General features: G+C 54.9%; 50 protein-coding genes and 1 riboswitch (2 of these 51 cut by a window edge). Of the genes, 28 read left to right on the top strand and 22 right to left on the bottom strand.

All coding sequences use genetic code 11. From position 1 onward, the window contains the following. The 8 genes from rluA to araB form a co-directional block, all read right to left on the bottom strand. Positions 1-389, bottom strand: the 5' portion of a protein-coding gene (gene rluA / locus GTGU_RS08265) for a bifunctional tRNA pseudouridine(32) synthase/23S rRNA pseudouridine(746) synthase RluA (RefSeq protein ID WP_038155695.1). Its footprint begins 271 nt before the window's first position; only the first 389 of its 660 coding nucleotides appear in the window; it begins with the start codon at positions 387-389; its stop codon lies beyond the left edge, outside the window. An 11-nt stretch (positions 390-400) separates the two neighbouring features. Then, positions 401-3,307 carry an RNA polymerase-associated protein RapA gene (gene rapA, locus GTGU_RS08260; protein ID WP_038155694.1) on the bottom strand — a complete coding sequence of 969 codons (2,907 nt, stop codon included), beginning with the start codon at positions 3,305-3,307 and terminating at the stop codon, positions 401-403. A gap of 128 nt (positions 3,308-3,435) precedes the next feature. Next, positions 3,436-5,793: a DNA polymerase II gene (polB, locus tag GTGU_RS08255; protein WP_038155693.1), complete on the bottom strand. Its 2,358-nt coding sequence runs from the start codon at positions 5,791-5,793 to the stop codon at positions 3,436-3,438. An 81-nt stretch (positions 5,794-5,874) separates the two neighbouring features. Continuing rightward, a complete protein-coding gene (locus GTGU_RS08250) occupies positions 5,875-6,297 on the bottom strand; it encodes a hypothetical protein (protein WP_038155692.1) in 423 nt (140 codons plus the stop codon). 1 nt (position 6,298) lies between these two features. Then, positions 6,299-7,150, bottom strand: coding sequence for a hypothetical protein (locus GTGU_RS08245; protein ID WP_038155688.1), 852 nt, complete (start codon positions 7,148-7,150; stop codon positions 6,299-6,301). Positions 7,151-7,289: 139 nt separating this feature from the next. Beyond that, positions 7,290-7,985: an L-ribulose-5-phosphate 4-epimerase gene (gene araD / locus GTGU_RS08240; protein ID WP_038155686.1), complete on the bottom strand. Its 696-nt coding sequence runs from the start codon at positions 7,983-7,985 to the stop codon at positions 7,290-7,292. A gap of 45 nt (positions 7,986-8,030) precedes the next feature. Beyond that, positions 8,031-9,533 (bottom strand): L-arabinose isomerase, encoded by a 1,503-nt coding sequence (gene araA, locus GTGU_RS08235; protein ID WP_038155685.1) that lies wholly within the window; start codon positions 9,531-9,533, stop codon positions 8,031-8,033. A gap of 10 nt (positions 9,534-9,543) precedes the next feature. Further along, a complete protein-coding gene (gene araB, locus GTGU_RS08230; protein ID WP_038155684.1) occupies positions 9,544-11,235 on the bottom strand; it encodes a ribulokinase in 1,692 nt (563 codons plus the stop codon). A 339-nt stretch (positions 11,236-11,574) separates the two neighbouring features. On the opposite strand from araB, the gene araC reads away from it, so the two are divergent. Together araC and GTGU_RS08220 are read left to right on the top strand one after the other, a co-directional pair. Then, entirely contained in the window at positions 11,575-12,420 is an 846-nt protein-coding gene (araC, locus tag GTGU_RS08225) for an arabinose operon transcriptional regulator AraC (RefSeq protein ID WP_038155683.1), read from the top strand. A gap of 136 nt (positions 12,421-12,556) precedes the next feature. Further along, complete coding sequence (locus GTGU_RS08220; protein WP_038155673.1) at positions 12,557-13,324, top strand: DedA family protein; 768 nt, start codon at positions 12,557-12,559, stop codon at positions 13,322-13,324. Here the strand turns inward: GTGU_RS08220 and thiQ are convergent. The 4 genes from thiQ to sgrR all read right to left on the bottom strand — a co-directional run bounded on the left by thiQ (position 13,321) and on the right by sgrR (position 18,387). Then, entirely contained in the window at positions 13,321-14,019 is a 699-nt protein-coding gene (gene thiQ / locus GTGU_RS08215; protein ID WP_038155672.1) for a thiamine ABC transporter ATP-binding protein ThiQ, read from the bottom strand. The genes GTGU_RS08220 and thiQ overlap by 4 nt on opposite strands. After that, positions 14,003-15,613 (bottom strand): thiamine/thiamine pyrophosphate ABC transporter permease ThiP, encoded by a 1,611-nt coding sequence (gene thiP, locus GTGU_RS08210; RefSeq protein WP_038155671.1) that lies wholly within the window; start codon positions 15,611-15,613, stop codon positions 14,003-14,005. The genes thiQ and thiP overlap by 17 nt, the downstream gene beginning before the upstream one ends. Continuing rightward, positions 15,589-16,572 (bottom strand): thiamine ABC transporter substrate binding subunit, encoded by a 984-nt coding sequence (thiB, locus tag GTGU_RS08205; protein ID WP_038155666.1) that lies wholly within the window; start codon positions 16,570-16,572, stop codon positions 15,589-15,591. The genes thiP and thiB overlap by 25 nt, the downstream gene beginning before the upstream one ends. Before the next feature lie 31 nt (positions 16,573-16,603). Next, a riboswitch (TPP riboswitch) is annotated at positions 16,604-16,696 on the bottom strand. Positions 16,697-16,731: 35 nt separating this feature from the next. After that, entirely contained in the window at positions 16,732-18,387 is a 1,656-nt protein-coding gene (sgrR, locus tag GTGU_RS08200; protein WP_038155664.1) for an HTH-type transcriptional regulator SgrR, read from the bottom strand. Between the two features lie 87 nt (positions 18,388-18,474). On the opposite strand from sgrR, the gene sgrT reads away from it, so the two are divergent. Next, positions 18,475-18,630: a glucose uptake inhibitor SgrT gene (sgrT, locus tag GTGU_RS24445; RefSeq protein ID WP_072011932.1), complete on the top strand. Its 156-nt coding sequence runs from the start codon at positions 18,475-18,477 to the stop codon at positions 18,628-18,630. A 104-nt stretch (positions 18,631-18,734) separates the two neighbouring features. Beyond that, positions 18,735-19,913 (top strand): sugar efflux transporter, encoded by a 1,179-nt coding sequence (locus GTGU_RS08195; RefSeq protein WP_038155663.1) that lies wholly within the window; start codon positions 18,735-18,737, stop codon positions 19,911-19,913. Between the two features lie 43 nt (positions 19,914-19,956). Here GTGU_RS08195 and leuD read toward each other — a convergent pair whose 3' ends face one another. The 5 genes from leuD to leuL form a co-directional block, all read right to left on the bottom strand. Further along, the gene (gene leuD, locus GTGU_RS08190; RefSeq protein ID WP_038155655.1) at positions 19,957-20,562 is read right to left on the bottom strand and encodes a 3-isopropylmalate dehydratase small subunit; all 606 of its coding nucleotides are present in this window, start codon (positions 20,560-20,562) and stop codon (positions 19,957-19,959) included. 11 nt (positions 20,563-20,573) lie between these two features. Continuing rightward, on the bottom strand, positions 20,574-21,974 hold the full coding sequence (gene leuC, locus GTGU_RS08185; protein ID WP_038155654.1) for a 3-isopropylmalate dehydratase large subunit: 1,401 nt from the start codon (positions 21,972-21,974) through the stop codon (positions 20,574-20,576). A 2-nt stretch (positions 21,975-21,976) separates the two neighbouring features. Next, the gene (gene leuB / locus GTGU_RS08180) at positions 21,977-23,068 is read right to left on the bottom strand and encodes a 3-isopropylmalate dehydrogenase (protein WP_038155653.1); all 1,092 of its coding nucleotides are present in this window, start codon (positions 23,066-23,068) and stop codon (positions 21,977-21,979) included. After that, positions 23,068-24,639: a 2-isopropylmalate synthase gene (gene leuA / locus GTGU_RS08175; protein ID WP_038155652.1), complete on the bottom strand. Its 1,572-nt coding sequence runs from the start codon at positions 24,637-24,639 to the stop codon at positions 23,068-23,070. The genes leuB and leuA overlap by 1 nt, the downstream gene beginning before the upstream one ends. Before the next feature lie 91 nt (positions 24,640-24,730). Then, positions 24,731-24,817: a leu operon leader peptide gene (leuL, locus tag GTGU_RS27000; protein WP_156964099.1), complete on the bottom strand. Its 87-nt coding sequence runs from the start codon at positions 24,815-24,817 to the stop codon at positions 24,731-24,733. 632 nt (positions 24,818-25,449) lie between these two features. Between leuL and leuO the strand changes: the two genes are divergently transcribed. The 23 genes from leuO to mutT all read left to right on the top strand — a co-directional run bounded on the left by leuO (position 25,450) and on the right by mutT (position 52,619). Continuing rightward, on the top strand, positions 25,450-26,397 hold the full coding sequence (gene leuO, locus GTGU_RS08170; RefSeq protein WP_038155651.1) for a transcriptional regulator LeuO: 948 nt from the start codon (positions 25,450-25,452) through the stop codon (positions 26,395-26,397). Positions 26,398-26,771: 374 nt separating this feature from the next. Beyond that, on the top strand, positions 26,772-28,496 hold the full coding sequence (gene ilvI, locus GTGU_RS08165; RefSeq protein WP_038155650.1) for an acetolactate synthase 3 large subunit: 1,725 nt from the start codon (positions 26,772-26,774) through the stop codon (positions 28,494-28,496). Between the two features lie 2 nt (positions 28,497-28,498). After that, positions 28,499-28,990, top strand: a complete 492-nt coding sequence (ilvN, locus tag GTGU_RS08160) for an acetolactate synthase small subunit (protein ID WP_038155649.1) — start codon at positions 28,499-28,501, stop codon at positions 28,988-28,990. A 180-nt stretch (positions 28,991-29,170) separates the two neighbouring features. Then, positions 29,171-30,175: a catabolite repressor/activator gene (cra, locus tag GTGU_RS08155; RefSeq protein WP_038155648.1), complete on the top strand. Its 1,005-nt coding sequence runs from the start codon at positions 29,171-29,173 to the stop codon at positions 30,173-30,175. Between the two features lie 567 nt (positions 30,176-30,742). After that, positions 30,743-31,201: a division/cell wall cluster transcriptional repressor MraZ gene (mraZ, locus tag GTGU_RS08150; protein WP_038155647.1), complete on the top strand. Its 459-nt coding sequence runs from the start codon at positions 30,743-30,745 to the stop codon at positions 31,199-31,201. Beyond that, positions 31,202-32,143, top strand: coding sequence for a 16S rRNA (cytosine(1402)-N(4))-methyltransferase RsmH (gene rsmH / locus GTGU_RS08145; protein ID WP_038155645.1), 942 nt, complete (start codon positions 31,202-31,204; stop codon positions 32,141-32,143). After that, positions 32,140-32,505: a cell division protein FtsL gene (gene ftsL, locus GTGU_RS08140; RefSeq protein ID WP_038155644.1), complete on the top strand. Its 366-nt coding sequence runs from the start codon at positions 32,140-32,142 to the stop codon at positions 32,503-32,505. The genes rsmH and ftsL overlap by 4 nt, the downstream gene beginning before the upstream one ends. A gap of 15 nt (positions 32,506-32,520) precedes the next feature. Further along, entirely contained in the window at positions 32,521-34,287 is a 1,767-nt protein-coding gene (ftsI, locus tag GTGU_RS08135; protein ID WP_038155643.1) for a peptidoglycan glycosyltransferase FtsI, read from the top strand. Continuing rightward, positions 34,274-35,761 (top strand): UDP-N-acetylmuramoyl-L-alanyl-D-glutamate--2,6-diaminopimelate ligase, encoded by a 1,488-nt coding sequence (gene murE, locus GTGU_RS08130; RefSeq protein WP_038155642.1) that lies wholly within the window; start codon positions 34,274-34,276, stop codon positions 35,759-35,761. The genes ftsI and murE overlap by 14 nt, the downstream gene beginning before the upstream one ends. Then, positions 35,758-37,116, top strand: coding sequence for a UDP-N-acetylmuramoyl-tripeptide--D-alanyl-D-alanine ligase (gene murF / locus GTGU_RS08125; protein ID WP_038155641.1), 1,359 nt, complete (start codon positions 35,758-35,760; stop codon positions 37,114-37,116). The genes murE and murF overlap by 4 nt, the downstream gene beginning before the upstream one ends. Beyond that, on the top strand, positions 37,110-38,192 hold the full coding sequence (gene mraY, locus GTGU_RS08120) for a phospho-N-acetylmuramoyl-pentapeptide-transferase (protein WP_038155638.1): 1,083 nt from the start codon (positions 37,110-37,112) through the stop codon (positions 38,190-38,192). The genes murF and mraY overlap by 7 nt, the downstream gene beginning before the upstream one ends. A gap of 2 nt (positions 38,193-38,194) precedes the next feature. Further along, entirely contained in the window at positions 38,195-39,511 is a 1,317-nt protein-coding gene (gene murD / locus GTGU_RS08115; RefSeq protein ID WP_038155635.1) for a UDP-N-acetylmuramoyl-L-alanine--D-glutamate ligase, read from the top strand. Beyond that, the gene (gene ftsW, locus GTGU_RS08110) at positions 39,511-40,755 is read left to right on the top strand and encodes a cell division protein FtsW (RefSeq protein WP_038155634.1); all 1,245 of its coding nucleotides are present in this window, start codon (positions 39,511-39,513) and stop codon (positions 40,753-40,755) included. Before murD ends, ftsW begins: the two co-directional genes overlap by 1 nt. After that, the gene (gene murG, locus GTGU_RS08105; protein WP_038155633.1) at positions 40,752-41,819 is read left to right on the top strand and encodes an undecaprenyldiphospho-muramoylpentapeptide beta-N-acetylglucosaminyltransferase; all 1,068 of its coding nucleotides are present in this window, start codon (positions 40,752-40,754) and stop codon (positions 41,817-41,819) included. Before ftsW ends, murG begins: the two co-directional genes overlap by 4 nt. Positions 41,820-41,876: 57 nt before the next feature. Beyond that, complete coding sequence (murC, locus tag GTGU_RS08100) at positions 41,877-43,352, top strand: UDP-N-acetylmuramate--L-alanine ligase (protein WP_038155631.1); 1,476 nt, start codon at positions 41,877-41,879, stop codon at positions 43,350-43,352. Continuing rightward, the gene (locus GTGU_RS08095) at positions 43,345-44,265 is read left to right on the top strand and encodes a D-alanine--D-alanine ligase (RefSeq protein ID WP_038155630.1); all 921 of its coding nucleotides are present in this window, start codon (positions 43,345-43,347) and stop codon (positions 44,263-44,265) included. The genes murC and GTGU_RS08095 overlap by 8 nt, the downstream gene beginning before the upstream one ends. Before the next feature lies 1 nt (position 44,266). After that, positions 44,267-45,100, top strand: coding sequence for a cell division protein FtsQ (gene ftsQ / locus GTGU_RS08090; RefSeq protein ID WP_038155628.1), 834 nt, complete (start codon positions 44,267-44,269; stop codon positions 45,098-45,100). Next, complete coding sequence (gene ftsA / locus GTGU_RS08085; RefSeq protein WP_038155627.1) at positions 45,097-46,353, top strand: cell division protein FtsA; 1,257 nt, start codon at positions 45,097-45,099, stop codon at positions 46,351-46,353. The genes ftsQ and ftsA overlap by 4 nt, the downstream gene beginning before the upstream one ends. Positions 46,354-46,462: 109 nt before the next feature. Further along, the gene (gene ftsZ / locus GTGU_RS08080; RefSeq protein WP_038155625.1) at positions 46,463-47,614 is read left to right on the top strand and encodes a cell division protein FtsZ; all 1,152 of its coding nucleotides are present in this window, start codon (positions 46,463-46,465) and stop codon (positions 47,612-47,614) included. Positions 47,615-47,714: 100 nt separating this feature from the next. Further along, positions 47,715-48,632 (top strand): UDP-3-O-acyl-N-acetylglucosamine deacetylase, encoded by a 918-nt coding sequence (gene lpxC, locus GTGU_RS08075; protein WP_038155623.1) that lies wholly within the window; start codon positions 47,715-47,717, stop codon positions 48,630-48,632. 262 nt (positions 48,633-48,894) lie between these two features. Next, positions 48,895-49,401 (top strand): secA translation cis-regulator SecM, encoded by a 507-nt coding sequence (gene secM, locus GTGU_RS08070; RefSeq protein ID WP_038155622.1) that lies wholly within the window; start codon positions 48,895-48,897, stop codon positions 49,399-49,401. Positions 49,402-49,462: 61 nt separating this feature from the next. Then, positions 49,463-52,168, top strand: a complete 2,706-nt coding sequence (gene secA / locus GTGU_RS08065; RefSeq protein WP_038155621.1) for a preprotein translocase subunit SecA — start codon at positions 49,463-49,465, stop codon at positions 52,166-52,168. Positions 52,169-52,226: 58 nt separating this feature from the next. After that, positions 52,227-52,619, top strand: a complete 393-nt coding sequence (gene mutT, locus GTGU_RS08060) for an 8-oxo-dGTP diphosphatase MutT (protein WP_038155620.1) — start codon at positions 52,227-52,229, stop codon at positions 52,617-52,619. On the opposite strand, the gene yacG is transcribed toward mutT, so the two are convergent. Genes yacG through coaE form a run of 3 tightly spaced genes read right to left on the bottom strand, consistent with a single transcriptional unit; the run spans position 52,616 to position 54,183 of the window. Further along, positions 52,616-52,810, bottom strand: a complete 195-nt coding sequence (gene yacG, locus GTGU_RS08055; protein ID WP_038155619.1) for a DNA gyrase inhibitor YacG — start codon at positions 52,808-52,810, stop codon at positions 52,616-52,618. The genes mutT and yacG overlap by 4 nt on opposite strands. A 9-nt stretch (positions 52,811-52,819) precedes the next feature. Continuing rightward, on the bottom strand, positions 52,820-53,563 hold the full coding sequence (zapD, locus tag GTGU_RS08050; RefSeq protein WP_038155618.1) for a cell division protein ZapD: 744 nt from the start codon (positions 53,561-53,563) through the stop codon (positions 52,820-52,822). Beyond that, positions 53,563-54,183 (bottom strand): dephospho-CoA kinase, encoded by a 621-nt coding sequence (coaE, locus tag GTGU_RS08045; protein ID WP_038155617.1) that lies wholly within the window; start codon positions 54,181-54,183, stop codon positions 53,563-53,565. Before coaE ends, zapD begins: the two co-directional genes overlap by 1 nt. A 228-nt stretch (positions 54,184-54,411) precedes the next feature. Here coaE and GTGU_RS08040 point away from each other — a divergent pair, with 228 nt between their 5' ends. Next, entirely contained in the window at positions 54,412-55,455 is a 1,044-nt protein-coding gene (locus GTGU_RS08040) for a GMP reductase (protein WP_038155616.1), read from the top strand. A gap of 35 nt (positions 55,456-55,490) precedes the next feature. On the opposite strand, the gene hofC is transcribed toward GTGU_RS08040, so the two are convergent. Both hofC and gspE read right to left on the bottom strand, forming a co-directional pair. Further along, on the bottom strand, positions 55,491-56,693 hold the full coding sequence (gene hofC, locus GTGU_RS08035; protein ID WP_038155615.1) for a protein transport protein HofC: 1,203 nt from the start codon (positions 56,691-56,693) through the stop codon (positions 55,491-55,493). Further along, positions 56,683-57,671: the 3' portion of a type II secretion system protein GspE gene (gene gspE, locus GTGU_RS08030; RefSeq protein ID WP_038155614.1), read on the bottom strand. It continues 397 nt past the right edge of the window; the window shows 989 of its 1,386 coding nt (coding positions 398-1,386); its start codon lies off the right edge, out of view; its stop codon occupies positions 56,683-56,685. Before gspE ends, hofC begins: the two co-directional genes overlap by 11 nt.

Genomic DNA, 57,671 nt, shown 5'->3' with positions numbered 1-57,671 from the left:
TCATAACACACCTTCTGCTTTGGCCGGTTCGGCCAGTCGCATATCAGCGGTAAATCCACGATCCCTTCGGCGTTTTCAGGATGTCCCCACACGCGTGCCACATACTGTTTTTTCGGCTCGCGTTCGCGGAACTGGCGTTTCAGCTCGCGTTCCGCATGTTTGGTCAGGGCGACGACAATCACGCCGCTGGTCGCCATATCCAGACGATGCACCGACTCCGCCTGCGGATAATCACGCTGAATGCGGGTCATGATGCTGTCTTTATGTTCGTCCAGACGGCCGGGCACGGACAGCAAGCCGCTGGGCTTGTTGACTACCATGATATGGTCATCCTGATAAAGAATGACCAGCCAGGGCTCGGTTGGCGGATTGTAGTTTTCCATTCCCATACGGGCTCCTGTTACTGGTGTGTCACCACAACCAGACGCAGCGCATCCAGACGCCAGCCAGCCTGTGACAGGCTTTCCAGCACCTGCTGACGGTTACTTTCGATAGCCGTCAGTTCGTCGTCACGGATGTTCGGGTTGACGGCCTTCAGCGCTTCCAGCCGCGACAGTTCCGCGCTCAGCTTATCATCTGCTTCGCGACGAGCTGTCTCAATCAGCGCGCGGGCCGCTTTTTCCACCTGCGCCTCTCCCTGTTGCAGGATCGCATGCACTTCCTGCTGCACGGCATTCACCAGTTTGCTGCCGGTATGGCGGTTCACCGCGCTCAACTGGCGGTTGAAGCTTTCAAATTCCACCTGCCCGGCCAGATTATTGCCGTTTTTATCCAGCAGCATACGCACCGGTGTCGGCGGCAGGAAGCGATGAAGCTGTAACTGTTTCGGCGCCTGGGCTTCGACAACGTAAATCAGCTCCAGCAACAATGTACCCACCGGCAGGGCTTTGTTTTTCAACAATGAAATAGTGCTGCTGCCGGTATCACCGGAGAGGATCAGGTCAAGACCGTTGCGGATAAGCGGGTGCTCCCAGGTGATGAACTGCGCATCTTCGCGGGACAACGCAACGTCACGCTCAAACGTAATGGTGCAGCCATCTTCCGGCAAGCCCGGAAAATCCGGAACCAGCATATGATCGGACGGCGTCAGGACAATCATATTCTCGCCGCGATCGTCCTGGTTGATACCAATGATGTCGAACAGGTTCATGGCGAAGTTAATCAGTCCGGTATCGTCATCCTGCTCTTCAATGCTTTCCGCTAACTGTTGCGCTTTTTCGCCGCCGTTGGAGTGTATTTCCAGCAGGCGGTCGCGACCCTGTTCCAGTTGCGCTTTCAGTGCGTCATGCTGTTCGCGGCAGGCTTTGATCAGATCGTCAAAGCCGTCACTCTCTTCTGGCGCCGCCAGATAGCTAATCAGCTGGCTGTAAACGCTGTCGTAAATTGCGCGACCGGTCGGGCAGGTGTGTTCGAACGCATCCAGACCTTCGTGATACCAGCGTACCAGTACCGACTGAGCGGTTTTTTCTAAATACGGGACGTGGATCTGAATGTCGTGCGCCTGACCGATACGGTCAAGACGTCCGATGCGCTGCTCCAACAGGTCCGGGTTAAACGGTAGATCAAACATCACCAGGTGGCTGGCGAACTGGAAGTTGCGGCCTTCAGAGCCGATTTCGGAGCACAACAACACCTGCGCGCCAGTATCTTCTTCGGCAAACCAGGCGGCAGCGCGATCGCGCTCAATAATCGACATGCCTTCATGAAAGACTGCGGCGCGAATGCCTTCACGTTCGCGTAGCACCTGTTCCAGCTGGAGCGCTGTGGTGGCTTTGGCGCAAATCACCAGCACTTTCTGAGAACGATGGCTAGTCAGATAGCCCATCAGCCATTCGACGCGCGGGTCGAAGTTCCACCAGGTGCCGCTGTCGCCCTCAAATTCCTGATAGATCTGCTCCGGGTAGAGCATGTCGCGGGCGCGCTCTTCAGCACTTTTGCGCGAGCCCATAATGCCGGAGACTTTAATTGCCGTCTGATACTGCGTCGGCAGCGGCAGTTTAATGGTATGCAGTTCGCGTTTTGGGAAGCCTTTTACACCGTTGCGGGTGTTACGGAACAACACGCGGCTGGTGCCATGACGATCCATCAGCATAGTGATCAGCTCCTGACGTGCGTCTTCGGCGCCGTCTCGATCACTGTTCGCCATCTGCAGCAACGGTTCAATATCCTGCTCGCCAATCAGATCGCCAAAGGCATTCAACTGTTCGTCATTGAGACGCGTGCCTGCGAGCAGCAGCGCGACCGCATCAGCGACCGGGCGGTAATTTTTCTGTTCAGCTACAAACTGGGCGAAGTCGTGAAAACGGTTCGGATCCAGCAGACGCAGGCGTGCGAAGTGGCTTTCCATCCCGAGCTGTTCCGGGGTGGCCGTCAGCAGCAGTACGCCCGGCACACGAGCAGCCAGTTGCTCAATGGCCTGATATTCGCGACTCGGCGCCGCTTCGCCCCACACCAGATGGTGGGCTTCATCAACGACCATCAGATCCCATTCGGCATCGCACAGGTGTTCCAGACGCTCTTTATTGCGGCGTACAAAATCGAGGGAACAGATCACCAGTTGTTCGGTGTCAAACGGGTTGTAAGCGTCGTGTTGAGCTTCCGCGTAGCGTTCGTCGTCAAACAGCGCGAAACGCAGATTGAAACGACGCAGCATTTCGACAAGCCACTGATGCTGCAGGGTTTCTGGCACAATGATCAGCACGCGCTCGGCAGCACCTGACAACAGTTGCTGATGCAGCACCATCCCGGCTTCGATGGTCTTGCCCAGACCGACTTCATCCGCCAGCAACACGCGCGGGGCATGGCGACGGCCGACATCGTGGGCGATGTGCAACTGATGCGGAATCAACGATGTACGCTGACCACGCAGGCCGCTCCACGGCATACGGTACTGTTCACTCTGGTATTTACGGGCACGAAAGCGCAGGGCGAAGCGATCCATACGGTCAATCTGTCCGGCGAACAGACGATCCTGCGGTTTACTGAACACCAGTTTGCTGTCGAGCAGGACTTCACGCAGTGTCACGTTGGGTTCCTGGGTGTCCTGGCGGGTACCGATATAGGCCAGCAGGCCTTTTTCTTCAATCACTTCTTCAACGAGGAGTTGCCAGCCATCATGGCTGGTGACGGTGTCGCCCGGGTTAAACATGACGCGGGTGATAGGGGAGTCGTTGCGAGCGTACAGACGGTTTTCACCTGTCGCCGGGAAAAGAAGGGTAACCATGCGCGTATCCAGCGCTACTACGGTTCCTAATCCCAGTTCGCTCTCTGTATCGCTAATCCAGCGTTGACCAAGTGTAAAAGGCATATGTGTTCGGCTCTATCTTTAATTGCAGGCAATAGTTCATCACCGTCAGTACTGCGGACGGTAATCAAAATTGGGGCCAGGAATGGAAAGGGCGCTATGGTACTGGAAGCCGATGACTTAGTCACCTGTCAAAACAGCCCCATTTGCCCTGTCAGTATTGTAGCAAAGTCATCGTCGACGAAAGGGAGTATTCCATCCGCAACGGGTTGTAATTGTTTTGACAAATAGTGCTCATAATCGAGAGGCGACTGTTGATAGGCCACCGGTTCAGGGCCGCTGGTGGTCCAGACGTATTTGATGGAACCGCGACGCTGATACTGCAACGGCCGCCCCAACCGGGCATTGTGTTCATCCGCCTGTCGCGCTGCGCGTACGTGCGGCGGTACGTTGCGCTGATACTCTGCCAGCGGACGCCGGAGCTGCTTACGGTAGATCAGTTGTTCGTCCAGCTCGCCAGCCATCAGTTTATCGATCGTCTCACGAATATAGTCGCGATAAGGCTCATTGCGGAAAATACGTAAATAGAGCGTTTGCTGGAACTGCTGCGCCAACGGCGTCCAGTCGGTGCGCACCGTTTCCAGCCCTTTAAATAACATGCGCTGGCTGTCGCCTTCCTGAATCATGCCCGCGTAGCGCTTTTTACTGCCGGTTTCGGTACCGCGAATGGTCGGCATCAAAAAGCGACAAAAATGGGTTTCGAATTCGAGCTCCAGCGCGCTGGTCAGCCCCTCTTTCTGCAGTTCCTTTTCCCACCACGCATTGACGTGTTTCACCAGCCGCTGACCGATTTGCGCCGCGTCCTCTTCTGAATGCGCGCGCCGGAGCCAGACGAAGGTGGAATCGGTATCGCCGTAAATCACGTCATAGCCCTGTGATTCGATCAGGGCTTTTGTCTGACGCATGATCGCATGGCCGCGCATGGTGATCGACGATGCCAGCCGCGGATCGAAAAAACGGCATGCGCTGGTGCCCAGTACGCCGTAAAAGGCGTTCATGATGATTTTCAGCGCCTGCGACAGTGGCTTGTTTTTATGCTGTTTCGCCTCGTCCCGACCGTGCCAGATCTGGCTGACGATCCCCGGGAGGCAATGCTTTTCCCGCGAAAAGCGGGCACCGAGAAACCCTTCCGTACTGTGCTCAGGATCCGGCTGTGCCATCCCTTCGACTAACCCGACGGGATCGATGAGAAAGGTGCGAATAATGGACGGGTACAGGCTTTTGTAATCAAGTACCAGCACCGAATCATAAAGTCCGGGCCGCGAATCCATCACATACCCGCCGGGGCTGGCCTGTGGAGGAACTTCGCCCAGATTAGGAGCCACGTATCCCAGGCGGTGCATACGTGGGAAATAGAGATGGCTGAAGGCGGCGACAGAACCCCCGTGGCGATCGACCGGCAAACCATTGACGGTGGCGCGCTCCAGTAAAAACGGCATGATTTCCGTTTTATGGAAAATGCGCGTGACCAGTTCACAGTCTTTCAGGTTATAGGTGGCCAGTGCGGGTTTATCTTCGGCGAAACGGCGGTCAATTTCATCCATCCTGTCCCATGGGTTATCGATGGATTTTCCTTCACCGAGCAGTTCCTGAGAAACGGCTTCCAGCGAAAAGGAGGAAAAACTCCAGAATGCCGATTTCAGTGCTTCGATGCCGTCGATGATCAACCGTCCGTCGGCCTGAGCAAAGAAGATGCCGTTTTTAAAACCATGCTCCCGCCACTCGATCTCGCTGCCGTTACGGCCCAGCAACAGCGGTACGCGGTAACGTTCGGCATGCTTTTGCAGAACGCGTAAATCGAACTGCACCACGCTCCAGCCGATAAGAACGTCCGGGTCGTGTTCGGCAAACCAGGCATTGAGTTTTTCCAGCAGTTGCGGACGGCTGTTGACATATTCCAGCCGGAAATCCAGCCCGGAAGGATCGCCGTTTTGCGGGCCGAGCATATACACGGTGCGCTGGCCGCAGCCCTCAAGTCCGATGCAGTAAAGCTCGCCATGGCGGTTGGTTTCGATATCCAGCGAGACCCACTTCAACGGCGGGCGATAGTGCGGGTTGGGTTTCATCCGTACGTTGACCAGCGCATCACCGTGTGGTTCGCCCTCGACCCAGACCGGCGCGGTAATAAACCGCTCCATCAGGAAGCGCTCTGGCGGGCGAATGTCGGCTTCATAGACAGTGACGCCGTTTTCACGCAGCAGCTTGTCGAGGCGCATCAATTGACGGTGGGAGCGACAATAAAGCCCCATCACCGGTTGACGGTGGAAATCTCTGAGTTCCAGCGGCGCGAGACGCCAGCCGTTTTCACCGCGCAAGAGCTGGGTTACTTTGTCACCCAGCCGGGCAGGGATGAACGCCACTGATTCCTGCGGCGGTAGCGTCACTTTCAGCGGGCCGTGATCCGTCGCCAGCCAGAAATCAACTTCTGTGCCCTGTGGGGTATCCCGCCAGTGACGGGTGAGTAAAAAACCTTCTCGCGCCTGCGCCACGCTGCATTCTCACAAAACAAAACCAGGCGTTAGTATAACCTGGTTTTTGCTCATATACTGATTTTTTATACAGTGCAATGATCAGCGAGAGATTTCAAACAACTCCAGTTCAAGCGTGTCCGATTTCTGATAAACGCAATAGCGCTGATAGTTGTTCGCATAATTATTGGGATCATGGTATAGCCAGAGACAATCATTTTTAATAGGGCGATTCATCGCCTTAAGAAAACTGAGAAGTTTCGCTTTTTGTTCGGCGCGATTCGTAATGTCTTTCCACGTAATGATAAACCGGGTCTGCTGATTATCCGGATCACAGGAATAGCTATATTCAACATGGGTTGATACTGGCGGTACCTTTTTTAAGGAATCCGGCGTATACAGCCAATACGAAAACGTGTCGCTATGTCTGTAGTGGTGATCGCCGGATGTCAGGGCAAACCAACCGAAGAGCAGCGCAGGCGGCAATAAAAGGATAGCTGATAAGAATAAAATCCATTTTTTCATTTTACCATGTAACCTGTGGGGAGTGCGGATTCAGTAAAAAATAAAATGGACTGTCTAAAGGGGAATCGGCATAGTTTACTGTTTCGGATGTGGTGATGCTACCATATAATTCGTGATTTAAACGTATCGGGTTATTAAAAAAATTACTAACAGGGTTATTGTTGAAAGTATTATAAATGAGCCCAGAGAAGTGACCTTCGAGCGGTTTAATATAATTTAGCCAGGATGGCAATGTCTTTTTTATGGGCTCCCCATATTTGAAAGGAGGTTTCGCGGGAAACAGATACGGCGAAAACTTTTTATTCTTGTACTTCCCAATAGGATCATATGCATCCCATATCTGAACAGCGGTAGTGTATGATACAGGCTTAGCCAACCAGAGAGGATCAGGACCACTTCCGAAAACACGGTAAAAGCCGACCAAATCGGAAACTAAATCTTCAACGCTAAAGCCGCTATCAGTATACCAGTTGAAGAGAATAGAGTCCTGCCATGCTTCAAACCTTTTTGCCGTTCCGTACATGAGCGTTAATGCGACTCTGGCTTTCATTGAAGGAGAAAGACAAGAACGGACCATAATATTTGTCTGGACACCAGTATGAAATCTTAAATCCTTCCCAAGAATTATTGTTCGCTTAACCATTTCCTGATAATAATGAATCGGATAATACCAATCGTTATATTTCTGGTAATGTTTAGAGAAGGATTCTTGCTCGAGTTTCCTTTTTAGTATTCTGGCATCATTCCCCTGCGCATGACCTAAATCGATCCAACCGAGTTCTTCTGTGTAAACCAATCCATGAGTGTTGGTGGTGGCAAGCATCCCATCAACGATATCGGCGCGATTACTCATAATTAATCTCCTGTGTTATATAACGTTTATAACAAAGGAGATATGGCGAAACAAATGCCATATATTTATCCTTTAAAATAATAGATTGAGGATAAATATAATTAAGAAGGTGCCTGCAAAGCAGGCACGTTTTTGAAGATTACTGCCCGTAATACGCCTTCGCGCCATGCTTACGCAGATAATGTTTATCCAGCAGCGTTTGCTGCATATCTGGCAACTGTGGCGCCAGCTGGCGGCAGAAAATGCCCATGTAAGCGACCTCTTCCAGCACGATGGCGTTATGCACGGCATCTTCCGCGTTTTTTCCCCATGCGAACGGGCCGTGGGAGTGCACCAGTACGCCGGGCATCTGCGCGGCGTCGAAACCGTGTTGTTTAAAGGTTTCGACGATCACGTTTCCGGTTTCCCACTCGTACTCGCCGTTAATTTCCGCATCTGTCATTTTGCGGGTACAGGGGATAGCACCGTAAAAATAGTCGGCATGGGTGGTGCCAGTTGCCGGAATGGGCAGTCCGGCCTGCGCCCAGATAGTGGCGTGACGGGAGTGTGTATGCACGATACCGCCGATGTCCGGAAATGCGCGGTACAGCAAACGGTGGGTCGGGGTATCTGACGACGGTTTTTTTCGTCCTTCAACCACTTCACCGCTTTCCAGGCTGACGACGACCATATCCTCCGCGGTCATCGCGCTGTACTCGACGCCGGAAGGCTTAATAATAAACACGCCATGTTCGCGACTGACCGCGCTGACGTTACCCCAGGTCAGGGTCACCAGGTTGTGCTCCGGCAACGCCAGATTGGCTTCCAGCACCTGCTGTTTCAGTTCTTCAAGCATTGTGCGCTCCTTGAGCCGGTGGCGCAGCGCCACCGGCGAGGGGGGTTAGCGTTTGCTGCCGTAATACACTTCATTCCAGCGCAGCGCGTCCTTAAAGGCGGGCAGGCGAGTGTCGTTATCAATCACTGTCAGTTCGATGTCATGCAGTTCACTGAACTGACGCATGTCGTCCAGCGTTAAGGCGTGACTGAACACGGTGTGGTGGGCGCCGCCCGCGATGATCCAGGCTTCTGACGCAGTGTTGAGATCCGGATGAGCCTGCCACAGCGCGTTAGCGACCGGCAGTTTCGGCAGATCATGCGGTGTTTTGACGGTTTCGATGGTATTAACCAGCAGGCGGAAACGATCGCCCAGATCGATAAGGCTGGCGACGATGGCCGGGCCGGTTCTGGTGTTGAAGATCAGACGTGCCGGATCGGCTTTTCCGCCAATGCCAAGGTATTGCACGTCAAGGATCGGTTTTTCAGGCGTGGCGATGGTCGGGCACACTTCCAGCATATGCGAGCCGAGCACCAGATCGTTACCGTTGTCGAAGTGATAGGTGTAATCCTCCATAAAGGAAGTGCCGCCCTCAAGGCCAGTTGCCATCACTTTCATGATGCGCAGCAGCGCGGCGGTTTTCCAGTCGCCTTCACCGGCGAAGCCGTAGCCCTGTTGCATCAGGCGCTGCACCGCGAGACCCGGTAGTTGTTTCAGGCCGTGCAGGTCTTCAAAGGTGGTGGTGAAGGCGTGGAACCCGCCCTGTTCCAGGAAGCGTTTCATACCGAGTTCGATACGCGCGGCATCCAGCACGTTCTGACGCTTATCGCCATTAATCTGTGCCGCAGGTGTCAGGCGATAAAGGCTTTCGTATTCATCAACCAGCGCGTTGACATCGCCATCGCTGACGGCATTCACCACTTGTACCAGATCGCCCACCGCCCATGTATTCACCGAGAAACCGAACTTGATCTGCGCGGCGACTTTATCACCGTCCGTGACCGCCACTTCGCGCATGTTATCGCCGAAACGTACCACTTTCAGATGGCGGGTATCCTGTTTCGAGACCGCCTGGCGCATCCACGCGCCGATGCGCTGGTGCGCCTGTTTGTCCTGCCAGTGACCGGTGACTACGCTGTGCTGCTGGCGCATCCGCGCGCCGATGAAGCCGAATTCGCGACCGCCATGCGCTGTCTGGTTCAGGTTCATAAAGTCCATGTCGATGCTGTCCCACGGCAGCGCGGCATTGAACTGGGTATGGAACTGCAGCAGCGGCTTGTTGAGGATGGTCAGCCCGTTGATCCACATCTTGGCCGGCGAGAAGGTGTGCAGCCAGACCACCAGACCTGCGCATTTATTGTCGTAGTTGGCCTCGCGGCAGATTTGCGTGATTTCGTCCGGCGTGGTGCCGAGTGGTTTAAGCACTAATTTGCAGGGCAGTTTTGCTTCCGCATTAAGGGCGTTGACCACATGCTCAGCATGTTGCGTGACCTGGCGTAGCGTTTCGGCACCGTAAAGGTGCTGACTGCCAATCACAAACCACACTTCATAGTTATTAAAAATCGTCATGTTGAAATCCTTACTGGGTCAGGGCTGCCTGAGAAACGGGTTGAGTCGGAAGGTAATGCTGTTCTGCGCTGACCGCCCATTGCTGGTAGCGCTGGTAAAGCTGTTCGAAGCGTTGAGCCTGCTGCGGGCGCGGCTGAAGCGTACTTTCGACCTGGCTCGCCATTTTCTGTTGCGCCGCGGGGATATCCGCATGCATACCTGCCGCCACAGCGGCAAAGATGGCGGCACCCAGAGCGCAGCATTGATCGGACGCGACAATCTGCAGCGGTCGGTTCAGCACGTCGCAGCACACCTGCATGATGACCGGGTTTTTACGGGCGATACCGCCCAGCGCCATCACGTTGTTCACCGGGATCCCTTGTGACGTGAAGCACTCCATGATTGCTCTTGCGCCAAATGCGGTCGCCGCAATCAACCCGCCGAACAACGCAGGGGCGTCGGTCGCAAGATTCAGGTCGGTAATGACCCCTTTCAGACGCTGGTTAGCATTGGGGGTACGGCGACCGTTAAACCAGTCAAGCACGACCGGCAGATGTTCAAGAGAGGGGTTTTTCGCCCACGCGTTGGTCAGTGCAGGCAGCAGCTGTTTCTGACTGGCTTTGATCTCGTTTTTCAGTTCAGGATGCTGCGCCGCCAGTTGTTCCAGCGGCCAGCTGAGAATGCGGCCAAACCAGGCGTAGATGTCGCCGAACGCGGATTGCCCGGCCTCCATACCGATAAAATCAGGCACCACGCTGCCATCGACCTGACCGCAAATACCTTTCACGGTACGCTCACCGACGCTGTGTTTGTCGGCAATTAAAATGTCGCAGGTAGAGGTGCCAATCACTTTCACCAGCGCGTTAGGCTGCGCGCCCGCGCCAACCGCACCCATATGACAATCGAAAGCGCCGCCGGAAATCACCACGCTTTGCGCCAGACCAAGACGATCAGCCCACTCGGGGCTCAGCGTGCCGACCGGTACATCTGCGGTATACGTATCGGTAAACAGCGGCCAGGCAAGATGTTGATTGATACACGGGTCGAGTTCATCAAAGAAGCTCGCGGGCGGCAGTCCACCCCAGCTTTCATGCCATAACGATTTATGTCCGGCGCTGCAACGACCGCGACGAAGAGCTTGCGGCGCGGTGGTGCCGGAAAGCAGGGCGGGCACCCAGTCGCACAGTTCCACCCACGAGGCGGCTGCACGGGCGACGTCACGATCCTGCCGCGTGACATGAAGGATTTTGGCCCAGAACCATTCACTGGAATAAATGCCGCCAATATAGCGGGAGTAGTCGACTTTCCCTGGCGCATGGCACAGACGGGTGATTTCCTCGGCTTCTTCGACCGCTGTATGATCTTTCCATAACACAAACATCGCGTTTGGGTTGTCGGCGAACTCCGGCTGTAGCGCCAGTACGCGGCCTTCGGCATCCACCGGCGCAGGCGTGGAGCCGGTGGAGTCGACGCCAATGCCGACCACCTCCCGGCGTTGTGCTTCGCTCAGTTCGGCGAGCACATTTTTCAGTGCGCTTTCCATCGCCTCGATGTAATCGCGCGGATGATGGCGAAATTGGTTATTTGCCGCATCGCAATAGCGCCCCTCCTGCCAGCGCGGATACCACTCAACGCAGGTGGCGAGTTCTTTTCCTGTGGCGCATTCCACCGCCAGCGCACGCACTGAATCACTACCAAAATCGAGGCCGATTGCTATTGCCATCGTGTTACTCCATAGAGAAAAACGGGTATGGAGAAACAGTAGATAGCGTGACTGAAAAGAGTCAGGTTGGATTCGCTAATCTTATGGACTAAATCGCTATGGGGTTACAAAGTGTGATGTCGTGCAAATATTCAATGTGGACTTTTCTGCCGTCTTTATAGACACTTTCGTTACCCGCCAAAATGCGCATGATTGCCGCTTCTGATGAGAAAAATGTTGAATGGAGCGGGTCTGGAAGTATCCAGCCATCGGCAACACGGCGTAAGCGTCAGTACCGTTGACAGAAAATTCAATATGGACAATTGGTTTCCCTCAATGTCCTCTGGGAGTGCTGGAATTATGGCTGAAACGCAAAACGATCCCCTGCTGCCGGGCTATTCGTTTAACGCGCATCTGGTGGCGGGTTTAACCCCTATTGATGCGGATGGTTACCTCGATTTTTTCATCGACCGGCCGCTGGGAATGAAAGGCTATATTCTCAATTTGACGATCCGCGGCGAAGGGGTGATTAACAATCACGGCAAACAATTTGTCTGCCGCCCCGGCGATATCGTCCTGTTTCCCCCTGGCGAAATTCACCACTATGGTCGTCACGCGGATGCCAAAGAGTGGTATCACCAGTGGGTTTATTTTCGCCCTCGCGCCTACTGGCATGAATGGCTGAGCTGGCCGACCATCTTCGGTCAGACCGGGTTTTATCGCCCGGACGACGCCCATCAGGCGCGCTTTGCTGAATTGTTCGGTCAGATTATCGATGCCGGGCAGGGGGCCGGGCGTTACTCCGAACTGCTGGCGATCAACCTGCTGGAACAGCTGCTGTTGCGGCGGATGGCGGCGATTAACGAATCTCTGCTCCCGCCGATGGATAACCGGGTGCGCGATGCCTGCCAGTACATCAGCGATCATCTGGCCGATCCCCATTTTGAAATCGCGCGCGTCGCCCAGCACGTCTGTCTGTCGCCGTCACGCCTGTCTCATTTGTTTCGTCAGCAACTGGGCGTCAGCGTGCTTAGCTGGCGTGAAGACCAGCGCATCAGCCAGGCGAAACTGTTGCTCAGCACCACCCGCATGCCGGTGGCAAGCGTTGGCCGTAATGTCGGCTTTGAAGATCAGCTCTATTTTTCGCGCGTTTTTAAGAAATGTACGGGCGCCAGCCCGAGCGAGTTCCGGGCCGGCTGTGAATAAGCCGTCGGGCAGGGAGAGAAGCGGACGCGCAGGGGCGCCATGGTGTATTATTTTGTTACAGGAAAGTAACGGCATAGCTTGACTCATCACCGAGTCCCTTTGAGAATCCCTGACTCCCTAAACTACCGGACGCGTTATGCAGGCACTGCTGGAGCACTTTATTACTCAATCAGCGATCTGGTCGCTCATCGCTGTCGCGCTGGTGGCCTTTCTTGAGTCGCTGGCGCTGGTCGGACTGATCCTGCCGGGCACGGTCATGATGGCGGGTCTCGGGGCGTTGATCGGTAGCGGCGAAGTTAATTTCTGGCAGGCGTGGATGGCGGGGATCGTCGGTTGTCTGCTCGGCGACTGGATTTCGTTCTGGCTGGGGTGGCGGTTTAAAAAGCCGCTGCACCGCTGGTCCTTCATGAAAAAGAACAAAGCGTTGCTTGATAAAACCGAGCATGCATTGCATCAGCACAGCATGTTCACGATTCTGGTCGGCCGTTTCGTCGGGCCGACGCGCCCGCTGGTACCGATGGTGGCTGGCATGCTGGATCTGCCCGTTGCCAAATTTGCGTTGCCCAACATTATTGGTTGCCTGTTCTGGCCGCCGCTCTATTTCATGCCGGGGATCCTGGCGGGGGCGGCGATCGACATTCCGTCTGATATGCAAAGTGGCGGCTTTAAGTGGCTGCTGTTGCTGACGGCGGTATTGCTGTGGCTGGCGGCATGGCTGTGCTGGCGGCTGTGGCGCAGCGGCAAATCGGGCACTGACCGCCTGAGCCATTATCTGCCTCGTACCCGACTGCTGTGGCTGGCGCCGTTGCTGTCAGGCGTTGGCGTAGTGGCGCTGGTAGCGGCGATCCGCCATCCCTTGATGCCAGTTTACTTCGATATTCTGACCCACGTCGTCAGCCGCTAACGGGCGATCCCAAGGAGTGACGAGGCACTGGCTTTTCCGCTCAGCAAATCGTCCGTTGCGCCATCCCAGGCAATGCGTCCGTCAGCAACTACCAGCGAACGCGGCGCGATCCGCGCAGCATCTTCCACACTGTGCGATACCATCAGCAACGTAATCTGCTGGCGCTGGCAGACGTTGCCGACCAGCGTCAGCATCTCCTGACGCAGCGCCGGATCGAGGGCGGAGAACGGCTCATCCAGTAACAATACCGGCTGCTCGCGCACCAGGCAGCGCGCCAGTGCCGCACGCTGACGCTGACCGCCGGAGAGCTCGCCCGGCAGGCGTTCCAGCAACGATTCAATCCCCATCTGACCGGCAATCACCTCCAGCTTACGCTGCTGTTCGGCCGTCAGTCGCAGCCCCGGGTTTAACCCAAGACCAATGTTTTGCCGCACGGTCAGATGGCTGAAGAGGTTATTTTCCTGAAACAGCATCGACACCGGGCGGCGTGAAGGAGGCGTGTCAGTATGCGGCTGATTTTCGATAATAATCGACCCTCGCACAGGCGTGAGAAAACCGGCGATTAAATTCAATAGTGTACTTTTCCCCGCGCCGCTTGGCCCCAGCACTGCGACCTGCTCACCCTGCTGGACAGAGAGCGTGAAGCGCATCGGCAGATGCTGATAAAGCCAGGTGACATCATTCAGTTTTAACATCGCGCCCCGGTAGTTTTTCAATGACGGTAAACAACAGAAAACAGAGGATCAGCAACAACAGGGCGGTGACTGCCCCGTCCTGGCTACGGTAGGCGCCAATCTGCTGATAAAGATAATAAGGGAGCGTGCGAAACGTCTCGTTGCCGAACAGGGCCACAACGCCGAAATCGCCGATCGACAACACACAGGCAAATGCCAGCGCCTGCGCAACAGGGCGTTTCAGCGCCCGCAGTTCGACTATCCGCAAACGGGTAAATCCGCTGAGCCCCAGCGACTGACACAGCGTGTTATATCGGGCGGTCAGGTCGCGCATCGGTGTTTCCAGCACTTTCAGGGCGTAAGGTATCGCCATCAGCGCATTGGTGAAAATCACAATGCTGTCGGCAGATTCCGGTAATCCCACCGTAGTGTTGAGCAGCAGAAAGAAACCGGTCGCCAGCACGATACCGGGCATAGCGAGGATCAGCATGCCGCTAAGCTCCATCGCCTGACCGGCCAGGGCATGGTTGCGAAGGCGCAGTTCGCGGCTGCTCCACAGCAACATCAGCGTGAGAATAACGCACAGCACACCCGCTGACAGGGCGATACGCAGCGACGTCCACAGCGCCTGCCACATCACCGGCAGTGCCAGTACCTCCAGCACGTTGCGGTTAAGCCCGTCGATAATCACCGCGAAGATCGGCGGCAGCAGAAGCAGTAGCGCGAGGACGATCAACAACGTGTCGGTGATTCGACTCCACCACCTATCGTCCGGATCGCGCCAGCCGCCCAGTTGTGAGTGGCCGACGGCGATCGCTTTACTCAGCCGCTGGCTCAGCAACACCAGTCCCAGACAGCAGATCATCTGCAACACCGCCAGCATCGCCGCTCGGCCGGGATCGTAATCAAAATTCAGCGCCTGGTAGATTGCCAGTTCGATGGTGGTTGCCTGCGGGCCGCCGCCCAGTGACAGCACGGTAGCGAAACTGGCAAAGCAGAGCATGAAGATAAGGGCCGCCACGGGCGGGATCTGCCGCCGCAGCCAGGGCCATTCCACCAGGCGAAAAAAATCCCTGCCACGCATGCCGAGTTGTGCGGCAATCTGCCGCTGCTCGCCGGGGATCTGCTCCAGCGCCTGTAACAGCAGACGGGTCGCCATCGGCATATTGAAAAAAATGTGCGCCAGCAGAATGCCCTGTAATCCGTAGGGTGAAAAGGTCCACTCCCACCCGGCGGCGTGGAACAGCCCGGCCAGCCAGCCCTGACGGCCATACACGCTGAGGATGCCGAATACTGCCACCAGTACGGGTAAGATTAGCGTCATCGCGCATAACCGCAGCAGCGCGGCACGCCCGGGGAAACGCCGGCGGTACAAGGCACGGGCGAGGAAAATGGCGGGGGTGACGGAGAGTACGGCAGACAAGAATGCCTGCCAGAGCGAAAAACGCACCACGTGCCATAAATAGCTGTCCTGTAGCAATTGTAACCAGGACGCGGCAGGCGCATTCAGCCATAGCGCAAAAAAGGCCGCCAGCGCCACGGCGATCATCATGATCGCCGCCGTGAGCCCCGGGAGTAGCCAGCCAGCAATCACTGGCTGACGGCGCGTTGCCATGTGCTGATCCACTGTTGACGCTCCGCCGCCACCTGTTGCGGCGTGAATTGTAGCGTGGTTTGCGGTTTAACCAGTTGGTCGAAACCGGCGGGCAGCGTGACGTCCGTGACCGGGTACATCCAGTTACCGGTCGGGATCGCCTTCTGGAAGCCCGGTGAGACCATAAATTTCAGGAACTGTTCAGCCAGCTTCGGCTGCTTGCCGGAGGCGGTGCGCGCCGCCACTTCCACCTGCAAATAATGACCTTCCGTAAACGCTGCTGCGGCGAAGTTATCTTTTTTCTCTTCGATGATGTGATACGCCGGAGAGGTGGTGTAGCTCAGCACCAGATCACTTTCGCCTTTCAGGAACAGGCCGTAGGCCTCACTCCAGCCTTTGGTCACCGTGACCGTTTTCGCTGCCAGTTTCTGCCAGGCGTCCGGCGCTTTATCGCCATAGACTTTTTGCATCCACAGCAGCAGCCCCAGCCCCGGGGTGCTGGTGCGTGGATCCTGGTAGATCACGCGCCATTTCTGATCGCTTTCAACCAGCTCTTTCAGGCTTTTCGGCGGGTTTTTCAGTTTGTTTTTGTCGTAAACAAACGCGAAGTAGCCGTAGTCGAACGGTACGAAGGTTTCATCATTCCAGCCGCCAGGCACGTTTACGCTTTGTGCCGGGACGCCGCTTTTTTCGAACAGTCCGGTTTGCGTCGCCGCATTTAGCAGGTTGTTATCAAGGCCCAGCACCACATCTGCTTTGCTGTTTTTTCCTTCCATCCGCAGGCGGTTAAGCAGGGAGACACCATCTTCCAGCGTGACGTATTTCAGTTCACAGTTACAGTCGGCTTCGAAGGCTTTCTTGACCGCCGGACCGGGGCCCCAGTCAGCGGAGAAAGAGTCATAGGTATAAACGGTGAGTACAGGTTTGGCGAAGACGGGCGCGGCAAGCAGCGCCAGCAATGGCAGACATTTTTTTAACACTTTGCACCTCAAAGAAAGAGTGGCAAAGGATTTTGAGCAAAGCCTCAAATCCCTTCGCCGGCGTTATCCGGATCAGGTTCGACGGGTATTTTCTCAGCCTGTTTCAGCACCCCGTTGAGAACGCTTTAGTGTAATGATTTTGTAAGTATTCTGAAAGCGTCAGGGTTCCGGCGGCGCAAACCAGGCTGATTTAAAGTCGAACCAGCCCAGCGTATTCATGCGCACCCCGCGCATACTGCGCTGGCCCTGAATCATTAACCAGTGATGAATCAACGGGATAATGGCTCGTTGCTGCACCAGTTGCTGGCTCCAGTGCGCCTGATTCATCTCCCCCGCGCGCCAGCGAGCGGCCTCTTTGTCCCATTCTGCGGGAATACAGTTCTGAAACAGCGGCACTTCAAAAAGGTGGGCGAACAGGGAGAAATCCAGCGGCAGCGTGAAGTTTGCGCTGTTGAGCCACATGTCGCTCACGACTTCGCCACGGTGCCACTCTTCGTAATCCAGCTCCTGAATCTCAAGTTTAACCTGATGCTGCGCCAGCAAGTGCGCCATGATATTGGCGATGTAATGATGCTCAATATGTTCGCGGTAATAGCTGAGCGTTAGCACTTCAAGACCCGCCGGTTTTTCGCCCTGACCGGGGCGGGCATGATGCCAGCGGGGCAGCATGCCGTACGCCGGAAACCAGTAACCCTGATACTGTTCGTCAGCGTGAAAAACCAGGCTGGCGGGAGAGAGGATCTGGCTTATCCACTGCCGTACATCCTGACGCGCGCCTTTTCGCGACCGCGCATCAAACAGCATGTAGTAACACCCTTCTTCCAGACGGCTCTCCACCGCTTTTTCGCCCTCGGTCGGCCCTTCCAGCGTCAACCCACAGGTCAGCTCTTCGCTGATTTCCGGCAATACCCAGACGTTAACTTCGTCGATCAACGCCCGGTAGCCAAAGTAATCATCAAAGGCATGGATTTTAAGCTGGTTCTGGTTGTTGCGGGCGACGGCGTAGGGGCCAGTGCCGACCGGATTCGAAGAGAAATGGGGCAGCGACTCCCACTCTTTTGGCAGGATCATCGCCGGGATATGCCCCAGCAGCCAGGGAAGCCAGCGGTCGGGCTGCGTCAGATGGATGTCCAGCGTCCAGGCGGTGGGAGAGACGATCTGCGTGATGTGGGAATAGAGAGGCAGTTTATTGATTCGCTGAAGCGAGGTGATGACGTCGTCGATGTCCAGTTCGCGTCCGTGATGAAAATGGATGCCGGGACGCAGGAAAAAACGCCAGTGCAACGGCGAAAGCTGTTGCCAGTGGTGCGCGATATCCGCTTCCAGTTCCCCATTTTCCTCATTTATGCGCGTCAGGGCGCTGAAAATCTGCCTCGCGATATGCGTTTCCGAGCGGCGCAGCGGTGTGCCGGGCAGTAAATTGCGCATGGGGCGGTAGTACAGGACACGCAGAATATGCCTGCCCTGACGAAAACTGCGCCCAAGGTGCGACACCAGCATCTGGCGGACGGTGGCTTTATCTCCCACCAGTTGCACCAGTTGATCAATACGATCCTGCTCCAGCAGATCTTCTGCGCGCTGCTGTTGCAGCGCCAGCCCGGTATAGAGGAATGTCAGCCGCGAGCGCTTGCCGCGTCCGGCTTCCGCCTCCCACGTCAGCCAGCCGCGCTCTTCCATGGTATTCAACAGCGTACGCATGTGACGGCGCGAACAGCTGAGTAATTCAGCCAGCTCATTGAGTGTGGTTTCCTGCGATTTACCGTCGCAGCACTGCCATAAACGGATGAACTGTTGTTGCAAGCGAGCAGAAGACATAAAAGGGGAACTCCTGACAAAAACTCAGCAATTTATTAATCCCTATATTAAGCCAATAATGGTTTTCGATGAAGCGAGGAGGTGATTATGCAGGAGTCATCCACACGCCAGTTTTATCGCCAGTATTTTTTGGCGACGCAGGGAGCGTCATGGCTGGCCCGCCAGGTAGCAGGAGCGCGGTTGAAAATGCTCGAGGAACTGATGCAGTGGGAAGTTACAAAACCGACTTCTGATTCTCATTGACTTGCCCTTATCATGTGTGACTGAGTATTGGTGCTACATTGCCACGCCAGCAGATGTTTTCTGCTGGCTTTTTTCGTACCCCTTTTTCCGGTTAAGGATGATCCATGCTGTGGTTATTGACGATGGGGCGACGCCTCAACGGTGTCTATGCCGCTTTCATGCTGGTGGCATTTATGATGGGCATTGCAGGGGCATTGCAGGCACCGACGCTGAGTCTCTTTCTGAGCCGCGAAGTGGGCGCGCAGCCTTTCTGGGTCGGTCTGTTTTATACCGTTAACGCCATCGCCGGGATTCTGGTCAGCCTGTGGCTGGCAAAACGTTCTGACAGTCAGGGCGACCGCCGCAAATTAATCCTGTTCTGCTGCCTGATGGCCGTCGGCAACGCGCTGCTGTTCGCGTTTAACCGTCATTATCTGACGCTGATTACCTGCGGCGTGCTGCTGGCATCGCTGGCGAATACCGCGATGCCGCAGCTGTTCGCGCTGGCGCGGGAGTATGCGGATAGCTCAGCACGCGAGGTGGTAATGTTCAGTTCCGTCATGCGTGCCCAGTTGTCGCTGGCATGGGTGATTGGTCCGCCGCTGGCGTTCATGCTGGCGCTGAATTACGGCTTCACCATCATGTTTTCCATCGCTGCCGCTATTTTCGCGCTGAGCCTGGTGCTGGTAGCCATGGTACTACCGTCGGTGGCGAGAGTGGAACAACCGGCCGACGTCGCCGTGACGCAAATCAGCGGCTGGAACGATAAAAACGTCCGCATGCTATTTATTGCGTCCACATTGATGTGGACCTGCAACACCATGTACATCATTGATATGCCACTGTGGATCAGCAGCGAACTGGGGCTACCTGACAGCCTTGCGGGCGTATTGATGGGCACTGCGGCGGGGCTGGAGATTCCGGCGATGATCCTTGCCGGATATTACGTCAAACACTTCGGCAAACGGCGGATGATGATCACCGCAGTGATGGCCGGGGTGTTGTTTTATATTGGCCTTATCCTGTTCCACAGCCATACGGCACTGTTACTGTTACAAGGGTTTAACGCCATTTTTATCGGTATTATCGCCGGTATCGGCATGCTGTGGTTTCAGGACCTGATGCCAGGACGCGCGGGTTCTGCGACCACGCTGTTTACTAACAGTATCTCTACGGGCGTGATCCTCGCCGGGGTGATTCAGGGGGCGCTGGCACAAAGCTACGGCCATGGCCGCGTGTACTGGGCGATTGCCGCGATTTCGCTGGTGACGCTGTTTCTCACCGCTCGCGTGAAGGATGTGTGACTTCTGGCATTTACTGGCCCGCTGCGGCGGGCCAGTCATCTCATCACCCCATAAACGCAGGTTGTTTGTTCTCGTAAGCGGCGATGGCATCTTCATGCTGCAGCGTCAGACCAATGCTGTCGAGGCCGTTCAGCATGCAGTGACGGCGGAAGTCGTCAATCTTAAAGCTGTAGGATTTATCGCCCGCTTTGACGACCTGTGCTTCCAGGTCCACTTCAAACGTAATACCCGGATTTGCTTTCACCAGTGCGAACAGCTCATCGACCTGCGCATCACTCAGGGTGACGGGCAGCAACTGGTTGTTGAAGCTGTTGCCATAGAAAATATCCGCGAAGCTCGGGGCGATGACCACTTTAAAACCGTAATCCGTTAATGCCCACGGCGCATGCTCGCGTGACGAACCGCAGCCGAAGTTTTCCCGCGCCAGCAAAATGGACGCGCCTTTGTATTGCGGGAAATTGAGCACGAACTCAGGATTCGGCTGCTGGCCTTTATCGTCCAGAAAACGCCAGTCGTTGAACAGATGGGCGCCAAAGCCAGTGCGTGTGACCTTTTGCAAAAATTGCTTCGGGATGATCGCGTCGGTATCGACGTTGGCGGCATCTAAAGGAACCACCAGGCCCGTGTGTTGGGTAAATTTCTCTGCCATGTGGATGCTCCTTATTTGATGCTGCGAATGTCGGCGAAATGGCCGGAGACAGCAGCGGCTGCCGCCATTGCCGGACTTACCAGGTGGGTGCGACCACCACGGCCCTGACGACCTTCAAAGTTACGGTTGCTGGTGGAGGCGCAACGTTCGCCAGGATTCAGACGATCGTTGTTCATCGCAAGGCACATCGAACAGCCCGGTAACCGCCACTCAAAACCCGCCTCTATGAAGATCTTATCCAGCCCTTCGGCTTCCGCCTGGGTTTTGACAGGGCCGGACCCCGGCACTACCAGCGCCTGTACGCCCGGTGCCACTTTCCGCCCTTTAGCGACTTCTGCGGCGGCACGCAAATCTTCGATGCGCGAGTTGGTGCAGGAACCGATAAAGACCTTGTCGATCGCCACTTCCGTCAGTGGAATACCGGGCTTGAGGCCCATATAGGCCAGCGCTTTTTCGGCTGATGCACGTTCAACCGGGTCGGCAAAAGAGGCCGGATCGGGAACGGCGTCGGTAACGGAAATCACCTGACCCGGGTTGGTGCCCCAGGTTACCTGCGGCGCAATGTCTTCTGCCTGCAGCGTCACGACGGTATCAAACTGCGCGCCGTCATCGGTATTCAGCGTTTTCCAGTAGGCTACCGCGTCGTCAAAATCTTTGCCTTTCGGCGCATGCAGACGGCCTTTCACATAGTTGAAGGTGGTGTCATCTGGCGCCACCAGGCCCGCTTTCGCACCCATCTCGATAGCCATATTACACAGAGTCATACGGCCTTCCATGCTTAACGCCTGGATAGCTTCGCCGCAAAATTCCACGACGTGACCGGTACCGCCTGCACTGCCGGTTTTCCCGATGATTGCCAGCACGATATCTTTTGCCGTGATCCCCGGCGCCGCTTTCCCTTTCACTTCGATCTTCATGGTTTTCGCCCGACCCTGCTTCAGGGTTTGCGTCGCCAGAACATGTTCCACTTCAGAGGTGCCGATACCGAACGCCAGCGCACCAAACGCACCGTGGGTGGCGGTGTGGGAGTCGCCGCACACGATGGTCATGCCTGGCAGAGTAATGCCCTGTTCTGGCCCCATCACATGAACAATCCCCTGATACGGGTGATTCAGGTCATACAGTTCAACGCCGAACTCGTTGCAATTTTTAATCAGCTCCTGCATCTGAATGCGCGCCATCTCGCCGGAGGCATTGATGTCTTTGGTTTGCGTGGAGACGTTGTGGTCCATCGTCGCAAAGGTTTTTCCTGGCTGACGCACAGGGCGGTTGTGCGCGCGCAAGCCGTCAAATGCCTGCGGTGACGTCACTTCATGCACCAGATGACGGTCGATGTAGAGCAGCGGGGTCTCGTCTGGCGCCTCATAAACCACGTGAGCATCAAATACTTTTTCGTATAACGTTTTCGCCATGATTACACCCCTTCTGCGACATAGCGGGCAATAATGTCACCCATTTCATTGGTACTGACCGCCGCACCACCGCGCGCTAAGTCGCCGGTACGGACACCTTCTTCTAACGCGCGATTAATGGCATTTTCAATAGCCACTGCTGCATCGTCTGCGCCCAGGCTGTAACGCAGCAGCAAAGCCAGCGACAGGATCTGCGCAATCGGGTTGGCAATGTTCTTCCCGGCGATATCCGGCGCGGAGCCACCCGCCGGTTCGTACAGACCAAATCCTTGCTCATTCAGACTGGCTGACGGCAGCATGCCCATCGAGCCGGTGATCATCGCGCACTCATCTGACAGGATGTCGCCAAACAGGTTGGAACACAGCAGCACGTCAAACTGCGACGGATCTTTAATCAATTGCATGGTGGCGTTATCGATATACATGTGCGTCAGCTTAACGTCGGGGTATTCACGGGCGATTTCGTTAACAATCTCACGCCACAAAATAGAGGATTGCAGCACGTTGGCTTTATCGATGGACGTGACGTTGTGGCGACGCTTACGGGCCGACTCAAAGGCGATACGGGCAATACGCTCAATTTCAAAACGATGATACACCTCGGTATCGAAGGCTTTTTCATACTGACCGCTGCCTTCACGACCTTTCGGCTGACCGAAATAAATTCCGCCCGTCAGTTCACGGACGCACAGAATATCGAAGCCCTGCGCGGCGATGTCGGCGCGCAGCGGGCAGAACTCTTCCAGCCCCTGATACAGCCTGGCCGGACGCAAGTTACTGAACAGTTTAAAGTGTTTACGCAACGGCAACAGCGCGCCACGCTCAGGCTGTTCGGCTGGCGGCAGATGCTCCCATTTTGGGCCGCCCACGGAGCCAAACAGCACCGCATCGGCATTTTCACAGCCTTCAACCGTCGCCTGTGGCAGCGGCGTACCCTGTTTGTCGATAGCAATGCCACCGACGTCATAGTGGCTGGTGGTGATCCGCATTGCAAAACGCTGACGAACGGCATCCAGTACCTTCAGGGCTTGCGCCATCACTTCCGGGCCAATGCCGTCACCCGGTAAAACGGCAATATGGTAATTCTTCGACATCACACGGTTTCCTTGTTGTTCTCATTATTCTGAGCTTTGCGTTGCAACTCTTTTTCGACTTCGGCAGCACGCCAGATGCTATTCAGGACGTGAACCATTGCTTTGGCGGAAGATTCCACGATGTCTGTCGCCAGACCCACCCCGTGGAAGCGTCTGCCATTGTAATTCGCCACGATATCGACCTGGCCCAGCGCGTCTTTCCCCTGGCCTTTGGCGCTCAGGCCATACTTGACCAGTTCGATGTTGTAGTTAGTGATACGGTTAATCGCCTGGTAGATAGCATCCACCGGACCATTGCCATTCGCCGCTTCGGCTTTGATCTCATCGCCGCAGGCCAGCTTGACGGAGGCAGTGGCGATATCGCTGGAACCGGACTGGACGCTGAAGTAGTCCAGACGGAAGTGCTCTGGCTCTTCCTGCTGTTTATTGATAAACGCCAGTGCTTCCAGGTCGTAATCAAAAACCTGGCCTTTTTTATCTGCCAGTTTCAGGAACGCATCGTACAGATGGTCCATGTTGTAATCGGTCTCTTTGTAGCCCATCTCTTCCATGCGATGTTTCACCGCCGCACGGCCGGAACGGGAAGTCAGGTTCAACTGCACCTGGTTCAGACCAATCGATTCCGGCGTCATGATTTCGTAGTTTTCACGATTCTTCAGCACACCGTCCTGATGGATGCCGGAAGAGTGGGCGAACGCGCCGGTACCGACAATCGCTTTGTTGGCAGGAACTGGCATATTGCAGATCTGGCTGACAGTCTGGCTGGTGCGCCAGATTTCATGGTGATTGATGTTGGTGTGCACGTTCATGATGTCTTTGCGCACTTTGATGGCCATGATCACTTCTTCCAGCGAGCAGTTCCCGGCGCGCTCGCCGATACCGTTCATCGCCCCTTCAACCTGACGTGCACCCGCATGCACCGCAGCAATAGCGTTACCGACAGCCAGGCCTAAATCGTCATGGGTATGCACCGAGATAATCGCTTTATCGATATTCGGCACGCGATCATACAGGCCAGTAATAATGTTGGCGAACTCAAACGGCATGGTGTAGCCGACAGTGTCCGGAATATTAATGGTTCTTGCCCCGGCATTGATTGCGGCTTCAACCACGCGCGCCAGATCCTCAATCGGCGTACGACCGGCGTCTTCACACGAGAATTCCACATCGTCGGTGTAATTGCGCGCGCGCGTTACCATATAGATGGCGCGCTCAATGACCTCGTCCAGCGTACTGCGCAGCTTGGTGGCGATATGCATGGGGGAGGTGGCAATAAAAGTGTGGATCCGGAACGCTTCGGCGACTTTTAATGATTCCGCCGCAACATCAATATCTTTCTCCACACAACGCGCCAGTGCGCAAACACGGCTATTTTTCACCTGGCGGGCGATGGTCTGCACCGATTCAAAATCACCCGGTGAAGAGACCGGAAACCCGACTTCCATCACGTCTACGCCCATACGTTCGAGGGCCAAAGCAATCTGCAGCTTCTCTTTTACGCTCAGACTTGCCTGTAATGCCTGTTCACCGTCACGTAAGGTGGTATCAAAAATAACGACTTGCTGGCTCATGGTTTAGGTCCTTGATTGTCTTTGGCGCCTTGCTACGAGCATAAAAAAACCCGCGCAATGGCGCGGGTTTGATTCGTGACCGGAAGATGACTTATCGCAAAACGTCGCCCACCAGACTACCGCGCACAGAAGAGGCGTTTAGTAGTAGTAGGCTGGTGAAACGTGACGTGCGATTCATTAATGTCATACTCCAGATGAATTCGGTATGCTTTTAGTGGTACTGGATACGCCGTTTGATGTCAACCCCCCGGCCATGAAAACCAACCTGATGAATGGCGGCATTTAGAGTGTTGCTTTAGCTTATTGTGCTAACGTGGCCATCGCAGCCAGAATAACACAACACGTCTTCGAGACATTTTTCATGTTTTGAATCAATTTTAGAATTTTGCTTGCAATTAGCGGGCAGAAAAACAGCTATGAGCGATAATTATATCTGTATGATTATTTGAGATTTATTCATCATGAAAATAAGTCTCAAAAAAGACTTTTATTAACTTGATAAATAATTGTTAATTAAACATCGCTTCACTAAATATACATTTTAGTTTTACTACATTTCTAATGTGTTTCGAGTTCATTGATTATTGACTTAGTTTATGAGTAAACTTAACTCATTAAGTGATTACTATGATTTTCAGACTCGGATGGCAGTATTTCGCACATTACGGTCTGCTGTCATTGGTGTTCCTTTATGTTTTCCTAATTTTTATTATTTCTCTTTTGTATATTTTATATGCATGGTAAATCATATTGTCAGAATTTATTATTGCATTAATGCAAAGGGAGTTTAGTGTGACTGTGGAGTTAGAAATGCCCGTGGAAAAAATTGAGCGCCAGTCAAGACAGCTGGAGGTGACAAAACCACAGCTTCGCATGGTGGATTTAAATTTATTAACCGTTTTTGACGCGGTTATGCAGGAGCAAAATATTACGCGTGCGGCACAGATGCTGGGAATGTCGCAGCCTGCTGTGAGCAACGCTGTCGCGCGACTCAAAGTGATGTTTAACGATGAACTGTTTGTGCGTTATGGCCGTGGTATTCAGCCAACGGCAAGAGCGTATCAGCTGTTTGGGGCCGTTCGCCAGGCATTGCAACTGGTGCAAAATGAGTTGCCGGGGTCTGAATTCGAACCTGTCAGTAGCGAGCGCATTTTTAATCTCTGTGTCTGCAGTCCGCTGGATAACTTTTTGACCTCGCTTATTTTTAATCGGGTCAGGGATATCGCACCAAATATCCACCTGGTCTTTAAATCTTCCCTTAATAAGGATACCGAGCATCAATTGCGCTACCAGGAAATAGAATTTGTTCTGGGATATGAAGAGTTTCGCCGACCGGAATTTTCCTGCACGCCGCTTTTTAAAGACGAAATGGTATTAGTCGCCAGTCGTAAACACCCGCGTCTCAGCGGTCCGCTTAAAGAAAGTGATGTGTATAAAGAAGAACATGCCGTGGTTTCTCTCGAACGTTACGCATCATTTAGCCAGCCATGGTATGACACAGCCGATAAACAATCCTGCATTGCTTATCAGGGAATGGCATTAACCAGCGTGTTGAATGTCGTGTCGCAAACACAGATGGTGGCAATCGCGCCGCGCTGGCTTGCAGAAGAGTTTTCCGACTCGCTGGATCTCCAGTTATTACCGCTGCCGTTAAAACTCAATAGCCGAACCTGTTATCTCTCCTGGCATGAGGCGGCTGGTCGGGATAAAGGACATCAGTGGATGGAAGAGCTGCTGACCTCTATTTGTCTGCGATAATAACCGTAATAACAAGCAGAGCGCATTGTCGCTCTGTTTGTTTTGCAAGAGAGAAAATAAACAGCATTTTATTCTGTTTATTCCTGTGCGTTTCTCTTTGTGCCTGGCAAAAAATGGATCATTTCCTGTTCTTTTCCCGTAATCCCGAGTAATTACCATTCTCTTTTCGCATAGCTGAAGCTTTTCACCATTTTCATCGCGCTTCCTTTGTATTTCGTCTTTTTCGCCAGGCACTCTTACGGCCGGGCCGAATTGCCTGCCTGAAAGTGAGCGGTTATGTTAATTGGATATGATTACCGGCGGACGTTTTCGTCTCGCCAGATGCGCGTGTGGAAATGAATTCTGCATCGCCAAACAGAGCCTGGAGGCAAGTCATGGAGATGTTGTCTGGAGCCGAGATGGTTGTCCGATCGCTTGTCGATCAGGGCGTAAAGCAAGTGTTCGGCTACCCCGGTGGGGCTGTCCTTGATATCTACGATGCGTTACATACCCTCGGCGGTATCGAACATGTGCTGGTACGGCACGAGCAGGCAGCGGTGCATATGGCCGACGGACTGGCGCGTGCGACCGGGGAAGTGGGCGTGGTGCTGGTCACTTCAGGCCCAGGTGCGACCAATGCGATTACCGGCATTGCGACAGCCTATATGGATTCAGTCCCGCTGGTGGTGCTGTCTGGTCAGGTCGCGACGTCGCTCATCGGTTACGATGCCTTTCAGGAGTGCGACATGGTGGGGATTTCCCGCCCGGTGGTGAAACACAGCTTCCTGGTCAAACAAACCGAAGATATCCCCGGCGTGCTGAAAAAAGCCTTCTGGCTGGCGGCCAGTGGTCGTCCGGGACCGGTGGTGGTTGATCTGCCAAAAGATATTCTTAATCCGCAGAATAAGTTGCCGTACGCCTGGCCGGAAACGGTGAGCATGCGCTCTTACAACCCGACGACAACTGGCCATAAAGGACAGATTAAGCGCGCGCTGCAAACGCTGGTGGCGGCAAAAAGGCCGGTGGTCTATGTCGGTGGCGGGGCGATTAATGCTGAATGTGGCGAGTCGCTCAAGGCGCTGACAGAAAAACTCAATCTTCCGGTGGCTTCTTCTTTAATGGGGCTTGGCGCGTTTCCCGGGACGCATCGACATTCGCTGGGCATGCTTGGCATGCACGGGACGTACGAAGCGAACATGACGATGCATCATTCTGATGTGATTTTTGCAGTTGGCGTACGATTTGATGACCGCACCACCAACAATCTGGCTAAATATTGTCCGGATGCCACCGTGCTGCACATTGATATCGACCCTACATCGATCTCTAAAACCGTGCCAGCGGATATCCCGATTGTTGGTGATGCCCGGTTGGTGCTGGAACAAATGCTTGAACTTCTGGAACAGGAAGAGACCGTACAGCCGCTGGATGATATCCGCGACTGGTGGCAGCGAATCGAGCAATGGCGCGCCCGGCAGAGTCTGAAATATGACACGCAAAGCCCGACGATTAAGCCACAGGCAGTCATTGAAACGCTCTGGCGGCTGACTGACGGAGATGCGTATGTCACCTCAGATGTGGGTCAGCATCAGATGTTCGCTGCGCTCTATTACCGGTTTGATAAACCGCGTCGCTGGATCAACTCCGGCGGTCTCGGCACCATGGGTTTTGGCCTGCCCGCCGCGCTTGGCGTGAAAATGGCGCTGCCTGACGAAACAGTGATCTGCGTGACCGGCGACGGCAGTATTCAGATGAACATTCAGGAATTGTCGACGGCGCTACAGTACGAATTGCCAGTGCTGGTCGTGAACCTGAACAATCGATATCTCGGCATGGTGAAACAGTGGCAGGACATGATCTACTCGGGTCGCCACTCGCAATCCTATATGAAGTCTCTGCCAGACTTTGTGGCGCTGGCCCAGGCCTATGGGCACGTCGGTATTCAGATCAACCAGCCCGACGAACTGGAAGCGAAGCTGGCGCAAGCGCTGGAGACGGTGCGCAACCAACGGCTGGTGTTTGTCGATGTCACTGTTGATGGAAGTGAACACGTTTATCCGATGCAAATTCGCGGTGGCGGAATGGATGAAATGTGGCTGAGCAAAACGGAGAGAACCTGAATATGCGCCGGATATTATCAGTATTACTGGAAAACGAATCGGGCGCCTTGTCGCGCGTCATTGGTCTCTTTTCGCAGCGAGGCTATAACATTGAAAGCCTGACCGTCGCCCCGACGGATGACCCGACTCTCTCGCGTATGACGATTCAGACTGTCGGTGACGAGCAGGTCATTGAACAGATCGAGAAACAGCTGCACAAACTGGTGGATGTATTGCGGGTAAGCGAGCTGGGGCAGGGTGCGCATGTCGAGCGTGAGATCATGCTGGTCAAAGTGCAGGCCAGCGGATATGGTCGCGAAGAGGTGAAACGCAACACGGAGATTTTCCGTGGGCAAATTATCGACGTCACGCCGTCTATCTATACCGTTCAACTGGCCGGTACCAGCGATAAGCTTGATGCGTTTCTTGCCACATTGCGTGATGTGGCGCGAATTGTTGAAGTGGCCCGCTCCGGGGTGGTCGGTCTTTCCCGCGGTGAGAAGATCATGCGATAAGCCCCACTGATGAATTAAAAAATAGCCTGACGTCGCCAGTCAGGCTTTTTTTTTGCGAATCCAGTGGGAAGAGTCAATAAAAGCGGTTGCCGCAGTTATCATTCTGCGCTTAGATGTTAATAAATTTTACCCATACCTTCGCGAAGGTTATGGATTGTACAAGTTAAGCAAGGGGCAATTGTGAAACTGGATGAAATCGCCCGGCTTGCCGGTGTCTCCCGCACGACGGCGAGCTATGTGATTAACGGTAAAGCCAAGCAGTATCGCGTGAGTGATAAGACCGTCGAAAAAGTGATGGCCGTGGTGCGAGAGCACAACTACCATCCGAACGCGGTGGCTGCCGGGCTACGTGCAGGACGCACGCGTTCTATTGGCCTGGTGATCCCCGATCTGGAAAACACCAGCTATACCCGTATCGCCAATTACCTGGAGCGTCAGGCGCGTCAGCGTGGTTATCAGTTGCTGATTGCCTGTTCGGAAGATCAACCGGATAACGAAATGCGCTGTATTGAGCATCTGTTACAGCGGCAGGTCGATGCCATTATTGTTTCAACCTCCTTGCCGCCAGAGCATCCTTTCTATCAGCGCTGGGCGAATGACAATTTCCCGATTGTGGCGCTCGATCGCGCACTCGATCGCGAACACTTCACCAGCGTCGTCGGTGCTGATCAGGATGATGCCGAGATGCTGGCTGCTGAGCTGCGTAAATTCCCGGCGGAAACCGTCCTCTATCTTGGCGCGCTGCCGGAACTCTCCGTCAGTTTCCTGCGTGAGCAGGGATTCCGTACCGCCTGGAAAGACGATCCGCGTGAAGTGAATTATCTGTACGCGAACAGTTATGAGCGCGAAGCTGCCGCTCAGTTGTTTGATAAATGGCTGGAAACGAACCCGATGCCGCAGGCGCTGTTCACCACGTCTTTTGCGCTCTTGCAGGGGGTGATGGATGTGACACTGCGCCGCGAAGGGAAACTGCCGCCGGAGCTGGCCATCGCCACCTTTGGCGATCACGAACTGCTGGATTTCCTGCAATGCCCGGTGCTGGCGGTTGCTCAGCGTCACCGCGATGTCGCCGAGCGCGTGTTAGAAATCGTGCTGGCGAGTCTTGATGAACCGCGTAAACCGAAGCCGGGACTGAGTCGTATCCGTCGTAATCTGTATCGCCGCGGAAGCCTGAGCCGTCGTTAAGCGAATAACCGATGCGGTAATGAAAAAAAGTAAGGGATTATTTGATATTCAGATAATTCCTTAGTTTTTCCAGGGATCTAATTCAAATCGGGTTAATTCTCACCAGAAAAGAGATCCTGGCCAGTTCCAAAAGAATATTATTGTATTATTTTGTTACACCCTCCGCGGATTTGCCCAATTAACAAACACTTCTCTGGCAAACCTATCGCCACACCCGCCATCCCGCCGAAAAAGGGCGGCTCCCTGAGCGCAGAAGGGCTGTTAACGCGTCCGGGAATGTCCTAAAATGCCGCGCACGTCGCAAACTGACACTTTATATTTTCGCTCGATGATATTGAGTTTCTTTTAACGAGCATGAACAGATTTGTTTTTTTTCTTACAACTATTCATAGCGTTAATTTGCCTCGTTTGGTGGACATAAATTAAACAGGGCGAATATCTGCCGCCATTATTGGGTTTTTTAACTCTGTTAGCGTCAGTGCTGGCTTGACAAGCTTTTCCTCCGCTCCGTAAACTCTTTTAGGTGGGAATTTGTGGGTGAAAGTGGAGAAAAGGGGTGAGGCTGGCATGTTCCGTGGGGCAACGTTAGTCAATCTCGACAGCAAGGGTCGTTTATCGATACCCACGCGGTATCGCGATCGGCTGGTCGAAAACGCTTCCGGTTTAATGGTTTGCACCATTGACATCCATCACCCATGCCTGCTGCTTTACCCACTTCCCGAATGGGAAATTATCGAGCAAAAACTGTCGCGCCTGTCGAGCATGAATCAGGCCGAGCGCCGCGTACAGCGTTTGCTGCTTGGACATGCAAGCGAATGTCAGATGGATAACGCCGGTCGTTTACTGATTGCACCGGTTTTACGGCAACACGCCGGGCTGACCAAAGAAGTGATGCTGGTCGGGCAGTTCAACAAATTTGAGCTGTGGGACGAAACGACCTGGTATCAACGGGTCAAGGAAGATATAGACGCTGAGCAGTCCGCATCCGGAGAGCTGTCGGATCGGCTGCAGGATTTGTCCTTATAAATGATGGAAAACTTTAAACATACGACGGTACTTCTGGACGAGGCCGTGAATGGCCTGAATATTCGTCCTGATGGTATCTACATCGATGGCACCTTTGGTCGCGGCGGTCATTCGCGACTGATTCTTTCGCAACTGGGCGCGGAAGGACGTCTGCTGGCTATCGATCGGGATCCGCATGCGATCGCCGAAGCACAACGTATCGACGATCCCCGCTTTTCCATTATCCATGGTCCTTTTTCTGCGCTGGGCGACTACGTTGCCGGGCGCGATCTTACTGGCAAGATCGACGGCATTCTCCTCGATCTTGGTGTCTCTTCACCGCAACTTGATGATGCTGAGCGTGGTTTCTCCTTTATGCGTGACGGTCCGCTGGACATGCGCATGGACCCGACACGCGGGCAATCCGCCGCAGAATGGCTGCTGAATGCCGACGAAGCCGACATCGCCTGGGTGATCAAAACCTTTGGCGAAGAACGTTTCGGCAAACGCATTGCCCGCGCCATTGTGGAGCGAAATCGCGAACAGCCGATGACCCGCACCAAAGAGCTGGCTGACGTGGTGGCGGCGGCAACACCGGTGAAAGACAAATTCAAACATCCCGCGACCCGTACCTTCCAGGCGGTGCGCATCTGGGTGAACAGTGAACTGGAGGAGATAGAGCAGGCGCTAAAGAGCTCGATCGACGTGCTGGCCCCGGGTGGGCGGCTTTCCGTCATCAGTTTCCACTCGCTGGAAGACCGTATTGTGAAACGCTTTATGCGTGAGCAAAGCCGCGGTCCTCAGGTTCCGGCAGGGCTTCCGATGACAGAAGAGCAACTCAGGAAGCTGGGTGGCCGTCATTTTCGGGCATTAGGCAAGATGTTGCCGGGCGAAGATGAAGTGGCAGAGAATCCACGCGCTCGTAGTTCAGTGCTGCGTATCGCAGAAAGGACGAACGCATGATCAGCAGAGTGTCAGAGGCCTTAAGCAAAGTAAAAGGATCGATTGGAAGCAACGAGCGCCATGCCTTGCCTGGCGTGATCGGTGACGATCTTTTGCGGTTTGGGAAGCTGCCACTCTGCTTGTTCATTTGCATCATTGTGACCGCGGTGACGGTCGTGACGACGGCGCACCATACGCGCCTGTTGACCGCGCAACGCGAACAAATGGTTCTGGAACGCGACGCTCTGGATATCGAGTGGCGCAATCTGATCCTCGAAGAAAACGCGCTCGGCGATCACAGCCGGGTTGAGCGGATCGCGACAGAAAAGTTGCAAATGCAGCATGTCGATCCGTCACAAGAAAATATCGTGGTACAGAAATAAGGATTACAGCGACGCATGAAAGCAGCGGCAAAGACGCTAAAACCAAAACGTCAGGAAGAACAGGCCAACTTTATCAGTTGGCGTTTTGCGTTGCTTTGCGGTTGTATCCTGCTGGCGTTGGCGTTCCTGCTGGGCCGTGTAGCCTGGTTGCAGATCGTGAATCCGGACATGCTGGTACGTCAGGGCGACATGCGTTCCCTGCGCGTTCAGGAAGTCGCGACCTCCCGCGGCATGATCACCGACCGTTCCGGTCGTCCGTTGGCGGTCAGCGTGCCGGTGAAAGCGATCTGGGCAGATCCTAAAGAATTACATGATGCAGGCGGGATCAGCCTTGATAACCGCTGGAAGGCGCTCGCTGATGCACTGAAAATACCGCTGGATCAACTGGCATCGCGGGTGAATGCGAATCCGAAAGGACGTTTTATTTATCTGGCGCGTCAGGTTAACCCGGACATGGCGGATTACATCAAAAAACTGAAGTTACCGGGGATTCATCTGCGTGAAGAATCTCGCCGCTATTATCCGTCAGGCGAAGTGACCGCTCACCTCATCGGCTTCACTAACGTCGACAGCCAGGGGATTGAGGGGGTCGAGAAGAGCTTTGACAAGTGGCTGACCGGTCAACCGGGCGAGCGTATCGTGCGCAAAGACCGTTACGGTCGCGTTATTGAAGATATCTCTTCAACCGACAGCCAGGCCGCGCACAACCTGGCGTTGAGCATTGATGAACGTCTGCAGGCGCTGGTTTACCGCGAACTGAATAACGCTGTGGCGTTCAACAAAGCGGAGTCAGGTAGCGCGGTACTGGTGGACGTGAACACTGGCGAAGTGCTGGCGATGGCGAACAGCCCGTCGTACAACCCGAACAACTTCACTGGTACAGCGAAAGACGCGATGCGTAACCGGGCGATCACCGACGTATTTGAACCAGGTTCAACAGTAAAACCGATGGTCGTGATGACGGCGTTGCAACGCGGAATCGTCAACGAAAACAGCGTCCTGAACACCATTCCATACCGAATTAACGGCCACGAAATCAAAGACGTGGCGCGCTACAGCGAATTAACCCTGACCGGGGTATTACAGAAGTCGAGTAACGTCGGTGTCTCCAAACTGGCGTTAGCGATGCCGTCCTCAGCGTTAGTAGATACTTACTCACGTTTTGGGCTAGGAAAGGCGACCAATTTGGGGTTGGTCGGAGAACGCAGTGGCTTATATCCTCAAAAACAACGGTGGTCTGACATAGAGAGGGCCACCTTCTCTTTCGGCTATGGGCTAATGGTAACCCCGTTACAGTTAGCGCGAGTCTACGCAACCATCGGCAGCTATGGCATCTATCGGCCGCTGTCGATTACTAAGGTTGATCCTCCGGTTCCGGGTGAGCGAGTCTTCCCGGAACCGATCGTTCGTACCGTCGTCCACATGATGGAAAGCGTTGCACTGCCTGGCGGCGGTGGCGTGAAAGCGGCGATCAAAGGCTATCGCATCGCGATTAAAACCGGTACGGCGAAAAAAGTAGGGCCTGATGGCCGCTACATCAACAAATATATTGCTTACACCGCGGGCGTTGCGCCAGCGAGCCAGCCGCGCTTTGCGCTGGTCGTGGTTATCAACGATCCACAGGCAGGTAAATACTACGGTGGCGCCGTTTCTGCGCCGGTGTTTGGTGCCATCATGGGCGGCGTCTTACGCACCATGAACATTGAACCGGATGCGCTGGCAACAGGCGAGAAAAGTGAATTTGTGATTAATCAAGGCGAGGGAACAGGTGGCAGATCGTAATTTGCGCGACCTTCTTGCTCCGTGGGTGCCGAACGCACCGGAGCGAGCACTGCGAGAGATGACGCTCGACAGCCGTGTGGCTGCTTCGGGCGATCTCTTCGTTGCGGTGTTGGGTCATCAGGCGGACGGGCGTCGATATATCCCGCAGGCGATTGCGCAAGGTGTTGCTGCCATTATTGCTGAGGCAAAAGATGAAGCCGCCGATGGCGAAATCCGTGTAATGCACGGTGTTCCGGTGATCTACCTCAGCCAGTTAAACGAGCGTTTATCCGCGCTTGCCGGACGTTTTTATCATGAGCCTTCCGACCATCTGCGTCTGGTAGGCGTAACCGGCACCAACGGGAAAACCACCACCACGCAACTGCTGGCGCAATGGGCGCAACTGCTCGGCGAAACCAGTGCTGTGATGGGTACTGTGGGTAATGGTCTGCTCGGAAAAGTGGTGCCGACGGAAAACACCACCGGCTCCGCTGTTGACGTGCAGCACGTGCTGTCAGGTCTGGCAGGGCAGGGGGCCACCTTCGCTGCGATGGAAGTCTCTTCCCACGGTCTGGTGCAGCATCGCGTGGCGGCGCTGAAATTTGCCGCCTCAGTGTTTACCAACCTGAGCCGTGACCATCTCGATTATCACGGCGACATGGAACATTACGAAGCGGCGAAATGGCTGCTTTATTCCACACACCACTGCGGTCAGGCGATTATCAACGCCGATGACGACGTGGGCCGTCGCTGGCTGGCAAAATTGCCGGATGCCGTTGCGGTGTCGATGGAAGATCATATTAACCCGAACTGTCATGGTCGCTGGCTGAAGGCGACCGCCGTGAATTATCACGACAGCGGCGCCACTATCGAGTTTGCATCCAGCTGGGGCAACGGTGAAATCGAAAGCCGTCTGATGGGCGCTTTTAACGTCAGCAACCTGTTGCTGGCGTTGGCGACGCTGCTGGCGCTGGGTTACCCGCTGGCGAGCTTGCTGAAAACGGCGGCGCGTCTGCAACCGGTTTGCGGGCGCATGGAAGTGTTTACTGCACCGGGTAAACCCGCGGTAGTGGTGGATTACGCCCATACGCCGGATGCGCTGGAGAAAGCGCTGGAAGCGGCGCGTCTGCACTGCGCGGGCCACCTGTGGTGCGTCTTTGGCTGTGGTGGCGATCGCGACAAAGGCAAACGTCCGTTAATGGGAGCGATTGCCGAACAGTTTGCCGATATTGTGGTGGTTACTGATGACAACCCACGCACCGAAGAGCCACGGGCCATTATCAACGATATTCTGGCTGGCATGGTCGATGCCGGGCGCGCGATAGTCAAAGAGGGTCGCGCGGAAGCGGTCACGAACGCCATCATGCAGGCCAAAGAGAACGATGTGGTTCTGGTCGCTGGCAAAGGCCATGAAGATTATCAAATCGTGGGTACTCGTCGTCTGGACTATTCTGACCGCGTTACCGCAGCGCGTCTGCTGGGAGTGGTCGCATGATCAGCGTGACGCTACGCCAACTGGCCGATGTTCTGCGCGGCGAACTGCATGGACAGGATCTGACGATTGACGCCGTAACCACCGATACGCGCCAGCTGACGGCGGGTTGTCTGTTTGTGGCGCTGAAAGGCGAACGATTTGACGCCCACGATTTTGCCGACCAGGCCAAAGCTGGCGGTGCTGGTGCGTTACTGGTCAGCCGTAAACTGGACTGTGAATTGCCGCAGGTCGTGGTGAAAGATACACGCCTGGCGTTTGGCGAACTCGGCGCCTGGGTGCGCCAGAATGTACCGGCGCGCGTGGTGGCGCTGACCGGTTCATCCGGAAAAACCTCTGTGAAAGAGATGACGGCGGCGATCCTCAGTCAGTGTGGAAATACGCTTTATACCGCCGGGAACCTCAATAATGACATCGGCGTGCCGATGACCTTGTTGCGCCTGACGAAAGCACACCAGTTTGCAGTGATTGAACTGGGAGCGAACCACCAGGGTGAAATCGCCTGGACCGTGGGTCTGACGCGCCCGGAGGCGGCACTGGTCAATAACCTGGCAGCGGCGCACCTGGAAGGGTTTGGCTCACTGGCGGGTGTGGCAAAAGCCAAAGGTGAGATTTATACCGGTCTGTCAGAAAACGGCATCGCCATTATGAATGCTGATAACAATGACTGGCTGAACTGGCAGAGTGTGATTGGTGACCGTAAAGTCTGGCGTTTTTCCCCGAATGCGGCGAACAGCGATTTTACCGCCACCAACATTCATGTGACCAGTCACGGTACGGAGTTCACACTGCAAACGCCGAACGGCAGCACCGATGTTCTGTTGCCGCTGCCGGGACGTCACAATATCGCCAACGCGCTGGCGGCAACGTCACTGGCGATGGCGGTCGGCGCGGATCTTCAGGCGATAAAAGCGGGGCTGGCAAGTTTAACATCAGTGCCGGGGCGTCTGTTCCCGATCCAACTGGCAGAGAACAAGCTGTTGCTGGATGACTCCTATAACGCCAACGTCGGTTCAATGACGGCGGCGGTGCAAGTGTTATCGGAAATGCCAGGCTACCGTGTTCTGGTGGTCGGCGATATGGCGGAACTGGGCGCTGAAAGTGAAGCCTGCCATGTTCAGGTCGGTGAAGCAGCAAAGACCGCCGGTCTCGATCGCGTGCTGAGCGTGGGCAAACTGAGCCAGGCGATCAGCAATGCCAGCGGTGTGGGCGAACATTTTGCCGAGAAAGCCTCTTTGATTGCCCGTCTTCGCGGCATCGTAGAAGAAAAACAAATGATAACTATTTTAGTGAAGGGTTCACGTAGTGCCGCCATGGAAGAGGTAGTACGCGCATTACAGGAGAACGGGACATGTTAGTGTGGCTGGCCGAACATTTGGTCAAATATTATTCCGGCTTTAACGTCTTTTCCTATCTGACGTTTCGCGCCATTGTCAGCCTGCTGACTGCGCTGTTCATCTCATTGTGGATGGGCCCGCGCATGATTGCCCGTCTGCAAAAACTGTCCTTTGGCCAGGTGGTTCGTAACGACGGTCCGGAATCGCACTTCAGCAAGCGCGGTACGCCAACGATGGGCGGGATTATGATCCTCACCGCGATTGTGGTGTCTGTGCTGCTGTGGGCTTACCCGTCCAACCCGTACGTCTGGTGCGTGCTGGTTGTGTTAGTCGGCTACGGCATCATCGGCTTTGTCGATGACTACCGCAAAGTGGTGCGCAAAGACACCAAAGGGCTTATCGCCCGCTGGAAATATTTCTGGATGTCGGTGATTGCGCTGGGTGTGGCGTTCGCGCTGTACCTCGCCGGTAAAGACACGCCTGCCACCGAACTGGTGGTGCCGTTCTTTAAAGACGTCATGCCGCAACTGGGGCTGTTTTATGTGCTGCTGGCGTACTTTGTCATCGTGGGTACTGGCAACGCCGTCAACCTGACCGATGGCCTCGATGGGCTGGCCATTATGCCGACGGTGTTTGTCGCGGGAGGCTTTGCGCTGGTGGCGTGGGCGACAGGTAACATGAACTTCGCCAGCTACCTGCATATTCCGTATTTACGCCATGCCGGCGAACTGGTGATTGTCTGTACGGCGATTGTCGGCGCCGGTTTAGGATTTTTGTGGTTTAACACCTACCCGGCCCAGGTTTTCATGGGCGATGTCGGTTCTCTGGCACTGGGCGGCGCGCTGGGCATTATCGCCGTGCTGCTGCGTCAGGAGTTCCTGCTGGTCATTATGGGTGGTGTGTTCGTAGTGGAAACCCTGTCGGTCATTCTGCAGGTAGGCTCCTTTAAATTGCGCGGTCAGCGCATCTTCCGTATGGCGCCGATTCACCACCACTATGAACTGAAAGGCTGGCCAGAACCGCGCGTTATCGTGCGCTTCTGGGTGATTTCGCTGATGCTGGTCCTGATTGGTCTGGCAACGCTGAAGGTACGTTAATCATGGCAGATTACCAGGGCAAAAAAGTCGCCATTATCGGTCTCGGACTGACCGGACTTTCCTGCGTCGATTTTTTCCTCGCGCGCGGCGTAACACCGCGCGTCATGGATACCCGTATGACGCCGCCTGGTCTCGATAAACTGCCGGAAGAGATTGAACATCATACCGGTAGCCTGAATGACAGTTGGCTGATGGATGCTGATCTGATCGTGGCAAGTCCAGGGATCGCGCTGGCGCATCCGTCGCTGAGCGCCGCAGCGGAAGCGGGGGTGGAGATCGTCGGCGACATCGAGCTGTTCTGTCGCGAAGCGCAGGCGCCGATCGTGGCGATCACCGGATCGAACGGCAAGAGCACCGTCACGACGCTGGTTGGTGAAATGGCGAAAGCGGCAGGCGTGAACGTTGGTGTCGGCGGTAATATTGGTCTGCCAGCCCTGATGCTGCTGGATGCTACCCGCGAACTGTACGTGCTGGAACTCTCCAGCTTCCAGCTGGAAACCACCTCCAGTTTGCAGGCAGCCGCGGCAACCATTCTGAATGTCACAGAAGATCATATGGATCGTTATCCGTTTGGTCTGCAGCAGTACCGCGCGGCCAAGTTACGCGTTTATGAAAACGCCAAAGTTTGCGTGGTCAACGCCGATGACGCGCTGACCATGCCGGTACGTGGCGCCGATGAGCGTTGCGTCAGCTTTGGCGTCAACATGGGCGACTATCACCTGAACCGTCAGCAAGGCGAAACCTGGCTGCGGGTGAAAGGTGAAAAAGTGCTGAACGTGAAAGAGATGAAGCTCTCCGGGCAGCATAACTACAGCAATGCGCTGGCAGCGCTGGCACTGGCTGATGCGGTCGGGTTACCGCGCGCCAGCAGTCTGAAAGCGCTGACAACCTTTACCGGTCTGCCGCATCGTTTCCAGCTGGCGCTGGAGCATAACGGCGTGCGCTGGATTAACGACTCAAAAGCGACCAACGTCGGCAGTACTGAAGCGGCACTGAACGGGCTGCATGTTGACGGTACGCTGTATCTGTTACTGGGGGGGGACGGTAAATCCGCCGATTTCAGCGCACTGAAACAGTATCTGGGCGGCGATAATGTCCGCCTGTATTGCTTTGGCCGTGATGGCGGCGAGCTGGCGGCACTGCGTCCTGAAATTGCGACGCAGACCGACACCATGGAAGAGGCGATGCGTCTGATTGCGCCGCAGGTCAACGCGGGTGACATGGTACTTCTGTCTCCGGCTTGCGCCAGCCTCGATCAGTTCAAAAATTTTGAGCAGCGCGGTGATGAATTTACGCGTCTCGCGAAGGAGTTAGGCTGATGCGCTTATCTCTCCCTCGCCTGAGAATGCCGCGACTGCCTGGATCAGGAATTCTGGTCTGGGTGTTCAACGCGTTAAAAGGCTGGGTGATGGGCTCGCGAGAGAAAGACACCGACAGCCTGGTCATGTACGACCGTACGCTGCTGTGGCTGACGCTTGGGCTGGGAGCTATCGGTTTCATCATGGTGACTTCGGCATCCATGCCAGTGGGGCAGCGTCTGGCAAACGATCCTTTCCTGTTTGCCAAACGTGACGGTCTGTACTTGATCCTGGCGCTGTGCCTGGGGCTGATTACCCTGCGCCTGCCGATGGAGTTCTGGCAGCGTCACAGCACCACCATGCTCATTCTTTCTATTGTGATGCTGCTTATCGTACTGGTTGTCGGGAGTTCGGTTAACGGGGCATCACGCTGGATTGCGATTGGCCCGCTACGTATTCAGCCAGCGGAATTTACCAAGCTGTCGCTGTTTTGCTATATCGCCAACTATCTGGTGCGCAAAGCTGACGAGGTGCGTAACAACCTTCGCGGCTTCTTAAAACCGATGGGGGTGATTTTTGTGCTGGCGATCCTGCTGCTGGCGCAGCCGGACCTCGGTACCGTGGTGGTGTTGTTCGTCACTACGCTGGCGATGCTGTTCCTGGCGGGCGCCAAGCTGTGGCAGTTCATTGCCATTATCGGCATGGGGCTTTCGGCGGTAGTGCTGCTGATCCTCGCCGAGCCGTACCGTATCCGCCGCGTGACCTCCTTCTGGAACCCGTGGGAAGATCCGTTCGGCAGCGGTTATCAGCTTACCCAGTCGCTGATGGCGTTTGGCCGCGGCGAAATGTGGGGGCAGGGGCTGGGGAACTCCGTCCAGAAACTGGAGTATCTGCCGGAAGCGCATACTGACTTCATCTTTGCCATTATCGGCGAGGAATTAGGTTATATCGGTGTGGTACTGGCACTTTTAATGGTATTCTTCGTCGCTTTTCGTGCGATGTCTATCGGGCGAAAAGCACTGGAGATTAACCAACGTTTTGCGGGTTTCCTCGCCTGTTCTATCGGTATCTGGTTCAGTTTTCAGGCGTTAGTGAACGTCGGTGCGGCAGCGGGCATGCTGCCGACCAAAGGTCTGACGCTGCCGCTGATCAGTTACGGTGGTTCGAGTTTGTTGATTATGTCGACAGCAATCATGTTTTTGCTGCGCATTGATTATGAAACGCGTCTGGAAAAGGCTCAGGCGTTTACGCGGGGTGTTCGATGAGTGGTCAGGCAAAGCGGTTGATGGTGATGGCGGGCGGTACCGGCGGACACGTGTTCCCGGGGCTGGCGGTCGCGCACTATTTAATGGATCAGGGCTGGCAGGTGCGCTGGCTGGGAACTGCTGACCGTATGGAAGCGGATTTAGTGCCTAAACACGGTATCGAGATCGATTTCATCCGCATTTCCGGCCTGCGCGGTAAAGGCATTAAAGCGCTGCTACTGGCTCCGGTCCGCATTTTCAATGCCTGGCGACAGGCGCGGGCGATCATGAAACGCTTTAAGCCTGACGTAGTGCTGGGCATGGGGGGTTATGTCTCTGGCCCGGGGGGGCTGGCGGCGTGGTCGCTGGGCATTCCAGTGGTTCTGCATGAGCAAAACGGCATTGCGGGTCTGACCAACAAATGGCTGGCGAAAATCGCGAAGAAAGTGATGCAGGCGTTTCCTGGCGCTTTCCCGAATGCCGATGTCGTCGGCAACCCGGTACGTGTCGATGTGCTGGCGCTTCCGCTGCCGGAACAGCGTCTGCCGGGGCGTGATGGCCCGATTCGTGTGCTGGTGGTCGGCGGCTCTCAGGGCGCGCGCGTGCTTAACCAGACGATGCCGCAGGTCGCGGCGAAGCTTGGTGACCGCATTTCGGTCTGGCATCAGAGCGGCAAAGGTGCGCAGCAGTCCGTTGAACAGGCCTATGTAGATGCCGGGCAACCACAGCATAAAGTCACTGAATTTATTGATGATATGGCGGCGGCCTATGCCTGGGCGGATGTAGTGGTTTGCCGCTCCGGCGCGCTGACGGTGAGTGAAGTTGCCGCCGCAGGGCTCCCGGCGTTGTTTGTGCCTTTCCAGCATAAAGACCGCCAGCAGTACTGGAATGCGCTGCCGCTGGAGAAAGCGGGTGCCGCAAAGATTTTCGAACAGCCGCAGTTTACGGTGGACGCGGTGACGACCACCCTCGCAGGCTGGGACAGAGAAACATTACTTGCGATGGCCGCGCGCGCGCGCGCGGCGGCTATCCCGGATGCCACCGAACGAGTGGCGAAAGAAGTAAGCCTGGCAGCTCAGGCTTAACCCTCGCAGCGCATGTTGCGCTGCACGAATTTTTGAGTAGTTGATGGCGTTTAAAGAATGAATACACAACAACTGGCGAAACTGCGTTCCATTGTGCCCGAGATGCGTCGCGTCCGGCACATCCACTTCGTTGGCATCGGCGGTGCTGGCATGGGCGGTATTGCCGAAGTGTTGGCCAATGAAGGTTATCAGATCAGCGGTTCTGATCTGGCGCCAAACCCGGTTACGCAACAGTTGGCGGCGTTAGGCGCCACCATTTACTTTAATCACCGCCCGGAAAACGTACGCGATGCGAGCGTGGTGGTCGTTTCTACAGCGATTGCTGCCGATAACCCGGAGATTGTGGCCGCGCATGAAGCCCGTATCCCGGTGATCCGTCGTGCTGAAATGCTGGCGGAGTTGATGCGCTTTCGTCACGGTATCGCGATTGCCGGTACCCACGGTAAAACCACCACCACCGCGATGGTGGCCAGTATTTACGCCGAAGCCGGACTCGATCCGACATTTGTCAACGGCGGGCTGGTGAAAGCGGCAGGCGTGCATGCACGTCTGGGTAGCAGCCGTTATTTGATTGCGGAAGCCGATGAGAGCGATGCGTCGTTCCTGCATCTGCAACCGATGGTCGCCATTGTGACCAACATCGAAGCCGATCATATGGATACCTACCAGGGCGACTTCGAAAACCTGAAGCAGACGTTTATCAACTTTCTGCACAACCTGCCGTTTTACGGTCGTGCGGTGATGTGTGTTGATGATCCGGTGATCCGTGAACTGCAGCCGCGTGTTGGCCGTCAGGTCACCACTTATGGTTTCAGCGAAGATGCTGACGTGCGTGTGGAAGATTATCAACAGACTGGTGCGCAGGTGCATTTCACCCTGGTGCGTCACGAGAAAAGCAATTTGCGCGTCATGCTGAACGCGCCTGGCCGCCATAACGCGCTGAACGCGGCGGCGGCGGTTGCTGTTGCGACGGAAGAAGGGATTGACGATGACGCGATTTTACGCGCGCTGGCCAGTTTCCAGGGTACCGGTCGTCGCTTCGATTTCCTCGGTGAATTCCCACTCACAGAGGTGAACGGTAAAAGCGGTACGGCGATGCTGGTGGATGATTACGGACATCACCCGACGGAAGTGGATGCCACGATTAAAGCCGCTCGCGCAGGCTGGCCGGATAAAAATCTGGTGATGCTGTTTCAGCCGCACCGTTTCACGCGTACGCGTGATTTGTACGACGATTTCGCCAACGTGCTGACGCAGGTTGATGCGCTACTGATGCTGGACGTTTACCCGGCGGGCGAAGCGCCGATCCCGGGCGCAGACAGTCGTTCGCTGTGCCGTACGATCCGTGGACGCGGTAAAGTTGACCCGATTCTGGTGTCAGACCCGGCGCTGGTCGCCGAAATGTTAGCACCGGTACTGACAGGTAACGACCTGATTCTGGTGCAGGGTGCGGGAAATGTCGGCAAAATCGCACGTAACTTAGCTGAAATCAAACTGCAGCCGCAAACCCAGGAGGAGCCGCATCATGACTGATAAGATCGCTGTCTTGCTGGGGGGGACCTCGGCGGAGCGTGAGGTTTCGCTTAATTCCGGTGCAGCCGTGCTCGCCGGACTTCGCGAAGCAGGCATTGATGCGCACCCGGTCGATCCGCGCGAGGTGGATGTTACCCTGCTGAAAAATATGGGGTTTCAGAAAGTGTTTATTGCGCTGCACGGGCGCGGCGGCGAAGATGGAACATTACAGGGCTTGCTGGAACTTATTGGCATGCCTTATACCGGCAGTGGGGTGATGGCTTCGGCTATCTCGATGGATAAACTGCGCAGCAAACTGTTGTGGCAGGGCGCGGGATTGCCGGTAGCACCGTGGGTGGCGTTGACCCGCAGCGAGTTTGCGAATGGATTGCCGGCTGAGGTTGAGCAGCAAATTGCGGCGCTCGGTCTGCCACTGATTGTTAAACCGAGCCGTGAAGGTTCCAGCGTTGGCATGTCGAAAGTCAACGAAAATGACAAACTGCATGAGGCATTAGCGCTGGCTTTTCAGCATGATGACGAAGTATTAATAGAAAAATGGCTAAGCGGACCGGAATTTACCGTTGCGGTGCTTGGTGATGAAATTTTACCGTCAATTCGCATCCAGCCAGCAGGAACCTTCTATGATTATGAGGCGAAGTATCTCTCTGATGAGACAAAATATTTCTGCCCTGGCGTAGAAGATCCGGCGCGGGAGACGGAAATGCAATCACTGGTCGCGAAAGCCTGGGATGTCCTCGGCTGTCGTGGTTGGGGGCGAATTGACGTCATGCAGGATAATGACGGCCAGTTTTACCTGCTGGAAGCCAATACCTCGCCAGGAATGACCAGCCATAGTCTTGTGCCGATGGCTGCACGTCAGGCAGGAATGAGCTTCTCGCAGTTAGTTGTACGGATACTGGACCTGGCGGGGTGATATGTCGCAGGCTGCGCTGAATACGCGGAACCGGGAAGAGGAGCCCTCTTCACGACGCAATAATGGAACGCGTCTTGCAGGGATTATTTTCCTGCTGACGGTGTTGTGTACCGTGTTAGTGAGCGGCTGGATGGTGCTGGGCTGGATGGAAGATGCGCAACGGTTACCGTTGTCGAAGCTGGTAGTGACTGGCGACCGCCACTACACGCGCAATGATGATATTCGCCAGTCGATTCTGGCGCTGGGATCTCCCGGCACTTTCATGACACAGGACGTGAATATTATTCAGAGCCAGATTGAACGTCTGCCGTGGATCAAGCAGGCGAGCGTAAGAAAGCAGTGGCCAGACGAATTGAAGATTCATCTGGTTGAATATGTGCCAATTGCACGTTGGAATGATCAACATATGGTTGACGCGGAAGGGAACTCTTTCAGCGTACCGGCGGATCGTACCAGTAAACAAAATTTGCCGATGTTGTATGGTCCCGAGGGCAGCGAAAGTGAAGTGCTTCAGGGATACCGGGATATGGGACAAGTGCTGGCAAAAGAGAAGTTCGTTCTCAAGATGGCGGCGATGACCGCGCGCCGTTCCTGGCAGTTGACGCTGAGTAATGATATTCGGCTCAACCTGGGGCGAGGCGACACGATGAAACGCCTTCAGCGCTTTGTCGAGCTCTACCCGGTATTACAACAGCAGGCGCAGACCGATGGGAAACGGATAAGCTACGTTGATTTGCGTTATGACTCTGGCGCGGCAGTGGGTTGGGAACCTGCTCCCGTTGAGGATGCGAATCAACCACAGAATCAGGCACAGGCACAGGCAGAACAACAATGATCAAGGCGACGGACAGAAAACTGGTAGTTGGACTGGAGATTGGCACCGCGAAAGTTGCCGCTTTAGTAGGGGAAGTTCTGCCCGACGGTATGGTTAATATCATTGGGGTGGGCAGTTGTCCTTCCCGTGGTATGGATAAAGGCGGGGTAAATGACCTGGAGTCCGTGGTGAAGTGCGTACAGCGCGCCATTGACCAGGCTGAACTGATGGCGGATTGCCAGATTTCCTCCGTCTATCTGGCGCTTTCGGGTAAGCACATAAGCTGTCAGAATGAAATCGGGATGGTACCGATTTCTGAAGAGGAAGTGACGCAGGAAGACGTTGAAAACGTCGTCCACACCGCGAAATCCGTGCGTGTCCGTGACGAGCACCGAGTGCTCCACGTGATCCCGCAGGAATACGCGATCGACTATCAGGAAGGGATTAAAAATCCGGTGGGGTTATCAGGCGTTCGAATGCAGGCAAAAGTGCACCTGATCACATGTCACAACGATATGGCGAAAAACATTGTCAAAGCTGTGGAACGTTGTGGCTTGAAAGTTGACCAACTTATTTTTGCAGGTCTTGCCTCAAGCTATTCCGTCCTGACGGAAGATGAGCGCGAATTAGGGGTCTGCGTGGTTGATATCGGCGGTGGTACTATGGATATCGCCGTATATACTGGCGGCGCGCTGCGTCACACCAAAGTGATTCCCTACGCAGGGAACGTAGTGACCAGCGATATCGCGTATGCGTTTGGTACGCCGCCGAGCGACGCGGAAGCGATTAAAGTGCGCCATGGTTGCGCGCTGGGGTCGATTGTCGGCAAAGACGAAAGCGTTGAAGTGCCGAGCGTCGGCGGACGTCCGCCGCGTAGCCTGCAGCGTCAGACGCTGGCAGAGGTCATCGAACCGCGTTACACCGAGTTGTTGAACCTGGTGAACGAAGAGATTTTGCAGTTACAGGAACAGCTTCGCCAGCAAGGTGTAAAACATCACCTGGCGGCGGGGATTGTCCTTACCGGTGGCGCGGCGCAAATTGAAGGTCTTGCCGCCTGTGCTCAGCGGGTGTTTCACACCCAGGTGCGTATCGGCGCGCCGCTGAACATCACCGGCTTAACGGATTACGCTCAGGAGCCGTATTACTCAACGGCGGTGGGCCTGCTTCACTACGGGAAGGAGTCTCATCTCAGTGGTGAAGCGGAAGTGGAAAAACGCGTCACGGTAGGGTCGTGGCTCAAACGACTGAACTCGTGGCTGCGCAAAGAATTCTGATTTTTTTTTAAGAGAGCGCAGAAAATTAGCGGTCTCAGGCGACAACAGGCACAATACACCAGTCTTTCGGGTTACCTGAAAGAGGCAGTGTATAAGACGGAGAGAAACTATGTTTGAACCTATGGAACTGACCAACGACGCGGTGATTAAAGTCATCGGCGTCGGTGGCGGCGGCGGTAATGCTGTCGAACACATGGTGCGCGAGCGCATTGAAGGTGTTGAATTCTTTGCAGTCAACACTGACGCGCAGGCACTGCGTAAAACCGCGGTAGGCCAGACCATTCAGATCGGTGGTGGCATCACTAAAGGTCTGGGCGCAGGGGCTAACCCGGAAGTCGGTCGCAATGCGGCTGAAGAAGACCGTGAAGCACTGCGTACAGCGCTGGAGGGCGCCGACATGGTGTTCATCGCTGCAGGTATGGGCGGTGGTACCGGCACGGGTGCTGCACCGGTTGTCGCCGAAGTGGCGAAAGATTTGGGTATTCTGACCGTTGCAGTTGTGACGAAGCCGTTCAATTTTGAAGGCAAAAAGCGCATGGCATTCGCGGAGCAGGGTATCACCGAGCTGTCCAAGCACGTGGACTCGCTGATCACCATCCCGAACGACAAATTGCTGAAAGTGCTGGGCCGCGGTATCTCCCTGCTTGACGCATTTGGTGCTGCCAACGACGTCCTGAAAGGCGCGGTGCAGGGTATCGCCGAGCTGATTACCCGTCCGGGTCTGATGAACGTCGACTTCGCAGACGTCCGCACCGTGATGTCCGAAATGGGTTACGCGATGATGGGCTCCGGCGTGGCGAGCGGTGAAGACCGTGCGGAAGAAGCGGCTGAAATGGCTATCTCTTCTCCGCTGCTGGAAGATATCGATCTGTCAGGCGCGCGTGGCGTTCTGGTCAACATCACGGCGGGCTTCGACCTGCGTCTGGATGAGTTCGAAACCGTGGGTAACACTATCCGTGCGTTTGCCTCGGATAACGCGACCGTGGTTATCGGTACCTCTCTGGATCCGGACATGAACGACGAACTGCGCGTGACGGTAGTTGCTACCGGTATCGGCATGGACAAGCGTCCGGAAATTACGCTGGTGACGAACAAGCAGTCTCAGCAGCCAGTGATGGATCGCTATCAGCAGCATGGTATGTCACCGCTGACGCAAGAGCAGAAACCGGCCGCAAAAGTGGTGAACGACAATACGCCGCAAACCACCAAAGAACCGGATTATTTGGATATCCCCGCGTTCCTGCGCAAGCAAGCTGACTAAGAATCGGCTGGAATTTGGGAATCTGCGCTCTTTGTGCTAAACTGCCCTGCCGAATGTGGTGTACACTTCGGTTGGATAGTTAATTTGGCGAGATTATACGATGATCAAACAAAGGACACTTAAACGTATCGTTCAGGCGACTGGCGTCGGTTTGCATACCGGCAAGAAAGTCACGCTGACGTTACGCCCTGCGCCGGCAAATACCGGGGTCATCTATCGTCGCACTGACTTGAATCCACCGGTAGATTTTCCGGCTGATGCCAAATCTGTGCGTGATACCATGCTCTGTACTTGCCTGGTTAATGAGCATGACGTACGGATTTCTACGGTAGAGCACCTTAATGCCGCGCTGGCGGGTCTGGGTATCGACAACATCATCGTTGAAGTTGATGCGCCAGAAATCCCGATCATGGACGGCAGTGCCGCACCGTTCGTTTATCTGCTGCTGGATGCCGGCATCGATGAACTGAACTGCGCCAAGAAATTTGTGCGTATTAAAGAAACCGTTCGCGTTGAAGATGGCGACAAATGGGCTGAATTCAAACCGTTCAATGGTTTTTCGCTGGACTTTACCATCGATTTTAACCATCCGGCGATTGATGCCAGCAACCAGCGTTATGCCATGAACTTCTCTGCGGATGCGTTCATGCGCCAGATCAGCCGTGCACGTACCTTCGGTTTCATGCGTGATATCGAATATCTGCAGTCCCGCGGCCTTGCCCTGGGCGGTAGCTTCGATTGTGCCATCGTTGTTGACGATTATCGCGTACTGAACGAAGACGGTCTTCGCTTCGAAGACGAATTTGTCCGTCACAAAATGCTGGATGCGATTGGCGACCTGTTTATGTGTGGTCACAATATCATCGGTGCATTCACGGCGTATAAATCAGGTCACGCACTGAACAACAAACTTCTGCAGGCCGTCCTGGCAAAACAGGAAGCCTGGGAATATGTGACCTACGAAGACGAAGCTGAACTACCGCTGGCATTCAAAGCACCTTCAATGGTTCTGGCGTAAGCCTGACCACGAAAAATTCGACTGGCAACCTGGCACTCTCTCCGGTCAGGAAACCAGTCGTTTTTTATTTCTGCAATTTCTGTTTAGTCGCTTTCGCGAAAAACTCACTTCACTAACCCTCTGATTTGATGCGTTCGCTGGTTTATTAACCATTTTAACAGGCCGTTATCTTTCATTCCTGCTGCTGTACTCGTCTAATAATGGTAAGATTTATGCGCAAAAATTTTCAGGGTGTTGGTCTAAATCAAAGGTGACGACGTAAGTGAGCGGAATACTGACGCGCTGGCGACAGTTAGGTAGACGATATTTCTGGCCACATCTCCTGTTGGGGATGGTCGCGGCGAGTTTCGGCCTGCCTGCGCTCAGTGCGAATGCAGAAACTACTGCACCCGCAAACACCTCAGCCAGCAACCATAACGCTTCGGCAACGGTCAATTTCACCCAGCTTGCGTTGCTGGAAGCGAATCGTCGCCCGACGTTTACCGTCGACTACTGGCACCAGCACGCTATCCGGACGGTGATCCGTCATCTCTCTTTTGCGATGGCGCCGCAGGTATTACCCAGCGCGGAAGAATCGTCTCCCCTTCAGCAGGCGCAACATCTGGCATTGCTCGACACGCTCAGCGCGATGCTGACCCAGGAGCGCAAACCGCCGGTTATTGTTAAGCAGGTCGCCCGTAATACTCACTCTTACCCTTCTGCATTCTGCGTTTCCACCTGGATAAGCCAGGTGCAAGGCATCCGTGCCGGTCCTCAACACCTCAGCTAAAAAAACGGATACCTTAACGACATATTTTTGCTCCGCCGCGCGGGGCGTTTGAGATTTTATTATGCTAATCAAATTATTAACTAAAGTTTTCGGCAGTCGTAACGACCGTACTTTGCGTCGTATGCGCAAAGTGGTTACTCAGATCAACGCGATGGAGCCGGAGTTTGAAAAACTTTCCGACGAAGAACTGAAAGGCAAAACGGCCGAGTTCCGTGCGCGCCTCGAGAAAGGCGAAAGTGTTGAAAGCCTGATCCCTGAAGCCTTTGCCGTGGTACGTGAAGCCAGTAAGCGCGTGTTTGGCATGCGCCACTTCGACGTACAGCTGCTGGGCGGCATGGTGCTGAATGATCGTTGCATCGCGGAAATGCGTACCGGTGAAGGTAAAACCCTGACCGCCACGCTGCCTGCGTACCTCAACGCGCTGTCCGGCAAAGGTGTTCACGTGGTGACCGTCAACGACTATCTGGCGCAACGTGACGCCGAAAACAACCGTCCGCTGTTTGAGTTCCTCGGAATGACGGTTGGCATCAACCTGCCAGGTATGCCAGCGCCGGCGAAACGCGAAGCTTACGCGGCGGACATCACCTATGGTACCAACAACGAATACGGGTTCGACTACCTGCGCGACAATATGGCGTTCAGCCCGGAAGAGCGCGTACAGCGTAAACTTCACTATGCGCTGGTGGATGAGGTGGACTCCATTCTCATTGATGAAGCGCGTACGCCGCTGATCATCTCTGGTCCAGCGGAAGACAGCTCTGAGCTGTACCGTAAAGTGAACAAAATCATTCCACACCTGGTCCGTCAGGAGAAAGAAGACTCTGATACTTTCCAGGGCGACGGTCACTACTCTGTGGATGAGAAAGCGCGTCAGGTTAACCTGACCGAACGTGGTCTGGTGCTGATCGAAGAACTGCTGGTGAATGAAGGCATCATGGATGAAGGTGAATCCCTGTATTCACCGGGCAATATCATGCTGATGCATCACGTTACCGCCGCGTTGCGCGCCCATGCGTTGTTCACCCGCGACGTGGATTACATCGTTAAAGACGGCGAAGTCATCATCGTCGACGAACACACTGGTCGTACCATGCAGGGCCGTCGCTGGTCTGATGGTTTACACCAGGCAGTAGAAGCCAAAGAAGGTGTGGAAATCCAGAACGAAAACCAGACGCTGGCCTCCATCACCTTCCAGAACTACTTCCGTCTGTACGAAAAACTGGCGGGGATGACCGGTACTGCAGACACCGAAGCGTTTGAATTCAGCTCCATTTATAAACTGGATACTGTCGTCGTACCGACTAACCGTCCGATGATCCGTAAAGACATGGCGGACCTGGTCTATATGACCGAAGCGGAAAAAATTCAGGCGATTATCGAAGATATCAAAGAACGTACCGCCAACGGCCAGCCGGTTCTGGTGGGGACCATCTCGATTGAAAAATCAGAACTGGTATCGCGTGAACTTGATAAAGCCGGCATCAAGCACAACGTACTGAACGCCAAATTTCACGCCAGCGAGGCAGAGATTGTGGCGCAGGCGGGCTTCCCGTCAACCGTCACCATCGCCACTAACATGGCGGGGCGTGGTACGGATATCGTGCTGGGTGGCAGCCTGCAGGCTGAACTGGCGGCGCTGGAAAATCCGACCCCGGAACAGATTGAACAGGTTAAAGCAGACTGGCAGGTTCGCCATGAAGCGGTGCTGAAAGCGGGCGGTCTGCATATCATCGGGACCGAGCGTCACGAATCCCGTCGTATTGACAACCAGTTACGCGGTCGTTCCGGTCGTCAGGGTGATGCGGGCTCTTCCCGCTTCTACCTCTCTATGGAAGATGCGCTGATGCGTATTTTCGCCTCTGACCGTGTTTCCGGCATGATGCGTAAACTGGGGATGAAACCGGGCGAAGCTATCGAGCATCCATGGGTAACGAAGGCCATCGCCAACGCACAGCGTAAAGTGGAAAGCCGCAACTTCGACATCCGTAAACAGCTGCTGGAATATGACGATGTGGCGAACGACCAGCGTCGCGCAATTTACACCCAGCGTAACGAGCTGCTGGATGTGACTGATGTCAGCGAAACCATCAACAGCATTCGTGAAGACGTCTTCAAAGCCACCATTGATGCGCATATTCCGCCGCAGTCGCTGGAAGAAATGTGGGATGTTCCTGGTCTGCAGGAACGCCTGAAAAACGACTTCGACCTCGACCTGCCGATCTCCGAATGGCTGGACAAAGAACCAGAGTTGCATGAAGAAACGCTGCGTGAGCGTATTCTGCAAAGCGCCATCGACGTTTATCAGCGTAAAGAAGAAGTGGTAGGCGCTGAGATGATGCGTCACTTTGAAAAAGGCGTGATGCTACAGACGCTGGATTCCCTGTGGAAAGAGCACCTGGCGGCGATGGATTACCTGCGTCAGGGTATTCACTTGCGTGGTTACGCACAGAAAGATCCGAAGCAGGAATACAAGCGCGAATCCTTCTCCATGTTTGCGGCGATGCTGGAATCCCTGAAATACGAAGTGATCAGCACCCTGTGTAAAGTGCAGGTGCGCATGCCGGAAGAGGTAGAAGCGATGGAGCAACAGCGTCGTGAAGAGGCTGAGCGTCTGGCGCAAATGCAGCAACTGAGCCATCAGGATGACGACGCTGCGGCAGCCGCGGCGATCGCGGCGCAGACCGGTGATCGCAAAGTGGGTCGTAACGACCCTTGCCCGTGCGGTTCTGGTAAAAAATACAAACAGTGCCATGGCCGTCTGAGCTAAGGTTTCTGATAAAAACACAAAGGCGCAGAAATCTGCGCCTTTTTTATGGAAAGATGATATGAAAAAACTGCAAATCGCTGTGGGGATCATTCGCAATCCGCAGGGTGAAATCTTCATCACTCAACGCGCTGCGGATGCCCACATGGCGAACAAATGGGAGTTTCCCGGCGGTAAAATTGAAGAGGGCGAAACGCCGGAACAGGCGGTCGTACGCGAACTGGCGGAAGAAGTCGGTATTGACGCCGCGATGCCAGTATTCTTCGATAAACTGGAATATCAGTTCCCTGACAGGCACATCACATTGTGGTTCTGGCTGGTGGAAAGCTGGCGGGGTGAACCCTGGGGGAAAGAAGGGCAACCAGGGCGCTGGGTGGCGCAGAAAGCGTTGTTGGCAGACGCGTTTCCGCCTGCCAACGAACCGGTTATCGCGAAGCTGGTCGCGCAGGCTTAGTTCTGCTGCTCGCTCCAGTCATCGCTTTCAGACAGGTCCCCGTTGCTGGGGATCCTTTTCTCTTCCGCGGCCCACTCGCCTAAGTCAATCAACTGGCAACGTTTGGAACAGAAGGGGCGGAATGTGCTCTGTTCATTCCAGATAACAGCTTTGCCGCAGGTCGGGCAATTCACGATAGTTTCTTCAGACATGCTCGCTCCTTAGCAACAGGCCAGTTCAAAATCCAGACGCTCAGGCACGAGGCCGTTTTCACTGTCCAGCGGTAAAAAACGAATCGCAAAACGGCTCTTATGACCGGAAATTTGCGGGTAAAGCTGATCATCCAGCGCCAGCTGCAACCGTAAAAGATCGGCATCGTCGCCGTTATCCTGAAAGAAACCATTGAGGCTGGTCTGCTTGCGGAATGGGGCGGAATTACGGATCAGATCGAGGATCAGCGTCAGCGCCTGGTTCAGCGGTTGCAGGCTGTCCATCCAGCGCTGTACCTGAGCATCGCGTTGTTGTTGCGAGGTGTGCAGCCAGATATGCAGCGTCGGGAGATCGAAGCTGCAGCAGCCGCCAGGAATGCTCAGGCGCTGGCGCACAAGGCCAATCAGCCGATCTTCACGCAGTATCTGCCCCATACGGGGGGCGGACATTAAAATCGCGCCACTGGTTTTCAACTGCTGGCGCAGCGCTTCAATGCGGTTTTGATCCACACCGGGCACTTCCATCCAGGCCTGCAGTTTTCGTTGCTGCCGCTCCATCTCTTTTAGCAACTCAGTGCGGACTTCTCCACGCTCAAACACGTCCAGCAGGTCACCGGCATTGCGGAAAAAATGTAGCGCGCTGGCGTGATCATTAACAGGCAACTTGCTTTCCAGTTGCTGAATTAAAAATTCTATACGCAGCCAGGTACGCATCTTTTCGTTGAGAGGATGTTCAAAAAGGACGTGGGTGTGCATTACGATTTTTCCTGTAAAACAGCCTGACGCGCATACTGCAAATAGTGCGCATGCAGACGGGCAACATCCGATGCGATAGCATCTGGTGCGCCATTGTTATCAATAATATCGTTGGCCGCAGCGAGTCGCGCTTCACGCGAGGCCTGAGCGGCAAGAATATGCTCCGCATGTTCGCGCGAGACATTATCGCGCTGCATGGTGCGGAAAATCTGTGTCTCAGGCGTGACATCCACCACCAGAACACGGTCGGCTTTATCAAAAAGTCGGTTTTCAACAAAAAGAGGAACAACCCAGAGCACGTAAGGTGAGGTGGCTTTTTCAATCTGACGTTGAGTTTCCTGCTGAATCAGCGGGTGCAACAGTGCGTTCAGCCAGTGTTTATCGTCCGGGTGAGCAAACACGCGCTCGCGTAACGCACGACGATCCAAAACGCCTTCGGCAGTCACCATGTGTGAACCAAAGTGTTCTGCGATGGCTTTCAGCGCGGGCGTTCCGGGCTCCACCACCTGGCGGGCAATCACATCTGCATCAATAACATTAACCCCGAGGCGAGAAAATGCCTCTGCCACCGTACTCTTGCCACTGCCGATGCCGCCGGTTAACGCTACCGTATACTTCATAAAGCCCTTTTACTGGATTAATAAGCCAGACAAATCAATTGGTTAAAAGTAATGCCGCCTTCACCTCAGATGGCGAGTGTTAACACCACCTTTCGCCAGGTAAATTTATAGGATTGTAGCGTAAAAAAAGTGAAAATCGCAGTCTTGCGAAGCCCTGATTACTGCGTATGATAACGTCACTGGAGTTGTGCTTAGTTCATTTTTGCCTCTAACCCCAGGAATCCGCACATGCGTATTGAAGAAGATCTGAAATTGGGCTTTAAAGACGTTCTTATCCGCCCAAAACGTTCTACCCTCAAAAGCCGTTCCGATGTCGAGCTGGAACGCGAATTTACCTTTAAGCATTCTGGTCAGCGCTGGTCTGGCGTGCCAATTATCGCAGCGAACATGGATTCCGTGGGTACCTTTTCCATGGCGGCAGCGCTCGCTGAGTTCGATATCCTGACCGCGGTGCACAAGCACTATAGCGTTGATGAGTGGAACACGTTTGTTCAGGAAACCTCAGAGAAGGTGCTGAAACACGTCATGGTTTCCACCGGGACTTCCGATGCCGATTTCGAGAAGACTCAACAGATCCTCGATCAGAACCCGCAACTGAATTTCGTTTGTATTGATGTCGCCAATGGTTATTCCGAGCATTTCGTGCAGTTTGTGTCGAAAGCGCGTCAGGCATGGCCAACAAAAACTATTTGCGCGGGCAATGTGGTGACGGGCGAAATGTGTGAAGAACTGATCCTCTCCGGCGCTGATATTGTGAAAGTCGGCATCGGCCCGGGCTCTGTCTGTACCACGCGTGTCAAAACCGGCGTGGGTTATCCGCAGCTTTCTGCGGTGATCGAATGTGCCGATGCGGCACACGGCCTGGGTGGCATGATCGTCAGCGATGGCGGTTGCACCATGCCAGGTGATGTGGCGAAAGCCTTTGGCGGCGGTGCGGACTTCGTGATGCTCGGCGGTATGCTGGCCGGTCATGAAGAGAGTGGCGGCAGTATCGTCGAAGAAAATGGTGAGAAATTCATGCTGTTCTACGGTATGAGTTCTGAGTCCGCGATGAAGCGTCACGTTGGCGGCGTGGCAGGGTATCGTGCTGCAGAAGGCAAAACCGTGAAGCTGCCGCTGCGTGGTCCGGTAGAAAACACCGCGCGCGATATCCTTGGTGGTCTGCGTTCTGCCTGTACGTACGTCGGGGCTTCCCGTCTGAAAGAGCTGACCAAACGCACTACCTTTATCCGCGTTCAGGAACAAGAGAACCGCGTGTTCAACAGCCTGTAAGCGCCATGGCTGGCGTGCCCTGCGCCAGCCTTTCTCTAGCCCATTCCGCTAATTGCATCCCCAAGATGGAAGACGGGCAAATACATGGCGACCACCAGTGTCCCGATAATTATTCCTGTCACTAACAGCATCACCGGCTCCAGTAGGGTTGCCAGATCCTCTGCTCGTTGTTCCGTTTTTTCGCGATGATAACGGGAAAGGTTATCAAGCATGCTGTCCAGCGAACCCGACGCCTCACCGGTTCTGATAAGTTGCAGGCACAGCGGCGTAAACGCAGTCGTTTTTTCGAGCGCCTGCCAGATGGGGCTACCGTGCGTAATCGCCAACCGTGCATCCTGAATGATCTCCCGCCACCAGCCGTTTTCCAGCGTTTCCTCCACACTCTCAAGCCCCTGCAGAAACGCAATACCGGCATTTTGCGTCAGTGACAGCACAGTGAAAATCTGACTGAGTTTTTGTCCCCGTACCAGAGCGCCTGCCACCGGGACACGCAGCAACAACGTCTGGCGTAAACGCTGCCAGCGGGCATGATGGTGATATCGTTTCGCCATACACAGGGTGATGGACAGGCAAACCAGCAGCGGCAGCAGCCCCTGATGCAGCAGATTCGCCGCCGCCATGACGCCGCGCGTCAGCGCAGGCAGTGGTGTGTTAAATGTCTGGTAGATAGCGGCAAATTCAGGCAGAACAAACCATAGCATCGCCATGACGACCAGCAATGCGACCGTCAGTACAATCAGCGGATAACGTAGCGCTTTTTTGACTTTCATTGCCAGCTGATGTTGCGCGTTTTGCTGCATAGCGAGATGCAGGCAGCATACATCCAGTTTGCCGGTAAGTTCACCGGTACGGATCATCGACACAAACAGCGGCGGGAAGACGGCAGGCCACTGTTTTAATGCCTCTGAGAAAGCGATACCCTGACGTAACTCCTCTGCCAGCGCGAGCAACAGCGCCTGCCATTGTGCGCTGGGGTGCTGTTCTGCCAGCAATGTCAGGCCTTCGGACAGCGACAGTCCGGCCTGCAAGAGCGTTGCCAGTTGCGCAACCATTTCTGTGCTGCGTTGTGCGTTCCAGTGGGCGGCATTCACGCGACAGCGGACGATTTCCAGCGGTATGATTTTCCTCGCCTGTAGTTCAAACAACACTGCTGTGCGATGTGCTGCCCATAGCGTGCCGCTGGCACTTTCACCGTCGGTATTGAGGCCACGCCAGCGCCAGAGCGGGTTATTCTGCATGTGGCATACCCAGAACCCTCAGCAATTCTTCTGCGGAGGTTAACCCGTGCTCAACCGCCTCACAGCCGCTCTCCCATAGCGTGATCATTCCTGCGCGGCGTGCCTGCTGTTCGATGTCAGAGGCTGTTGCGCCGGTTGCAATCAACTGGCGCATTTCAGGGCTGGCAGGCAACAGCTCGAACAGCGCCATCCGGCCATAATAACCGTGGTAACAGCGCTCGCAACCTGTGGCCTGCCAGTGCGAAAGCGGGCGAGGCCAGAGCGCTGAGGGGAGCGTGATAGCGTCGGATGCCGGCGTGCGGCAGTGCGGACAAAGTTTTCGCACCAGACGTTGAGCCACCACCAGCTGTAGCGCAGACGAGATCATCCACGGTGCTATGCCCATCTGCTGCAGGCGAATCAGCGTTTCACTGGTGGAGTTGGTGTGCAGTGTCGAGAGCACCAGATGCCCGGTTTGCGCCGCATTGATGGCAATCTCTGCGGTTTCGCCATCGCGAATTTCCCCCACCATGACGATGTCCGGATCCTGGCGGAGCAGGGCACGCAACACGCTCTGAAATGTGAGACCCGCGCGCGGGTTGATCTGCGTCTGGTTTAGCCCGGCGATGGGGATTTCCACGGGATCTTCGACGCTACAGATATTGACGTCCGTGGTATTGCGCCGCTGCAACGCGCTATACAGCGTCACCGTTTTACCGCTCCCCGTGGGGCCAGTCACCAGGATTAACCCCTGCGGGTTTTCCAGCGCCTGCGTGAACATCGACAACTGTGGAAGTGACATACCTGACGCCTGCAGATCCAGCGCCTGCTCCTGCCGGTGCAACAAGCGAAGTACGATTTTTTCGCCATTGCGGCAGGGAAGCGTCGCGATGCGAAAAGAGAGTTCCTTACCGGACAGCGTCACGGTGAACTGCCCGTCCTGCGGTAAACGCCTCTCAGCGATGTCCAGATTTCCCAGCACTTTCAGGCGCGCGATGA

It is taken from the genome of Trabulsiella guamensis ATCC 49490 (assembly GCF_000734965.1).
Lineage (GTDB): Bacteria > Pseudomonadota > Gammaproteobacteria > Enterobacterales > Enterobacteriaceae > Trabulsiella > Trabulsiella guamensis.
This window is presented reverse-complemented; position numbering and strand designations above follow the sequence as displayed.

Bases quoted from the DNA above. Each gene is read 5' to 3' on its own strand.
- araB (WP_038155684.1), bottom strand. From the start codon at position 11,235: ATGGCAATAGCAATCGGCCTCGATTTTGGTAGTGATTCAGTGCGTGCG.
- secA (WP_038155621.1), top strand. From the start codon at position 49,463: ATGCTAATCAAATTATTAACTAAAGTTTTCGGCAGTCGTAACGACCGT.
- ilvN (WP_038155649.1), top strand. From the start codon at position 28,499: ATGCGCCGGATATTATCAGTATTACTGGAAAACGAATCGGGCGCCTTG.
- araA (WP_038155685.1), bottom strand. From the start codon at position 9,533: ATGACGATTTTTAATAACTATGAAGTGTGGTTTGTGATTGGCAGTCAG.
- sgrT (WP_072011932.1), top strand. From the start codon at position 18,475: ATGCAGGAGTCATCCACACGCCAGTTTTATCGCCAGTATTTTTTGGCG.
- mutT (WP_038155620.1), top strand. From the start codon at position 52,227: ATGAAAAAACTGCAAATCGCTGTGGGGATCATTCGCAATCCGCAGGGT.
- murG (WP_038155633.1), top strand. From the start codon at position 40,752: ATGAGTGGTCAGGCAAAGCGGTTGATGGTGATGGCGGGCGGTACCGGC.
- murF (WP_038155641.1), top strand. From the start codon at position 35,758: ATGATCAGCGTGACGCTACGCCAACTGGCCGATGTTCTGCGCGGCGAA.
- leuA (WP_038155652.1), bottom strand. From the start codon at position 24,639: ATGAGCCAGCAAGTCGTTATTTTTGATACCACCTTACGTGACGGTGAA.
- GTGU_RS08250 (WP_038155692.1), bottom strand. From the start codon at position 6,297: ATGAAAAAATGGATTTTATTCTTATCAGCTATCCTTTTATTGCCGCCT.
- araD (WP_038155686.1), bottom strand. From the start codon at position 7,985: ATGCTTGAAGAACTGAAACAGCAGGTGCTGGAAGCCAATCTGGCGTTG.
- mraZ (WP_038155647.1), top strand. From the start codon at position 30,743: ATGTTCCGTGGGGCAACGTTAGTCAATCTCGACAGCAAGGGTCGTTTA.
- thiP (WP_038155671.1), bottom strand. From the start codon at position 15,613: ATGGCAACGCGCCGTCAGCCAGTGATTGCTGGCTGGCTACTCCCGGGG.
- araC (WP_038155683.1), top strand. From the start codon at position 11,575: ATGGCTGAAACGCAAAACGATCCCCTGCTGCCGGGCTATTCGTTTAAC.
- thiQ (WP_038155672.1), bottom strand. From the start codon at position 14,019: ATGTTAAAACTGAATGATGTCACCTGGCTTTATCAGCATCTGCCGATG.
- leuB (WP_038155653.1), bottom strand. From the start codon at position 23,068: ATGTCGAAGAATTACCATATTGCCGTTTTACCGGGTGACGGCATTGGC.
- ftsQ (WP_038155628.1), top strand. From the start codon at position 44,267: ATGTCGCAGGCTGCGCTGAATACGCGGAACCGGGAAGAGGAGCCCTCT.
- zapD (WP_038155618.1), bottom strand. From the start codon at position 53,563: ATGCACACCCACGTCCTTTTTGAACATCCTCTCAACGAAAAGATGCGT.
- ftsZ (WP_038155625.1), top strand. From the start codon at position 46,463: ATGTTTGAACCTATGGAACTGACCAACGACGCGGTGATTAAAGTCATC.
- yacG (WP_038155619.1), bottom strand. From the start codon at position 52,810: ATGTCTGAAGAAACTATCGTGAATTGCCCGACCTGCGGCAAAGCTGTT.
- murC (WP_038155631.1), top strand. From the start codon at position 41,877: ATGAATACACAACAACTGGCGAAACTGCGTTCCATTGTGCCCGAGATG.
- GTGU_RS08195 (WP_038155663.1), top strand. From the start codon at position 18,735: ATGCTGTGGTTATTGACGATGGGGCGACGCCTCAACGGTGTCTATGCC.
- rsmH (WP_038155645.1), top strand. From the start codon at position 31,202: ATGATGGAAAACTTTAAACATACGACGGTACTTCTGGACGAGGCCGTG.
- GTGU_RS08040 (WP_038155616.1), top strand. From the start codon at position 54,412: ATGCGTATTGAAGAAGATCTGAAATTGGGCTTTAAAGACGTTCTTATC.
- lpxC (WP_038155623.1), top strand. From the start codon at position 47,715: ATGATCAAACAAAGGACACTTAAACGTATCGTTCAGGCGACTGGCGTC.
- mraY (WP_038155638.1), top strand. From the start codon at position 37,110: ATGTTAGTGTGGCTGGCCGAACATTTGGTCAAATATTATTCCGGCTTT.
- ftsI (WP_038155643.1), top strand. From the start codon at position 32,521: ATGAAAGCAGCGGCAAAGACGCTAAAACCAAAACGTCAGGAAGAACAG.
- ftsA (WP_038155627.1), top strand. From the start codon at position 45,097: ATGATCAAGGCGACGGACAGAAAACTGGTAGTTGGACTGGAGATTGGC.
- GTGU_RS08095 (WP_038155630.1), top strand. From the start codon at position 43,345: ATGACTGATAAGATCGCTGTCTTGCTGGGGGGGACCTCGGCGGAGCGT.
- leuO (WP_038155651.1), top strand. From the start codon at position 25,450: ATGCCCGTGGAAAAAATTGAGCGCCAGTCAAGACAGCTGGAGGTGACA.
- hofC (WP_038155615.1), bottom strand. From the start codon at position 56,693: ATGCAGAATAACCCGCTCTGGCGCTGGCGTGGCCTCAATACCGACGGT.
- rapA (WP_038155694.1), bottom strand. From the start codon at position 3,307: ATGCCTTTTACACTTGGTCAACGCTGGATTAGCGATACAGAGAGCGAA.
- leuC (WP_038155654.1), bottom strand. From the start codon at position 21,974: ATGGCGAAAACGTTATACGAAAAAGTATTTGATGCTCACGTGGTTTAT.
- leuL (WP_156964099.1), bottom strand. From the start codon at position 24,817: ATGAATCGCACGTCACGTTTCACCAGCCTACTACTACTAAACGCCTCT.
- coaE (WP_038155617.1), bottom strand. From the start codon at position 54,183: ATGAAGTATACGGTAGCGTTAACCGGCGGCATCGGCAGTGGCAAGAGT.
- GTGU_RS08245 (WP_038155688.1), bottom strand. From the start codon at position 7,150: ATGAGTAATCGCGCCGATATCGTTGATGGGATGCTTGCCACCACCAAC.
- GTGU_RS08220 (WP_038155673.1), top strand. From the start codon at position 12,557: ATGCAGGCACTGCTGGAGCACTTTATTACTCAATCAGCGATCTGGTCG.
- leuD (WP_038155655.1), bottom strand. From the start codon at position 20,562: ATGGCAGAGAAATTTACCCAACACACGGGCCTGGTGGTTCCTTTAGAT.
- ftsL (WP_038155644.1), top strand. From the start codon at position 32,140: ATGATCAGCAGAGTGTCAGAGGCCTTAAGCAAAGTAAAAGGATCGATT.
- ilvI (WP_038155650.1), top strand. From the start codon at position 26,772: ATGGAGATGTTGTCTGGAGCCGAGATGGTTGTCCGATCGCTTGTCGAT.
- sgrR (WP_038155664.1), bottom strand. From the start codon at position 18,387: ATGTCTTCTGCTCGCTTGCAACAACAGTTCATCCGTTTATGGCAGTGC.
- ftsW (WP_038155634.1), top strand. From the start codon at position 39,511: ATGCGCTTATCTCTCCCTCGCCTGAGAATGCCGCGACTGCCTGGATCA.
- murD (WP_038155635.1), top strand. From the start codon at position 38,195: ATGGCAGATTACCAGGGCAAAAAAGTCGCCATTATCGGTCTCGGACTG.